Genomic DNA, 40,988 nt, shown 5'->3' with positions numbered 1-40,988 from the left:
AAAACCAGGGGCGATTCAGTTAAAGGTGCTGCTCGGTGGGTCAAAGTAAATGCTGGGATAGAAATTGCCTTTGCTGTAGGAGTGAATGCTGCTGATTACATCTTACGTGATGAGGCGACCTTAGCCGAGTTCGTTGGTAATAGTTCTGGTGACATCATCAAGGGGATGATGACGCTAGTAACCATGTCTCTAGTCGTTGCGACACTACCGGTATCAGGAATTTTGGTAACTGGCGCTCTCTTTGCATTTGGTTCTTTCTTTATGGGTCGTGAGCTAGACGCATTAGATGAGCGTTATGGATTCTCAGATGAGATTGGCAACTCGCTTAAAAGGTTGGCCGAATGATTCATATCATACGACTGATCATTGCCGCAGCTTTTATCTGGTTCGGATTTGAACAGGTATCAGATGATTTGTATGCCACTTTATCTAATGGATCTGCATCGTTTAGGGTTAGCGGCATTGCCAATATTTGGGCTTCTTACTGTGCTCCGCTAGTTGGCATTGTGTTGATTCCTCATGTGTTAATGTCAGTAGCAAAGATTGGAAATCCAGACAAACTTTTTCAACGGAGCGTGCTAATTGTCATTTTCGCCATAGCGCCTATCTTAACCTTTGCTACCAAGATTAAATTAAGTTTTAAGTCTGACAATTACGTGGAGTGTCAGGATCTAAGACGGGTCTCCCGTTGGAACTCTTATCAAGTTTATGCCGTATCAGTTAATGAGTGCCAATTACTAAAAGATAGAAAAAATTCAAAATAAAAAAAGCCAGCATTATGCTGGCTTTTTTTGAGCAACAACAGCTATCGTTGCCGCAGCACCGGTTTCTGGTGTGCTGGCCTTGCCTACGCAGCAACAACTGATACGTGCATGCAGTTAACTGCTTACAAGTAGTAGAACATAACTAATGCGAAGAAGGCCCCACACCGTGGGGCCTTCTTCTATCTGCCTGACGGCGCCTAAACATGGCCAGGGAATGGCGCCGCATGGAGAGGCAACCATCGGGCAGCGCTGCATCATACGTGAAGCCTCCACGCGCTCACAGCCCCCCAATACACCGTGGCGACGCACACCGCCGTGTCTGCGTCACGGAAACCGCGCTCTTCCGCTCCCGCCTGCGCGCCGCATCAATAAAATTTTTTGCAAAAGTGGATTACCGCAAAACCATAGGCCTAGGCCCCGCCAGATAAAGGATCTCGGGCGTGGTTAGGATCTGAAAAGAAGGATCCTTTTTGCGGTTTTTTACAGTTTGGAGGGGCTCTGGATTGCTGCACTGAAAACATAACTCATTGAATATGCAGGGAGAGTCGTACTTTCCGTGAGAATTTGAATGATCAGGAAGGATCTCATTTGCTGCGGGGGAATAACGTGAAGGCGTTTTGTTTCAACTGGTTAGGTGTGATGAGGGCTGATCTGATAACTGAAATTTTGAAAAAGCATGAGCTGTGATGGTTAACCGAGGTGGTCATAGCAAATGAGGTTCATCTTGGCGTTCTCCGCACTCAAAAGCAGAAGAGGCCCACACTATGGGGCCTCTTCTCGATCTATCGTCTCAGTCCACATTAGTGAGCAGCTAGCTCACTGTAGAGATCTGGCTTTTCTTGCATAAGCGTCAAGACCTTCGCTGCCAATCCAGTCGGGTTGCGGCGCCGGGTCTCCCAACTTTTGACCGTATCAACACTCGTCCCAAGAGCCTGGGCAAACTCTTGCTGAGAAACATTCAGTGCGAGGCGAATAGCCTTTACGTCCGCCACTTCATAGCGAGTCCGCGCGGCAGGCTCAAGAAGGCCCTGCTTAATTTCAACAGCCTCCTCAAGGGAAGCCTTCAATTCGTCAAACATGTTCATGTTAAACCTCGCCTTTTAGTAACGTGGTCAAGCGCTTTAACTCGGCCTTTTCTGCCGATGTCAGGCTTTCTTTCTCACTCTTGGCATAGGCAAGCACTAAGTAAATCATCTCAGCTGTCGCTAGAAAGTAGATAACTCTCGCGCTGCCACTCTTCCCCTGCTGGCCAGTTGCCATGCGAATTTTTCGCAGACCCCCCGTGCCCTGGATCAAATCACCCTTTTCCGGCTGGGCAATCAATTCTGTTTGTAGTGCTCTGAGCTCATCATCTGTTGCGAGCGCTTTTATCTGCTTGGTAAAGATCGATGTCTCAATAAACTCAATGGCGTTACTCACCCATCACTCACTCTAGCCAATCAATCTAATGGTGTACATAGTACACCTCAAGAAAAATAACGACAACCGCTGGCATTCTCTGTCGCCACTCTGTCGCCACTTGGCCAAAAACAAAAAGGCCACTATTGCTAGTGGCCTTCGTAAGTCTTTGATTTTAATGGTGCCCGAGGCCGGAATCGAACCGGCACGACGCGAACGTCGAGGGATTTTAAATCCCTTGTGTCTACCGATTTCACCACTCGGGCACCGCAATCGGTATCAAGTCCGCGTGGCGGGCTTGTCAATATGGAGGCACGTTCCGGAGTCGAACCGGACTAAACGGATTTGCAATCCGCTGCATAACCGCTTTGCTAACGCGCCATGCAAAAGAGAGTTGGCTCTCTATTGTCTGAATTTGGAGCGGGAAACGAGACTCGAACTCGCGACCCCGACCTTGGCAAGGTCGTGCTCTACCAACTGAGCTATTCCCGCATTGGTCTGGCTGACTGCCTGACTACGAGGACGCATTCTAGCGATGTTCCTCGCTCAGTCAACCAAAAATATTTAATACCCTGATCGTTCGGGTGTTTTTTACCCTTTTCCTGCACTTTTACCACTCATGAGCGTTTCCCTGCCCCAACGACAGGGAAACACCGTTTTCTGCCAGGACAGAAACTAGAAGCGGGAGTGGTAGGTCAGATCGCCCCAGGCCGCTTTCATGTACTGGAACATGGACCAGAAGGTGAGCACGGTCGCCACATACAGCAGCACGTAAGCGAGCCACACCATCCAGATGTCGTATTGCCAGATAAGGCCGGTGAGTGACACCATCTGGATCATGGTCTTCCATTTGCCAATCCAGCTGACTGCAACCGCGGAACGCTTGCCAAGTTCGGCCATCCATTCACGCAGGGCGGAGATGATGATCTCGCGGCCAATCATGGTCATGGCGGGGATGGTGACCCAAATGGTGTTGTAGTGTTCGACTATGACAACCAGGGCCGCGGCCACCATGATCTTGTCAGCGACCGGATCGAGGAAGGCACCGAAGGCGGTGGACTGATTCAGCTTGCGGGCGAGATAGCCATCAAACCAGTCGGTCGCGGCCGCCAGAGTGAAGACGACAGCCGCCGCCAGATAGGACCACTGGTAGGGAACATAAAACAGGATGACGAAGACGGGGATGAGCAAAATCCGAAAAAACGTCAGCAGGTTAGGAATATTTGTCATTATTTTCAGCCACTTCTTGTATGCCGCTACATGGTAGCCCCAAGCCGATCACGGATGCAACCGGACAGGCGCCCGCCTTGGTCTATTAATCCATCAATAACCTCAGGATGCGGGCCATTATGGCATTTTCAGCCCCCTTGCGTCACGGCTCTTGTGCATCAGGATCCGGGGTTGAGAGCTATGTTCAGAGCGAACGCAGTGCATCGTGGATCGACTGGGCCAGCTCCTGGCTGATACCCGGCACCTTGGCGAGATCGTCCACTCCTGCCTTTTTCACCTCCTGCAAGCCCCCCAGATACTTGAGCAGGGCTTGACGACGTTTAGGCCCAACCCCCGGAATGTCCTCCAGGGTACTGCTAGTACGGGCCTTGGCGCGCCGTGCTCTGTGGCCGGTAATGGCAAAACGGTGGGATTCATCGCGAATATGCTGGATCAGGTGCAAAGCGGGCATATCTGCCGGCAAGTGCAGCTCTTCGTGGCTCTCCCCCATGATCAGGGTCTCCAGCCCCGCCTTGCGGGTTACCCCCTTGGCAATGCCCACCAGCAGCGGGTATTTGCCACCGAGAAACTCCTGCTGACGCGCCAGGATCTCCTCGGCGCGGCGCAACTGACCCAGGCCGCCGTCGATAAAGAGCACATCCGGCACCTTGTCCGGCTCTTGCAGCTTGCCAAAGCGCCGCTCCAGCACCTGCTCCATGGCAGCGTAGTCATCACCCCCTGTGATGCCGTCGATGTTGAAACGACGATACTCGGAGCTGAGCGGCCCTTCGCGGTTGAACACTACGCAAGAGGCCACGGTGCGCTCCCCCATGGTGTGGGAGATGTCATAACACTCCATGCGGGCGATGGGGCGCTCCAGCTCCAGCAGCTCTTCCAGCTGGCTGAAGCGGGCCGTGGTGGTGCTCTTGTGGGCGAGGCGCGAGCGCAGCGCAGTCTCGGCATTGATGGAGGCGAGCTTGATGAAACGAGCCCGCTCGGCACGGGTACGGCTCACCACCCGTACCTTGTAGCCAGCAGTCTGGCTCAGGGTGTCGGCGATCAGGGTTTCATCCTCTAGGGCGACGTCCAGCAGTACCTCGCTCGGGATCTGCCGCCCCCCCTGCCCCGACAAATAGAACTGCAACAGGAAGGATTGCACCACCTCTTCGAGGGGCGTGTCACTCGGGACCTTGGGAAAGTAGCTGCGCGAGCCGAGTACCTTGCCCTGGCGGATAAAGAGCACATGGATACAGGCTGCGCCCTGCTCGAACGCGACACCGATGACGTCCAGGTCGTCCAGCACGTTGCCGCTCACCGATTGCTGCTCGGTCACCCGGCGCAGCGCCTGGATTTGATCCCGATAGCGGGCCGCTTCTTCGAAGCGCAGATCGCCGCTGGCGGACTCCATCTTGCCCACCAGCTCGCCTATTACCTGCTGGTTCTTGCCCGCCAGAAACAGCTTGGCCAGCCCCACCTGCTGGGCATACTCAGCCTCGCTCACCAGACCGGCGACACAAGGACCGGCGCAGCGTTTGAGTTGATAGAGCAGACAGGGACGGGTGCGGTTGGCATAGACTGCGTCTTCGCACTGGCGCACAGGAAAGATTTTCTGCATCAGATGCAGGCTCTCGCGCACGGCGCCGCCGGAAGGGTAAGGACCGAAGTACTCCCCTTTAATCTTGCGGGCACCGCGATGCACGCCGATGCGGGGGTGCTGGTGCGCCGTGATGATGATCCAGGGATAGGATTTGTCGTCCCGCAGCAACACGTTGTAACGCGGCTGGTACTGCTTGATGAGATTGTGCTCGAGGATCAGCGCCTCTGTCTCCGTATGGGTCACCATGACCTGAATATCGGCGATCTGGCGCACCAGGGTACGGGTCTTGATGCTGTCGACATTGGTACGAAAATAGGAGGCGAGCCGCTTTTTCAGATCCTTGGCCTTGCCCACATAGATGACGGTGCCGCCGCTGTCATACATGCGGTAAACGCCGCTCTGGTGGGTCACGGCACTCAGAAAAGCCTTGCTGTCAAAGAGAGGTTCAGAAGTCGTCATGATGGCTCCGGCAACAGGCGTCGATCTGGCGCGTCACGGCACTCAAAAAGGCTTTGCTGTCAAAAAGGGGCTCGGGAGAAAAGGTCATCAGGCTACTCGATTCAACACAAAGGGGCGAAAACGATAGAAGTCAGCATCAACGGAGAGAGCATACTGCGCCAGGCCAGCGAAATGCAAAAAGGCGGCCGGGCCGCCTTTGCTTGCCACACGACAGCCGGTTACAGGGTGTCGGCATCCAGCATGCCATAGCGAATGGCCAGATGGGTCAGCTCCACATCGCCATTGATGTCGAGCTTGCTGAACAGGCGGTAGCGGTAGCTGTTGACCGTCTTGGGGCTCAGGTTCAACTGTTCGGAGATGTCGGTCACCTTCTGTCCCTTGGTGATCATCATCATGATCTGCAGCTCGCGCTCGGAGAGGGACTTGAAGGGATTCTCGTCCGCCGAGGCAAACTGACTGAGGGCCATCTGCTGGGCGATCTCGGGGGAGATGTAACGCTGGCCTGAATGCACCAGGCGAATGGCGTGGATCATCTCATCCGGCGCGGCTCCCTTAGTCAGGTAACCGGCGGCGCCCGCCTGCATCACCTTGGTCGGGAACGGATTTTCTGAATGAATGGTCAGCACTATGATGCGCACATCGGGCCGGATCCGCAGTATCTTGCGGGTCGCCTCCAGGCCGCCGATGCCCGGCATGTTCATGTCCATCAGGATCACATCAGGATGGTGCTGACGGCAAAACGTGACGGCGGTTTCCCCGCTCTGTGCCTCACCCACTACCTTGATCCCGCGGACATCTTCCAAAATGCGTCTTATCCCTGTACGCACCAACTCATGATCATCGACCAGGAATACATTAATCACCCAAACACCCCGTTTTTTATCTCGTTATACGCCAGTTAGGGTTAACACGGCGTCTTGCATCATAACCAAACTCGTTCATTTGGCAAACCATGGGCGGGAAAAGTTTGAAAGTGCTCGTAAATGGTGTTTGTAATCAAATAATTATATAAAGATTCAACACAAAAAACGGTGCCTGCAGGCACCGTTCAGAGGATTACATTGATTGTGCTGGCATCAGTTCGCCAGCAGCGCGCGTACCTTGTCCAGATCTGCCTGGGTATCCACCCCGACCGGTGGCGCTTGCAGCGCCTGGGCCACGTGGATCTTCTCCCCGTACCAGAGCACCCGCAGTTGCTCCAGGGCTTCGACCTGTTCCAGCACGCTCGGCGCCCAGTCCACGTAACGCTGGATGAAACCGGCGCGATAGGCGTAGATGCCGATATGGCGCTGGTAGTGATCGCCAATCTGCTCGTGGCTCCCAGCAGCGCGATCACTGGCAGCAAAGCGATCCCTGTCCCAGGGAATGCAAGCACGACTGAAGTAGAGGGCGTAGCCCTCCTTGTCCGTCACGACCTTGACCGCATTGGGATTGAACGCCTCTTCAGCGTCCTGAATGGGTACGGACAGCGTCGCCATGGGCGCGCTCGCCGCAGCCAGGTTGTCGGCCACCTGACGAATGATGGCGGGGGGAATGAGCGGCTCATCTCCCTGCACGTTGACCACGATAGTGTCGGCAGAGAAGCCGTAGTGACGGCACACTTCCGCCAGTCGCTCGGTGCCGGACTGGTGATCCTGCGATGTCATGCACACCTCGACACCGGCTTGTTCGGCAAAAGACGCCAGGGCGCTGTGCACCCGCTCGTCATCGGTGGCGACGATCACCCGATCCGCGCCGGATTGCAGGGCTTTTTCCACCACGTGCTGCACCATGGGCTTGCCATGGATATCTGCCAGCGGCTTGCCCGGCAAACGGGTCGAGGCGTAGCGGGCAGGAATGACCACCACGAAACTCATGACGGCATCTCATCGCTATTGAGCTGGCGAGCACGGTTTTCCAGCAGCACAGGGATCCCCTCTTCCAGCGGATAGGCCAGCTTGTCGAAGCGGCAGACCAGCTCGTGCACGGCCTTGTTGTAATGCAGCTTCCCCTTGCAAACAGGGCAAGCAATGATGTCGAGCAATTTAATGTCCAATGCCAAAATAAACTCCTTCAACGATGTCGAGCGGGCAAGACAACCAGGCCCTTATGATGTCGAACTATTCAATATTCGATTCCGGGCCGAAATACCCCCCTTCAACCATGTCGAGCGGGTGATACAACCAGGCCCCTATGATGTCGCGTCACAATCCGGAGCCTGAACGCGGCACTGTCAGCGATGGCAGTTTTTGCAGCAAGGTATCGAGCAAGGAGGCCGGCAACTCGGCACTGACCGGCAGATACCACCAGCTATCCAGCGCAAACGTCCGGCACTTGACCGCGTCTTTTTCTGTCATCAGCAACGGACGCTGCCCGAAGCGGGCGACCAGCTCATCGCGGTCAAACGCATGATGATCCCCATAACCAACCTGCTGGTGCAACTCATACCCCAGCCCGGCCAAGGTAGCAAAAAAGCGGGGAGGATGACCTATGCCGGCCAGGGCATCCACCGCACGGGGCAAGGGCTCGGTGGCCTGGGCATCATCCCGCACCCGGCGCGGCACATCGGCCACCAGGCGCATGGCATACTCTCCTTTGGCAGGCTCACCGCCATTGCAGATGATGGCATCGACCCGCTTCAGCCGGGTTACCGGTTCGCGCAATGGCCCCATGGGCAGCAGGCAGGCATTGCCAAAGCGGCGTACCCCATCCACCACCACCAGCTCGATATCGCGGGCCAGCCCATAGTGCTGCAGGCCGTCGTCGGTGATGATGATATCCACCTCACCGCTTTGCTCCAGCAGCCGCACCGCATCGGCTCGCTTGGGGGCGACCACCACGGGGCAGCCACTGCGCCGGGCGATCAGCACTGGCTCATCCCCCGCCTGCGCGGTCGTGCTGGCGGCATCGAGCCGATAGGGGTAATGGGGCGCCTTGCCACCATAACCACGGCTCACCACTCCGGGCCTGAATCCGCGAGCTTGCAACTGCTCCACCAGCCAGATCACCACAGGGGTCTTGCCGTTGCCGCCCACCGAGATATTGCCCACCACCACCACAGGGACAGTGGCACGATAGGCTTTGCACCAACCACGCCGATAGGCGAAGCGGCGCGCGCCGCTAAGAATGGCAAACAACAGGGCAAAAGGGGCCAGCAACCAGCGCCAGCCGCTCTTGCCGTACCAGAGTTGCTGCAGCATTAGCCCTTGTTACCCACGGAAGTGTTACCGAACTGGATGGCGCGCAGCTGGGCATAGGTACCCTGGTTGGCCATCAGGGCCTCATGATTGCCGCGCTCGACGATATGACCCTCGTCGATCACCAGGATCTCGTCCGCCTTCTCTATGGTGGAGAGACGGTGGGCGATCACCAGGGAGGTGCGCGCCTTGCACAGCTCGTCGATGGCAGCCTGGATGTGACGCTCTGACTCGGTATCGAGTGCCGAGGTCGCCTCATCCAGCAGCAAGACGGGAGCATCGCGCAGCAGGGCGCGGGCGATGGCAATACGCTGACGCTGACCACCGGACAGCGAAGCCCCGTTCTCGCCGACCACGGTATCGTAACCCTGGGTCATCTTGCTGACGAACTCGTCAGCATGGGCGATGCGTGCCGCCTGCTGGATCTCTTCCCGGCTGTAACGCTCTTCCGCCGCATAGGCGATGTTGCTGGCGACAGTGTCGTTGAACAGGTGCACATGCTGGGAAACCAGGGCGTACTGCTTGCGCAGCTCGCTCAGGCGGTACTCGCGAATGTTGACGCCGTCCAGCAGGATCTCGCCCTGCTCCACGTCGTAAAAACGAGTCAGCAGGCTGGCGATGGTGCTCTTGCCGGAGCCGGAGCGTCCCACCAGGGCCACGGATTTACCCGCTTCCACCTTGAAGCTGACGTTGTGCAGCGCGGGGGTGTCCTTGGTCGGGTAGGTAAAGGTGACATTGCGAAACTCGATCTCGCCACGGGCACGATCCAGGGTACGGGTACCTGTATCCTCTTCAGGGGTGGAGTCGAGCAGACCAAACAGGCTCTGACAGGCGGTGATGCCGCGCTGGAACTGGTTGTTCACGTCGGTCAGGCTTTTGAGCGGCTTGAGCAGCATCATCATGGAGGTGACCATGACGGTGAAAGTACCGGCTGTCAGGGTCGCCTTGACGCTGTCGATGGTCGCCACGTAGAGGAAGACGGCCAGCGCAACGGAGGCCACCATCTGGACAATGGGGCTACCGATGGCATCGGCAGCCACCATCTTCATGGTCTGCTGACGCATGTGGTTGCTGACGCGGAAGAAACGTTTCTCTTCGACCTGCTGACCGCCAAACATCAGCACCTCTTTATGACCCTTGAGCATCTGCTCGGTCGAGGTGGTGATGTCACCCACCGCCTGCTGTATGTGGCAACTGATCTTGCGAAAACGTCGGCTGATGAGGCCAATGAGGATCCCGACGACCGGGCCTACCACCAGGAAGATCACCGACAACTGCCAGGAGTGCCAGAACATCAGACCGAGCAGACCAATCACGGTCGCCCCTTCCCGCACCAGCGAGACCAAGGTGGAGCTGGCAGCAGATGAGACCTGACCTGCGTCATAGGTCACCTTGGCCAGCAGGTTGCCGGTGTTCTGGCGGTCGAAGAAACTCATGGGCATGGCCATCAGATGACTGAACACCTGCTGTTGCAGCCGCATCACCACATGGTTGCCGACCCAGGCCATGCAATAGTTGGAGAGGAAAGTGGCACAGCCACGCAGGGCAACGATGCCAAGCACGAAGAAAGGCATCCACTTCAGCACACTGTTGTCATTGCCATTGAGGCCCTGATCGATCAGCGGCTTGATGGAGTAGACGAAGGTGGTATCCACGGCGGCATAGCCCAGCATCCCTATGATGCCGCCGACCAGACCCAACTTGCGATCCCGGACATAACCGAGCAGACGCTTGAAGACAGGCCAGCTGTCTTGTGAGGTTTCTTGTTGCATGAATAGCCGTTAATAAGGGAAATGACGGGGTATTCTAGCCAAAGCTTGGGCATCCACCAAGCGCCGCCATCTCGATACCCGCAACCCAAGGGGGAAATGACGAATTAATGCTCAAGCCAAAGCTTGGGCATCCACCAGGCGCCGCCATCTAGATACCCGCAACCCAAGGGGGAAATGACTGATTAATGCTCAAGCCAAAGCTTGGGCATCCACCAGGCGCCGCCATCTAGATACCTACACCCCAAGGGGGAAATGACGGATTAATGTCCAGGCCAAAGCTTGGGCATCCACCAGGCGCCGCCATCTAGATACCTACACCCCAAGGGGGAAATGACTGATTAATGCCCAAGCCAATGCTTGGGCATCCACCAGCTGCCACCTCGCCGATACCAGGGCCCCAAGTCGCGCTCGGCGCGGATATTGAGCCCGCCAGACGCGGGTTCAATCAGGATAGCGCCATCCTGTCCGGTCACCCATTGGCGAGCCTCTCCATACCTGGCAACCACTTCGGGGCGAGGAAAACCCCATTGATTGAGATACCCTGCGCTGTGTACCACATAGCCCGCCCCCACTGCCTCGATAAAGGGCACAGTGGATGAGGTGCGACTGCCGTGATGAGGACTCACCAGCAGGGTACTGGCCAGCCCTTCTCCCTCCAGCAACACCAGGCGCTGCTCTGCACGCTGCTCTATATCGCCACTGAGCAGCACGCTGTGTTGGCCATCGCTGATGCGCACCACGCAACTGTCGTTATTACGGCCATGCCCCGGACGTTCTGGCCACAGCACCGCAAACGTCAGCCCTTGCCAGCGCCACTGCTGGCCACGGTGACACAGCCCCGTCATCTCGCCAAAATCGAATGAAGAGAGTTCATGGCGCACCGGCCCAGCCTGCAAGATGGTGCGCCGGTTACCTGCATGGTCTCTGTCCTTGTGACTGATGATGAGGTGATCGAGCACCTGTACATCGAGCCGATTGAGCAAGGGCAAGATGACGGCATCTGCCATGTTGTAGCCACCGGGATAACGATCCCCCGTATCATAGAGAATGCCGCGATTCCCTTTGGTGATCAGCACCGACAACCCCTGTCCCACGTCCAGTACCCGCAATTGCCAGGCTGTCGCTGCGGGCCAGACGGCCAGCACAAGGGCGGCGACCACGGGCAACAACAGCGGGCGAGCACTTGGCAGGTGCCATGCGCACCAGAGCAGGATCAGCACGGCGCTGACCGGCATCGCCCAGCTCGGAACCGGCCACCAGAGTTGCAACTGACTCGACAACTGGATCAAGGCCCATAACACCCACTGTAAACCGGTATCCGCCAACCAGAACAAGCCGTGAGCAAGCCAGTGGGAGAGCGGCGCCAGCAAGACGCCGATCAGCGCAAGCGGTATGATCCCCACACAAAATAGCGGCAACGCCAGCAGGTTGATCAAGAGTGCCAAGGGTGCAATCCCCTCGAACAGCGCCAGTTGCAGCGGTAACAAGCCGAGCAGCAACAGGCCCTGCAGACGCACCAGGCTGGGCTTGCCCTCCAGATGACTCGCCACAAGCAGCAGAGCCACCGCCAAGAACGAAAGCCAGAAACCGGCCGAATACAGAGCAAAAGGATCCCACAGGCAAAGCACCACAAACGCCCACAGCCAGATGCGATAGCTGGGCCACTCCCGTTTGCACCAACGCAGCAGACTCCACACCAGCACCATGATGAGGGCCCGCTCTGTCGCCACTGCAAATCCGGCAAGCCAGCTGTAAATGGCGGCAAATAGCAGGGCGACCACAATCGCGGTCCTCAGCCCGAACAAGCGCCCCAGCCACCAGCCGATCACGGCAACCAATGCGATATGCTGGCCGGAGATGGCAATGATATGGGTGAGCCCACTGCCGCGAAACAACTCCCACTGCGCATCCGTGATGCCGCCCTGCTCACCAAAGGTGAGTGCTGATAGCAGGGGGGCCTGAACCAATCCCCGCCAACTGGCGGTGGCTTCTGCCAGCCAGCGATCACGCAAGCCCGGGGAAGCAACGTCTATCTCGATGACGCGGCGCAGGTTGCCGGTGGCGGTGATCCCCTTGCCGAGCAGCAGACGTCGCCCATCCATCCCCGCCTCGTTGGCAAGACCATGGGCCGGTTTCAACGATGTCACCAGGGTCACTGAGCTGCCCGCCGGCATGGCTGGCAGCTGTTGATAGGCGTTGACCCGGATCAGGGGCTCAGGCGTCACCCCTCGCTCATCGAGGGCGGTCACCCGCAGCAACAGCCGGACAAATTTATCACCCTGAGGCTCTGCACTTTGCAGCCGTGCGGTTATGATGTGGCTCCCCTGCGCTCCCAGTTGATCCAACCAAGCGAGTCGATATGACAGATTGGCCTGCATCCAGAGGATGCCAAGCAGGAGAAACAGCAGCCGCCAGGCACGATAATATGCAAGGGGAACCAGCAGGCAGAGCATGACGCCCCCCCATGCGATGGAAGGCAACCATGGCCAGAGTAACGAGGAGCTTGCCCCAAGGGCAAACGACAACAAGCGCAGATCCATGGTGCAAGTATTTAGCAAGGTTTCAATATGCCCAAACGAATCATCAAACGCTGGATGCCGGATCAGAAGACGCTCAAAGAAAACAAGCGCTTGCAGCTGTTTGGTAACCTGTTGCTCGACAACAACCTCTGGCACCTCAATCGCCGTTCTGCCGCAGGCGCCTTCGGGGTCGGCCTCTTTATGGCCTGGATCCCCGTGCCCTGCCAGATGTTGCTGGCAGCTGGCGGCGCCATCGCCTGCCGGGTCAATCTGCCGCTGGCCGTCGCCCTGGTCTGGCTGACCAATCCCATTACCATGCCCCCCCTGTTTTATGCCGCCTACCGGGTTGGCTGCCTGCTGCTCGGCCACCCCACCCAGCATGTCGACATCGAGTTTACCTGGCACTGGCTGAGCTCTGTGTTTGAAACCGTGGCACCGCCCCTGCTGCTGGGGTCACTGGCGCTGGCGATGCTGAGTTCTGTGTTCGGCTATGTCACGATCCGCCTGGTGTGGCGTTTGAGCATCATTCGTCAATGGCGCCGCCGCAAGGCCCGAGCATGAAGCTGCCCCGTCTCAAGCTGGACCCAGATACCCTGCGCCAGCAGAAGTGGTTTGCGCTGTTTGGCGATCGCCTGCTGGCACCAGCCTTGTGGCAAGGAGGCAGTCGCGCCCTGAGCGGCGCCGTGGCGGCCGGTATCTTCGCCTGCTGGATCCCGGTCCCCATGCATTCGCTGATCGCCGTCGCTCTGGCGCTGGCGTTCAGTCTGAATCTGCCACTCGCCCTGCTGGCGGTCTGGTTCAACAACCCGGTGACGCTCCCCTTCATGTATCTCTATGCCTACCGCACCGGTTGTCTGGTGTTGCACAAGACGCCGGAACCGTTCCATCTCACCTGGTCCCTGCACTGGCTTGAGCACGAAGCGGCAACTCTGGTGCCCCCTTTCCTGCTCGGCAGCCTCTTGCTGGCGGTACTGACGGCTATTCTGGGGGCTGTGCTGACGCTACTGTTGTTGCAACTGGGCAAGCTGATCCGTCCCCGCTGACCCGGCAACCCCTTGTCAAGACAGAGCTTGTCCTGACAAGGGGGCTATCCCCTTGCTTCCCCTTATCCCATGCCTGCCCCCGCTTGCCATCATTTGGCTCTGCCGCCACACTCCTTGTAGCTAGTCGCCGCACACCACCTGCCAGGACAAGGAGTCCACCATGGCCGCACCATTGACACTGGCCTATGCCAATGGCCAACCGCTCTCCCTGCTACCGGCCATGGCCAATCGCCATGGTCTCATCACAGGTGCCACCGGCACGGGTAAAACCGTCACCTTGCAGGTACTGGCGGAGGGATTCTCCCACCTGGGGGTGCCGGTCTTTCTGGCAGATGTGAAGGGGGATCTCAGCGGTCTGGGCGCCGCCGGTGCCAGGTCTAGCAAGCTGGATGCCCGACTTGCCCAGTTCGGCATCCCAGCCCCCGCCTTTGCCGCCAGCCCGACCCTCTTTTGGGATCTGTTCACCGAGCAGGGGCACCCGGTGCGCGCCACCGTCTCCGACATGGGTCCCTTGCTGCTGGCACGGTTGCTCGGCCTCAACGACACCCAGAGCGGGGTGCTGGAGCTGGTATTCAAGGTAGCGGACGACGAGGGTTTGCTGCTGCTCGATCTGAAAGACCTGCGCGCCATGGTGCAATTTGCCGGGGAGAACGCCAAATCCCTGACCACTCGCTACGGCAATGTGTCGACCGCCTCCATAGGCGCCATCTTGCGTAACCTGCTCACCCTGGAGAGCGCGGGGGGTGATCACTTCTTCGGCGAGCCCATGCTGGACATTCAGGACTTGCTGCAAACCGACGAGGTCGGCCACGGCCATATCAATGTGCTGGCGGCCAGCAAACTGACCCAGTCCAGCCGCCTCTATGCCTGCTTCCTGCTCTGGCTGCTGTCCGAGCTGTTCGAGCAATTGCCCGAAGTGGGCGATCCGGACAAACCCGTGCTGGTGTTCTTCTTCGACGAAGCCCATCTGCTGTTCAACGATGCCCCCAAGGCGCTGCTGGAAAAAATAGAACTGGTGGTGCGCCTTATCCGCTCGAAAGGAGTGGGCGTCTATTTCGTGACCCAGAGCCCGGCCGATATTCCCGACAGCGTGCTGGGGCAATTGGGTAATCGGGTGCAGCATGCCCTGCGCGCCTTTACTCCGAGTGACCAGAAAGCGGTGCGGATCGCCGCCAACACCTTGCGCGCCAATCCGGCCTTCGACGCAGCTGGCGCCATCACAGAACTGGGGGTGGGCGAAGCCCTGGTCTCCCTGCTTGATGAGAAGGGTCGTCCGAGCGTGGTGGAACGCGCCTTTATCGCCCCGCCAGCCAGCCGCATCGGGCCACTGAGCGAGGCAGAGCGACTTGCCCTGATCCGGGGATCCCTGCTCTATGGCAGATATGCCACTCGCGAGGATCGCGAGTCAGCCTTCGAGCGGCTCAATGACGGCAAGAGGGAAAATGCTGGCTCGCTGACTGACCCGACAGAGACGCCGCCAGCGGCGGGAGGTCTGCTCGATACCCTCAACGGCATTCTGTTTGGCCGCACAGGCCCGCGCGGAGGCCAGCATGACGGTGTGGTGCAGACCGCAGCCAGGAGCGTGGCCCGCACCATAGGCAACGAAGTGGGGCGCCAGCTGGTACGCGGGGTACTCGGCTCTCTGCTGGGGGGCAACAAGCGACGTCGCTGAGGTGCAAACAGCAGGAACGAAAAAGCCCGCCAGAGATCCTGGCGGGCTTTTTACTGAGCGAGTACATCACCGAACAACGAGGGCTCGCTTACAGCACCTTGGCGATGGCCTCGCACAGGGGATCTATGTTGGCACGGGTGATCCCGGCCACGCTGATCCGGCCTGAACCTACGATGTAGATGGCAAACTCGCTCTTGAGCTGTTCAACCTGATCTTTGGAGAGACTGGAGAAGGAGAACATGCCGTTCTGCTCGCGGATAAATCTGAAGTCCTGGCTCACGCCGAGGGCCGCCAACTTCTCTACCAGCAACTCACGCATCTCGCGAATGCGCAGCCGCATGGCCGCCACCTCTTCTACCCACTCGGCATAGAGTGCCGGATCGCTCACCACGGCAGTGACCACAGCGGCACCGTGTGACGGCGGGTTGGAGTAGTTGGCACGGATAACGGTCTTGACCTGGGTAAAGGCCACATCGGCAATCTCTTTGCTCGCGCTGACCAGAGTGAAGGCGCCGACCCGCTCATTGTAGAGGCCGAAGTTTTTGGAGAAAGAGCTCGCCACCAGCAACTCGTCATGGCATTCGGAAAAGATGCGCAGACCTTCGGCATCTTCTTCAATACCACGGGCAAAGCCCTGATAGGCGAAGTCAAACAGCGGCAACCAGCCGGCAGCAGCACTCTGCTTGGCCAGGGCGCGCCACTGATCGCTCGTGGGGTCGATACCGGTCGGGTTGTGGCAGCAGCCGTGCAGCAGCACCAGTTCACCTGGCTGAACCTCGGCCAGCGAGGCCTGCATGGCGGCAAAGTCGAGCCCCTTGGTGGCGGCGTCGTAGTACTTGTACCACTTGACGGTCAGGCCGGCGGCCTGGAACACGCTGACATGGTTGGCCCAGGTAGGATCGGAGATCCAGATGGTCTTGGCCAGACCGTTGCGCACCACGAACTCGGCGGCGATGCGCAGGGCACCAGTACCGCCCGGCGCCTGGGCTGTCTTGGCGCGACCGCTGGCGACCAATGCGGAACTCTGCCCGAACAGCAGTTGCTGCACTATGCGGCCATATTCGATATTGCCTTCAATACCGAGGTAATTCTTGGTCTTCTCGTCGGTAAGCAGCTTCTGTTCTGCTTTCTTGACACAGTGAAGGATTGGGGTAGCTCCGGTCTCATCCTTGTAGATCCCGACCCCCAGATTGATCTTGTGGCTGCGAGAGTCAGCGCGGAAGGCTTCGGTCAGGCCCAGGATCGGATCCGCTGGGGCGGCAACAACCTTTTCAAACATGGTATTCCCTGTATTCCGCTGAGTTCGTTGGTGGCAAAGCGTGTTGGCAAACCGTCTGTCGCACGCAAAAACGTGGCAGACAAAAGCGCCCGTTTGACGAGCGCTTCGTCAACTCTTTATATCACTGCGCTCAATGGGGGAAAACCGCTTTCTCAACGGCATCTGCGGCAATATCAACCGATGGCATGCCATGCTGGCGCCAAGGCGCACACCTCGGCAGACAAGCCACCATTGGACTCAACCAAACCGCTACAAACTGCTAACAAAGGCTTGGGGATACGGCTCGGTTCCCAGGGGCGGGAATCGGTCAGCGGCTGGGCATAGGCTGCCATGATGGGGGGCAAGCCGGTTGGCAACCACCAGCTGGCAGGACGACCGAGCCGCTGGGCCAGTGCCAATACCCGATCCATTCCGGCAGGATCGAGGGAGGTGAGGTGGCTCCACTGTACCTTGGGCGGCAACGCCGCCACCATCTGCTGCAAGGCGAGCTGGGCAGTGGCGGGCGCCCAAACCAACAGGGTTCCTGCACAAAGGCTTAGCTCAGCAAAGGCACCGACACTGTCGGTGGTGATCACCCGCTCAATCTCCCCCTCCCCCCACAGTATCTTGCCAAGGCCAGCCAGTGTGCGCTCCGGCACAGCCACTTCCCCCAGCGCCTGCAACCAGGGCGCTGCGTCGAGCAGGGTGCCGCCGCTGAAAAACAGGCTGAAAGGCACAGGCGCCCGCAGCCGCAACAGCTGATCGGCACAGAGCCGAATTCCCTTGTCCTCGAAATCGATCTGCTCGACCGGACTGAAGGTAGCCTCAGGTTTACGATAGAGTGCTGCCAGTACCCGATCGTTGACCCGCTCCCCCAGTTGCCAGCCATGGGCCTGCAGCCACTCTTCAGGTTCAGGGGGCGCGGTGGCAATCTCGGCCAGCATCAGCTCGCGAGTCAGGTAACGCCGTCCGGCCGGGGTCAGCTCATAACTGTGATTGCCAAGGGCAAGCAGCAACTGGTTGTCCTTGAGCAAGCCCACCAACGGCAGGTACTGACGAGCCCGGACCACCACAGGAGAGTGGTCCAGTAACTGGCGAGCCAGTTGCCGCCATTGCGGGTGACTGAAGTCAATCAAGCGTTGCCCTTCCCTGTCTGTCGAGCATCCTTCAACGAGTGGAATAATCTAGCGATTCAGTGGCAGAGAGCCAAGAGCAAAAAAGAGACAACGTGAACTGGCGCAGGCGGAAAGGGGAAAAGGGGGAAGAATAAACGAAGTAGGCAGAAAACAAGTCAGGATCAGATAAAGCAAAACGGCCAAGCAAGCTTGGCCGTTTATCAACTCAATCTACGCCAAGGCTAGATTAGAAGTTGTATTGCATGGCGACAGTCCAGTCGTCATCCTTGCCGCTAACACCGTTAATTTTGTATTCGGTGTAGGCTTTCAGCTTGGAGGTGAAGGAGTATTGCACGCCCAGCAAAGTGGCATCCATCAGGTCTTCGTAGGAAGAACCGCTCAGGTTGGAGTTCTCTTTGCCTTCTTTGAAGTTGTAGCCAGCCAGGAAGGTCCATGCATCAACGTTATAGGTAGCGGCCAGTTCATAACCACGCCCCTTGTCTTTGCGACCAGAGGTATCATTCTTCACATCAGCTTGGGTGTAAACACCAGCGAAGTTGAAGCCGTTGATAGCATAGTGTGCGCCCAGTGCCCACTCGGATTTCTCACCGGTAGCGTCTGTGCTCTTGGCTTCCAGATCAGAGTAAGCATAACCGGCATTGAAGCCCAGACCGAAGTCAAAGTCATAACCAGCAGCGGCAGCGTAACCATACTTACGCTTCACGTCCGGGAAAACGGTAGTCTTGATGCCACCGGCCACGTCAGTGATTTTCTCAACGGTGTCATCATTGGTTTGATAGGAAACTTTGCCCTTGAAACCACCGACTGCGTTGGAGTAGATTACTTGCCCTTCTTGACGACTGTCGTAGAAGTTACCTTCACTTCCCCACTCGTTGAAGATATCGGTCGGTTCCAGCACGTCGTAGAGGGCAGTATCGGTTTGACCAAAGATGATCTTGCCGTACTGAGAGCCGTCAAAGCCTGCATAGATGTGACGAGCTTGGAATTTATTGCTGTCAGAGTTTTCGGCAGCGACTTGCCACTCGGTCCTGGCGATACCGGACCAAGTGTTGTTCAGTGCAACCTTGCCGGACCAACCCAGACGGCTCTGCCCTTTCAGCTCACCATCAACATCTTTGTAACCAGAAGCAGCTGTAGAGTCAGCTTCGTTGGTGTCACCGTAGTAGTTAGCCTGAACGCGGCCGTATACGTCAAAGGTGGTACCGTCTTTGTCATAGATCACTGCGGCGTTAGCGGCGGATGCAAACAGAGCCGGGATAGCAATAGCCAGAATTGTCTTTTTCATAGTTTCCAATGCCTACTGTAATTAAACACTAAGTTGTTGTTATTCCCTGTGTTAGCGATGTTCTTTGCATCACTATGCAGCCGAGACTAGCACCGGATTTTTTGAACCGCAATGAAAAAACTTGGAACTTTTTACCAAACTCATAGTCTTAGCGAAAAAAGTGTGATCTGAATCTCATATTATTTGCATGCCAAGGGAAAACGTTTACAGCGATAATCGCTGGCTTTATCAGGCCACTTTGGTGATTTATCGCACAATAGCGACGGCACGCCTTATAAATAGAAGAAGAGGTCAAATTTGTGCGCTGAGCCATGCCTCGACCCGGGTTGGCAGTTACAGGTATCCTGTCTCCCTTCACTCCCCGAAACGGTCTTTTCTTTCATGCTCTCTACCCGCCTCAAAGCCGCCATTCGCAATACCTACCGTCAAATTGCCGATGGTTTACCCGGTTTTGTACCGCGCAAGGAGCAGAATTTTCTGGTTGCGGAGATCGCCAAGACCCTGACCGGGGAATATGACAAGCAGCGCCGTATTCTGGTGGCCGAAGCGGGCACTGGTATCGGTAAATCCCTCTCCTATGCACAGGGCGCCATTCCGGTGGCACGGCTGACCCAGAAGAAGCTGGTGATCTCCACCGCCACTGTCGCCCTGCAAGAGCAGTTGATCCACAAGGACCTGCCCTTTTACCACCGCCACAGCGAACTGCCATTTCGCTTTATGCTGGTCAAGGGCCGTCAGCGTTACTGCTGCGAGCATCTGCTGGAGCAAGCTGCCAGCGGCACCGAAATTGCCAACTTCGAATTCAACTTCGACACACTCAGCAAACACAAGCCATCCGACTCTGACAAGGAGCGCTATCAGGCGCTGTGGCAAGCCTATACAGACGGAAAATGGGACGGCGATCGGGACAACTGGCCAACGACCATTCCCGATCTCTGCTGGAATCGCGTCGCTGCCGACCGGCATACCTGCAACAAGGCGCTGAGCCATCATCAGCACTGCCCCTTCCATCGCGCCCGCAACGACATGGATGCCGCCGATGTGCTGGTGGTGAACCATGCCCTGCTGCTCTCGGATCTCACCATGGGTGGCGGCATCATTTTGCCGCCACCCGATGAGTGCCTCTATGTACTGGATGAAGCCCACCACCTGCCCACCATAGCCCGGGATCACGGCGCCGCCTCGGCGAGCGTCAAGGGTTCCCGCCGCTGGCTGGAAAAGTTGACGCAAAGCGCAGGCAAACTGGCCAGAACGCTGAACAAGGACAGCCTGCTCGATCCCCAGTTGAAGCTGCAGGATGCACTGGCCTCACTGCAACCGGATCTCAAGGCACTGGATCAGTGGCTGGGTGCCAACGACAAGCTGTTCAATGGCGAGGCACATTATCGATTCGCCGAAGGCGTATTGCCCGATCCCCTGCCCATGTTGGCGGAAAATCTGAAAGAGGCGAGCAAGAAGGCGCTGCGGGCACTGGACAGGATGCAGGGTGCCATTGGCGAAGCCTTGAAGGATGGCGAGATCCGGCGCAAGGAGGCAGAGCCCCTGCTGGCGGAGAGCGGCTTCTACCTGCAACGGCTGGAGAGTTTCTGCGCCCTGTGGGAGATGCTGGGGCGCCATGTGCCTGAGGGCAAGACACCCCTCGCTCGCTGGATGGCCAAGAGCGATGATGGCGACATCTGGTTGCACGCCTCCCCCATAGAGGTGGGTTATCTGCTGGAGGAGTGGCTCTGGTCCAAGTGCCTCGGTGCCGTGCTGGTGTCAGCCACCCTCACAGCCCTCTCCTCTTTCAGCTATTTTCGCCAGCAGGTGGGACTGAAAGAGCATGACGGCACCCGTTATCTGCGCCTGCGCTCCCCGTTTGACTACCAAAAAGCCGAGCTCTATCTGCCCAGGATGGAACATGAGCCCAGCTCCCCCGCCTTTACCGAGGAGCTCATCAGCGTGCTGCCCCGCATACTGGCAGGCAAGGAGGCAAGCCTGGTGCTCTTTTCCTCCTATCGGCAGATGAACGAAGTAGTGGCAGGGCTGAGGGCCAAGGGACTCTCCTTGCTGGTACAGGGTGAGGCATCCCGCAATGCCCTGCTCACCCTGCACAAACAAAAATGCGATGGCGGTCAGCCCAGCATTCTATTTGGCACCGGCAGCTTCTCGGAAGGGCTGGACTTGCCCGGCCACTACCTCACCAACCTGGTGATCACCAAACTGCCGTTTGCGGTGCCCAACTCGCCAGTGGAAGAGGCCACCGCCGAGTGGGTAGAGAAACGGGGTGGCAACCCCTTCCTGCAACTGACGGTGCCGGAAGCCTCTCGCAAGCTGATCCAGGCCTGCGGCCGCCTCATTCGCAAAGAGGCGGATCGGGGCCGGGTCACCATCCTCGACCGCCGTCTACTGACCAAGCGCTATGGCAAGGGACTGCTCGATGCATTGCCCCCCTTCACTCGCCGGATTGAATAGGGCCAGCTCTGAACTGGCCAGCATGGCCCACTGGCATGACCACTGTTTCATAGCAAAGTGAGCAGCCAGGTAAATATGTGGCACCATAAACGCCTATTGCCGCCCTTGGGCAAACCTGTAAAAATGAGCCCCTGTTTTTCAGTGGGCAATCGCCTGACTGTTCAAGGAGATGAAATGAAACTGACTGTTCTGGTGCCGGCTCTGGCTGGTCTTTTGTGGGCAGGTAGTGCCCTGGCCGATGCCCAATTGGAAGTCACCAATCCTTATGTTGCCCAGTTGATCGATGGCCAACCCATCAATCCCAAGCTGCTCGACAAGAGCAACACCTACCCCATCAAGGCGGGTGATCATCAACTGGTCGTCGCCTTCGAAGGCAACTACTCCAGCCGTAGCGACATCAAACTGGTGACCACCGAGCCGCTGGTGATCAATTTCACCGCAGCCGACAACCAGAAACTGGTACTGGACTTCAAGAAGCCGCGCAACGAAAGTGAAGCCAAGCAGTTTGTGAAGGATCAAAAAGTCGTTCTGAAAGACAAGAACAGCGGCCAAATCGTTGCCAGCGAGCAGTTCGTGATGCCAAAGGTCGAAGGCTTCCAGCTGACCCGTGACTATCAGCAAGAGCTGCTGGGCATGGGCAAGGCCTTCAACCAGCCGACCACAGTCGCCGTCTCCACCGCCGCCGTCATGGCCGCCGCCAGCGCGCCGGTACAACTTGCCCCGAGCAAGGCTCAGAGCAATCCGGAAGCCCTGACCCAGCTGCAGAGCTGGTACAACAAGGCCGACGCAGAAACCCGCAAAGCCTTCCAGATCTGGGTTATCCAGCAGCAGTAATGCCGTATCGTGCAAAAAGGGGAGCCTGGCTCCCCTTTTTCATACCCTATCCGGTCTGACACCCATGTCACTGTGCATCTTCCATCACCCTTATTACTCCTCTCTGGCGCTGCCCGAACGCCATCGCTTTCCCCTGGCAAAATACCAGGCCCTGTTTCAGACGCTCAGCACCCGGGGCTATCCGCTCCAGGAGACACAAGCCGCAACCCGAGCGCAGATCGACCGGGTTCACGACAGTGACTATGTGAGTGCCGCACTTGCAGGCCAGCTTGACGATAACGCCATCCGCCAGCTCGGTTTTCCCTGGTCGCCACGGCTCATCGAGCGCACCCTGCTCTCGGTCGGGGCTACCCTGGCCGCCAGCCGCCACGCTCTCGAACAGGGCTGCGGACTGCAGATATCCGGCGGCTATCACCACGCCCACCGGGCTCACGGCAGCGGTTTTTGTCTGTTCAACGATCTGGTGATTGCTGCGCAAACCTGCCTGGACGAGGGGCGCTGCGATCAGGTGCTGATCGTGGACCTCGATGTCCATCAGGGGGATGGCAGCGCCGCCCTTTGTGCCGGGCGGCGTTACATCATCACGCTGTCGCTGCACGGGGAGCACAACTTTCCCCGCCACAAGCCGGCCTCCCATCTGGACTTTGCCCTGCCAAGCGGCATGCAGGACGATGCCTATCTCGACACCCTGGCGCAGGCACTCACTCTGGCGCTGCGCCTGTACAATCCCGACCTCGTTCTCTATCAGGCCGGGGTCGATGTGCACCATGCCGACGAGCTCGGCTATCTGGCCTTGAGTGATGAAGGCATTCGCCAGCGCGATGCCATGGTATTTGACTGTGCAATCAAGCATGGGCTGCCTGTCGCCGCTGTACCCGGTGGTGGTTACCGTCGGGAATGGCAACAGCTGATCCCGCTGCACATGACGCTGTTTGAGGAGGCGCGCAAGCGCTTTGGCCAAACCAGCATGCCTGCCCTGTACCAGGATTCATAAAAAGAAGAGGCGACCCCTTGGGTCGCCTCTTCTTTATTATCTTGTCTCTTTACCTCGACCACACAGGCGTCAAACAGTCCGCTCATGCTTCGCGAACCTGCCTTGGCGGGATAACGTTGAACCTACTTTTGACGCTTCCTGGCGTACTTGCGACGGGCGCGCGCCTGACGCTCATCTTCCCGCTCGGCCTTCTCTTTGGCTTTTTGCTCGGCTTCATCTGCGGCTTCGACAATCTCGACGCTCACCATCTCCGGCGTCTCCAGCGAGATGCGGCCCAGCAGGCCTGAGCGGAACTCGTTAATCAGGATCTCGGACGCCTTGTGCAGATCGGCCAGACCCCCTTTGCGCACGAAGGCGCGCTGGCGGGCGATCATCTCCAGCAGCTCGATCTCGGTCTCGGGCAGTTCAGCTATCTGGTAACGTGCCTTGATCCGCTCCGGATAGGCCTTGATAAAGTAGTCAGCGGCGAACATGGCGATATCGGCATAGTCGAACACCGTATCCTTGATGGCCGCGGTGATGGCCAAACGATAACCGCAGGAGGGCGGGTTGAGCTTGGGCCAGAGGAAACCGGGGGTATCTGTCAGGACGACGTTGTTGTCGAGCTTGATCCGCTGCTGGGACTTGGTCACCCCTGCCTCGTTGCCCGTCCGGGCTATGATGCGACCCGCCAGGGTATTGATCAGGGTGGATTTGCCCACGTTGGGGATCCCCATGATCATGGCCCGCACGCCGCGCAACTCCAGGTTGCGCTCCGGCAGCATCTCGTGGCACAGGGTCAGCAGCTGCTTGATCTTCTCGGGCTCCTGCTGGGTCAGCGGCAGGGCCTTTATCCCTTTCTCCTTTTCCATGTGGGCCACCCACAGCGCCGTGATCTCGGGGTCGGCGAGATCCGCCTTGTTCAGCACCTTGATAACAGGGGTATCGCCACGCAACTCGGGCACCAGCGGGTTTTCGCTGGAGAAGGGGATGCGGGCATCGAGCATCTCTATGATGACATCGACCTGTGGCATGACCTCGGCAATCTCTTTGCGGGCCTTGTGCATGTGGCCGGGGAACCAGTTGATGGACATATCCGTTACTCTCTAAATAGGGGCTGCGGGCGCTGGCTTGCTATGGAACGAGCGGCGGGCGATGGCAGACGTCAGGCGTCGCAAGGGGGCGCATTTTACCTGCTGGCGCCCCGATTTGACAGGTCATTCTAGCCATAGGCCATAAAACTACCAAGCCGCCCTGAAGGGAGAAGGATGGCGGCCCGACACCAATCCTCCTCAGCAATTGACACATAACACACTGATATAATGTAACATTTATTTCATCTTTTCATACAACCGTCACCGATAATCAGTAAAAGTGTCATCTCCTGCCTCTAGGCTGCGCTCAGGTTTTACAAGGAGCGAACCCCAATGAGAAAAATGGCAGGACTTGCATTGATGATCGGCGCCGCCCTGGCTGCCGGCTGCAACTCCAACAACGACAGCACCACACCCGACCCCAGCGCCAGGAACGTCATCTTCTTTCTCGGTGACGGCATGGGCCTCAATACCCTGACGGCTGCCCGCATCTACGGTGTCGGCGAAGAGGGCAGTCTCACCATCGATACCCTGCCAGAGACGGCCTTTATCAAGACCTTCTCCCACGATGCCCAGGTCACAGATTCCGCTCCTTCCATGGCGGCCTACATGACAGGGGTCAAGAGCAACAACGGCGTCATCAGCATGGACGGCGATGCCACCTATGAAAACGACTGCAGCAAGAGTGCAGGCAAGCCGGTCACCACACTGCTGGAGCTGGCCAAGGCCGACGGCCGGGGTACCGGTGTCGTCACCAGCACCCGGGTCACTCACGCCACACCGGCTGCCACCTATGCCCATATCTGCAACCGGGATCTGGAAAATGACATCGCCGTCCAGCTGGTACCGGGCGGCGCCGGTTACAACGGCGCCCTGAAAGAGGGGCTGGATGTGGTGCTCGGCGGTGGCAGCGGCTTCTTCCTGCCAAAAGCCGACAAGGGCAAGCGGGAGGATGGCCGCAATCTCATCAGCGAGATGCAGGCCAAGGGCTACCAGTTTGCCAGCAACCTGAGCGAGCTGAACAAGGCCGAGGCTGGCAAGCCGCTGCTGGGACTGTTCGGTTCGAGCCACATGAAATATGAACTGGACCGCCCGGCCGATGAGCCTTCACTGGCCCAGATGACGCTGGCCGCCATCAAGCAGCTCAAGGACAAGGAGAAGGGTTACTTCCTGATGGTGGAAGGGGGCCGCATCGATCACGCCCTGCACGACACCAACGCCAAGCGTGCCTTGCAAGATACCCTCGCCTTCGACAACGCCATCAAGGCCGCCATCGATGAGGTGAAAAAAACCGACCCCGAGCTGAAGAACACCCTGATAGTGGTCACCGCCGACCATGACCATACGCTCGTGCTCAACGGCTATGCCAAGCGCACCGGCAAGACCACCACAGGCAACCCGGGTGTGCTCGGGCTGGTGAAGAACTACCAAACCGGTGAACCAAGCAAGGATGCCGATGGCATGCCTTACACCATCATCGGCTTTGGCAACGGCTACAACCGGGTGGATGGCCCGCGCAGCAGCGTGGCACCGCTGGACGATGCCACCGTCTCCGCCAACGACTATCACCAGGAGGTCGTGGTCAAGGTCGGCGACATTGGCAACGAAACCCACGGCGGTACCGACGTCTTCCTCGGCGCCATCGGCCAGGGAGCGGACAGCTTCCACGGCTCTCTCGATAACACAGCCGTTTTTGGCAAGGTCAAGGCTGCAGCCAAGCTGTAAGGAGCACTTTCATGAGCAAACAGATGAATACATCCATCAAGCACACGCTGGTCTGCGCGGCCCTGTTCAGTGCGCTGGGCGCAACCACCCAGGCCCAGGCCGGTGACGCCAAAAACGTCATTCTCTTTATCGGTGATGGCATGGGCCCCACTGTGCTCACCGCCACTCGTCTGTTCAAGGTGGGCGAAGAGGGCAACCTGGAGATGATGAAGCTGCCACGCAGCGCCCGCATCAAGACCTTCTCCAACGATGCCCAGACCACGGATTCGGCCCCCTCCATGGCGGCCTATACCACGGGCGTCAAGATGAACAACGAGGTGATCGCCATGAGCAGCGACACCCAGGCCGTGGCGCCCGGCAAGGATGCCAACGGCAACAAGGGCATCAACAACTGCACCGCCGACAACGGCAAGCCGGCGCCCACCATACTGGAGCTGGCAAAGGCGGCCGGCAAGTCGGTTGGCGCCGTCACCACCACCGAGCTGACCCATGCCACCCCGGCGGCCACCTATTCCCACATCTGCCACAGAGATGCGGCCTATGCCATCGCCGAACAGGCGGTGCCGGGCGGAGCCGGTTTCAACACCGCCCTCGGGGATGGGGTCGATGTGCTGATGGGGGGCGGTGCCAATCACTGGACCCCTTACAGCGCCAGCAATAAAGGTGGCCGCGCCGATGGTCGGGATCTCACCGCCGAGCTGACCGCTCAGGGATACAACTATGTCACCACCCAAAGCGAGCTGGCCAAGGTCAGCAGCGGCAAGGTGCTGGGTCTGTTCAGCACCAAATCCCACCTCGACTACGAGCTGGACCGCGTCGCCAAGGGGGATGCCAATACCCAGCCGTCCCTGGCCGAAATGACCGCCAAGGCGATCGATCTCTTGAGCCAGAACAGTCAGGGTTACTTCCTGATGGTAGAAGGGGGCCGTATCGATCACGCCCTGCATGGCACCAACGCCAAGCGTGCCCTCACCGATGCGGTGGCACTGGATGAAGCGCTCAAGATGGCGCTGGGCAAGGTGGATCTGAAAGATACGCTGGTCGTAGTGACTGCCGACCATGATCACACCATGACCATCAACGGCTACTCCGCCAAGGGCAACCCTGTGCTGGATCTGGTCAAGAACGGTGATGGCTCGACCCAGAACGACGTGGATGGCAAACCCTTCACGACCCTGGTGTTTGGCAACGGCCCCAACCGCCCCGATGTGCGCCCGACCCTCACCAGCGACGAGGTGATGGATAACGACTACCTGCAGGAGACAGGCGTCAAGCTGGGCTCCGAGACCCACGGTGGCGGTGACGTCATGCTGTTCGCCGATGGTGCCGGCAGCAATCGCTTCAAGGGCACCCTGGACAATACCAAGGTGTTCGGCAAACTGCGGGAGGCGCTCGGCCTGTAAGCAGCGGGGGCCCAGGTTCACCCTGAGCCCGGGCCCCGGCTCTTTCGAGCGACAGATGATGATGCGATGCTTGCTTCCTTTATTGCTGCTCGGCAGCACCTTCTCTTTTCATGTCCATGCCGATGACACGCCCCCGGATCTCGCCGCCCGGATCAGCTATCAGGACAGGGTCACCAGCAGCGATGGCATAGCCCGGGAGAACCATTGGCAGGAAAAATGGATACGGGTCGACAACCAGGTGTGGAGCCAGCGATTGATCCCCCTGCCCCTGGCCCGTGCCTATCACGCCACCCACGATGCTACCCCTGGCCACAAACACTTCACCCACCAGATGGCGGCCCGCTGGGTAACCCGCGACACGCGCGGTGAGCTGCAGCTGCGCTACGCCGACGCCTGGCACAACCAGTTGGTGGAGGTGCCGGTGGAAGAGTATGGTCAGGTGGCCTTCAAACCGGATTGGGCGCGGATCCGCTACCTCATCAACCCGGCCCTGTTGCAAGAGATGACCCCGCTCGATGAGGCGGCTCCCGAGCAGGCACGCTGGTATGAAAAACGCGAGGGTAAACAGCGCACCCGCATCCTCTGGTCTAGCCGATGGCAGATACCCCTGGTGGTGGAATCCGCCAGCCTGGACGGTTATCGCAACTACCGGATGGAGGTCACCCTCAAATCCTTGCCAAAGCAGTTGCCCTGGCTGCAACTGGACGGTTATCAGACACTGGATCTGCGGGACTTCTTCGACTGATCCTGTCCCCTGAATGGGGTGAGCTGACTTGCGGTAACGGGATGTTACACTCTGTGTACTCATCCCGGATCCGGCCTCTTATGCGCATTCCCGTTTTGCTCCTGCTGCTCTGCACCGCCCTCTTCGCTGGCGCTCAGGCCCACGCCGTCGTAGTCCTTGCAGCCGAGATCCCCCCTTATGTCATTCGCTCCAACCAGGGAGCCCCGAGCGGCATGGCCATAGAGGTACTGGAAGAAGCAGCCCGCCGCCTCAAGGAACCCTTGACCGTAGAGCTGATGCCGCTGGCCCGCGCCCTGAGTCAGACCCGCCATCGCCAGGATGTGTTGCTGCTGCCACCGGCCAGAACCCCCCAGCGTGAACCCCTGTTTCTCTGGATTGCCCCCCTGCTGGACGAAGCCTTCGTACTGGTGGGCCATCGTCAATTCCACCCGGCGCCACTCACTGTCAAGACATTGCCCGGCCTGACCATAGGGGTGATGCGTGGCTCACACGGTCAGAACCTGCTCCAGCCGCTTGGTCGGGTGAAGCAGGCCCCGGTCACCGACGAGGTCAGCAATGCCAACAAGCTGGCCCGAAACCGCATTCAGGGCTGGGCCGTTGCCTGGAATACGGCCCGTTACAACCAGCAGCAGGCGGGCTTGCCACTGACGGATCTGGTGCGTGGCGATACCCTGCAAGAGAGCACCCTCTATCTTGCCGCCAGCCCCCGTTTCCCCCCTGCCGACGCGCTGCGTTGGCGCACAACCATTCTGGCCATGCACGACGATGGCAGCCTGGCCCGCATCCTCAAGCAGTACGATTATCAGGCCCCCTGACAACCCTATCAGGATAATTGCCAAAGCAGTCCAGAATGGTTATGGTATCCCCATGAAAGCGTTCAAGATTTTTCCAAGCCAGCTCACACCCCGTTGAGCCCCCGCCCTCGCCCCTGACAGCGAGTCGTTCGGGGGCATCGCCTTCCCGATCTGTTTTTTCGTATCCAATACTCTTTTTGCGACCAGCTTGCCTGCCATCCTGGTCATATAACCCATTGATAAGGAATATCTTATGCAAAAACCTAATCTTGTGATTTCCAGCCTGGACCTGGATCGTATCGAACAGTTGCTCGGCAACCACCCCCAACACCTGGCACTGCAAGAGGAGCTGGATCGCGCCGAGATGCGCGAACCGGCCGACATGCCGCCGGACGTGGTCACCATGAACAGCACTGTGCGCTTCAAGATGCAAAACAGCGAAAACGAATTTTGCCTGACCCTGGTCTATCCAAAGGATGTACAGGGGGATGAGTCCAGGATCTCCGTGCTGGCACCGGTCGGCAGCGCCCTGCTGGGGCTGAAGGTGGGCGACAGCATCGCCTGGCCGGGCCCCGCCGGTCGCACCATCCAGGTCGAGATCCTGGAAGTTGTCTATCAGCCGGAACGGGCGGGCGAGCTGCACCGCTAGCCGCCACGGGCAGGCGCCGACCCGACCGCCTTCGGCGGCGCTTGCTCTTGTCTGCTCCCGGTCACCCCTTGACTCTGAGCTATCCCCTCCCCTGATCCCGATCAAGCTTTAGGGCGGGATCCGCCCCTATCTTGACCACAATTTGTGCTTCCCCTTGAGCCCGGGCAAAGCGGCAGGTATCTTGTTGGCCGCGCCAGCACCCTGGCCGCAGATTTCAGGCTGACATCATGATAAAGATTGCCCTCATCGACGATCACCAGATCGTCCGCTCCGGCTTTGCCCAACTGCTCAATCTCGAGCCAGACCTCAAGGTTGTGGCCGAATTCGGCTGCGCCGCCGACGCCCTGGCCGGTTTGCCGGGCAGCGGCGTGCAGCTGTGCGTGTGCGACATCTCAATGCCGGATCAATCCGGACTGGACCTGCTCAAGCTACTGCCTTCCGGCCTTGCCGTGGTGATGTTGTCGGTGCACGACAGCCCGGCGCTGATCGAGCAGGCGTTGCAGGCTGGCGCCAAGGGCTTTCTCTCCAAGCGTTGCAGCCCGGACGAGCTGATCGCCGCTGTGCGCACCGCCGCCCACGGTGGCTGCTACCTGACCCCGGACATAGCCCACAAGCTGGCCTGCAACAGTCAGGATCCCCTCACCAACCGGGAGCGGGAAGTGGCGCAGCTGCTGGCGCGGGGGCTGGAAGTGAAGGCCATCGCCGAGCAGTTGGGACTCTCCCCCAAGACGGTCCACGTGCACCGCGCCAACCTGATGGACAAACTGAAAGTCAGCAACAACGTGGAGCTGGCCCACCGCATGCTGGACAGCTGGTGATCTCCCGGTTTGCCAGCTATGTCGCCATCTCGCTGGCGGCCTGCTTCATCTTTGCCGCGGGCTGGTTTTGCCTGTGGAGCATCAGCCTGCATCTGGCGGGTTCCCCCATACTGGCTGTACTGCTGTTCCCGTTTGGTCTGCGCCTGGGCCTCTTGCTGCAAAGCCCGATCGCCTACTGGCCGCCGCTGCTGCTCAGTGAATCCCTGCTGCTCTACTGGCTCGACAGCGAAGTCGGCCTGCCATCCTGGCCACTTGTTCAGGCAGGCAGCCTGCTCACCCTGCTGCCACTGCTCATCGCCCGCCGCCAGCAGGTGCGCAATGACTGGCAACAACTGCTGGTATTACTCGCCACCGTGACGGTGGCGGCGCTGCTGCAATCCCTGCTCTGGCATCTGGCCGGGGAAGATGGCCTCACCGCCCTGCTGCTCACCCTGACCGGCGGTCTAACCCTCACCTCCACCTGCATGCTGATCTGGCACTACCTTACCCGCGCTACCTGGGTGCCGCTGGGACCCACTCTGGTGGATCAACCGGTGGACTGGCGTTTTCGCCATCTGGTCTGGTATCTGCTGCTGTTTGTATTGAGCCTCTGGTTGCAGCTCGGCCTGCCGGACTCGCTGGTGCGCTTCACCCCCTTCTGCCTCGCAATTCCCATTATGGCCATGGCCTGGCGCTACGGCTGGCAGGGGGCCCTGCTCGCCACCCTGATGAACACGGTCGCCCTGATGGCAGGGCAGGCCTGGCACGAACACCCGCTGGATCTGCTGCTCTCCTTGCTGGCCCAGAGCCTGACTGGCCTGCTGCTGGGGGCGGGCATTCAGCGCCAGCGTGAGCTCAATCAGGCACTGACCCGCCAGCTCGCCCATAACCGTCAACTCACAGAGCGGTTGCTGGAAACCGAGGAGAGCATCCGCAAGGAAGTGGCCCGCGAGCTGCACGATGACATAGGCCAGACCATCACCGCCATTCGCACCCAGGCCGGCATAGTACGGCGTCTCGCACCGGACAATGCCGGGGTCGGCCAGAGCAGCGCCCTCATAGAGACGCTCTCCCTGGGTATTTATGATGCGGTGCGCGGCCTGCTGAGAGAACTGGAGCTGGAACGCCACGGCATCGTCACCCGGCTCGAGTGGCAGCTGACGGACGAGGGGCTCTCCGACGCCCAGCGGGTCACCCTGTTCCGGGTCTGTCAGGAGGGGCTCAACAACGTAGTGAAGCATGCCAACGCCAGCTCGGTCACCATCCGCGCCCATCGCCAGGCCGAGCGTTTGCTGCTGTTGCTGGAAGACGACGGCTGCGGCTTGCCGGAGCACAGATCTCCCCAGGGTTATGGCCTGCTCGGTATTCGCGAGCGGGTACAGGCACTGGGTGGCAGCCTGCAGCTCTCCTGCATCCACGGCACCCAGCTGACCGTACACCTGCCCAATCGCAAACGGGAAGATCCCCGTGACTGACGCGCCATCTAGGGAGAAGACCGTCTTATGTTGAGCTTTATGAGGAGCGCACCGCCACTGCCGCTCATCCGTGATCAGGCCGAGATCGATGCCAGCTACCGTCACTGGCGATTGCATATTCTGCTGACCATGTACCTGGGCTACGCTGTCTTCTATTTCACCCGCAAGAGCTTCAACTTCGCCATGCCGGACATGCTGGCGGACGGCATGCTGGACAAGTCCGACATCGGCATGCTGTGGACCTTGTTCTACATCACCTACGGCTGCTCCAAGTTCTTCTCCGGCATCATCAGCGACCGGGCCAACCCCCGCTACTTCATGGGGCTGGGGCTGATGGCCACCGGTGTCATCAATATACTGTTCGGCCTGTCATCATCCCTCTGGCTGTTCGCGACGCTCTGGGTTGCCAACGCCTTCTTTCAGGGTTGGGGCTGGCCCCCCTGCTCCAAGCTGCTCACCAGCTGGTATTCCCGCAGCGAGCGGGGCGTCTGGTGGTCGGCCTGGAACACGGCCCACAACGTGGGCGGGGCGCTCATTCCCCTCATCGTCAGCACCATAGCTCTGCAGCACGGCTGGCGCTACGGCATGATAGTGCCCGGCGTCATCGCCATTCTGGCCGGGCTGTTCTTGTGCTGGCGACTGCGAGATACCCCGAGCGCCATGGGGCTGCCAACGGTCGGGGAGTGGCGCCAGGATGCCATGGAGCTGGCCCAGCAGACTCAGGATGCCGGCCTCTCCCATCGCCAGATCTTGCGCAAATACGTGCTTGGCAATCCCTACATCTGGCTGCTTGCCTGCTGCTACGTGCTGGTCTATGTGGTGCGCACCGCCATCAATGACTGGGGCAATCTCTACATGACGGAGCAACGCGGCTTCAATCTGATGAGCGCCAACTCGGCTATCTCGATGTTCGAGGTGGGGGGCTTTATCGGTGCCCTGGTGGCGGGCTGGGAATCGGACAAGCTGTTCAACGGCAATCGCGGGCCGATGAACCTCATCTTCGCGGTGGGGATACTGCTGGCGGTGGGGTCGCTGTGGCTGATGCCCTTCTTCAGCTATGTGATGCAGGCAGCCTGTTTCTTCACCATAGGTTTCTTCGTGTTCGGCCCCCAGATGCTGATCGGCATGGCGGCAGCCGAGTGCTCCCATAAAAACTCGGCGGGGGCCGCCACCGGCTTCGTCGGCCTGTTTGCCTACATGGGGGCGGCGCTGTCGGGTTATCCGCTGGCCAAGGTGATGGAGATCTGGCACTGGAACGGCTTCTTCGTGGTGATCTCGGTCGCGGCAGGGGTCTCGGCCCTGTTGCTGCTCCCCTTCCTCAAGGCCCAGGCACCACGCCCTCTCGCCGCAGAAGCAGTATGAGCCAGCCCCTTCAGGCCAGTCGGCAGATGCGGTTCTTGCCCTCTCGCTTGGCCTGATAAAGGGCGCCATCGGCCTGGCTGAACAGGGTATCGAAATGCCAGTCGTGCTGGCAGCGCGCCAGCCCCATGCTGACCGTGATGTGGATCCCGCTCAGATCCAGCGCCGCCAGATCCTGCAATATCCGTTCGCAGCGTGCCTGCTGGGCTTGTTCATCCTCTCTGGGTAGCAGCAAGACAAACTCTTCCCCGCCAAAACGGCTGGCCACCAGCTCAGGCTGAGCGCCGAGATAGGCGCCTACCGCCTCCAGCACCCTGTCCCCTATCTCGTGGCCATGGCGATCATTGACCTGCTTGAAGTCATCCAGATCCAGTACGGCCAGCGCGCCGAACTCGCCAATCCGCCGATCTCCCATCTGCTCCATGAAACCGCGCCGGTTCAACAGACCTGTCAGGGAGTCATGGCTGGCCTGCTGACGCAGGGCCAGGGCCCGGTACTGGGTGCAGACCAGCAGCACCCCGAAGGTGGAGAGGTAACTGCCCATCAACATGGAGAGAAAGGGCAGCACGTTGACCCCGCTCTGATCCATCAGCACCCTGGCATCCCCTTCCAGCAGGAAGCCCATCCGCATCAGGTTGAAGCCATAAAGCAGGATATTGACCACGGTGAACACCAGCACAGCCGGCAGGTAGGCGGGATAGCCGTGTCGCCAGATGAGAAAGACGATCACGGCCCCCAAAACCATGTAGCTCAGACAGGCCAGCAATACCCGGGGCGCCATATGGTCGTTGAACAAGATGCTCCAGCTCAGGATCAGCACATAGACCAGCATGAACAGCGCGCTTGCCCCCCAGCTGAGAGGCTTGCCGAAGAAGCGTTGCAGTGCCAGCGGCATCAGGGCGATACAGACGGTGATCAGCAGATTGGCCAGCCAGATCCCCGCCAGATTGGGCATGAAGGCCTGCAGGGAGAAGAGACTCTGGGCCGCCAGGGCGCACAGGCTCGACCACCACCAGAATCCGAGTCCGGGGATCTCCCTGTGGGTCAACCATATGATGGAAAGGGTGATAAAACCGAGGCTGTAGCCACCCAGGGCCATGACCATGAGGGTGAATACATCCAGCTTGAGCAGTATTGAGGCGTCCATACCCGTGCCACTAAACGAAGGTAACTGAGTATATTTGAAGCGCAAAACAAGACCCAGTGGTGTCTGACTAAATCCTCAATAAAAGTTCACGTATTGCATAAAAATCCGCTAAATATGCTCCATTAGAATCCCAACCGTGTCGCAGTTGAGAAAGTGAGTAACGTTTGGCACTGCCGATGACGAGGCCGGATGTAACAAAGTGTCCCGCTGGCATTTTGGACTTGAACCCGCTCCATTAGATAGATATGTTGTTTTCGTGTGATTTTATGAGTGCAGTCACGGGGGAAAAGCGTCACTAACCTGTTGAGTCATCTGGCACAATCGGAATTTGGTACATTTTTCACTCAGCACACAGAAAATGGAATCTCATATGGGGCTTTTGCCTCAACCAAGACAATAATCCTGTCTTGCCTGTTGCCGGATGCAGCAGTCTCTTGTGCCACGGAGTCGCACGGGATCAGGTTCAAGGCCGAACACACCACCGACAGAGACGTCACTTATGATCAAAAAACTCATTCTCTCTACCTTGCTGCTGTGCGGGCTCGCCAACGCCGCCGCCCCTGCCTCCACCCTGGATGCCGTGCTCGATCGCGGCGTGCTGAGAGTCGGTTTCGACGCCGGCTATCAACCCTTTGAAATGACCAACAAGCAGGGCCAGTACATCGGCTTTGACGTGGATCTCGCCAAGATGGTCGCCAAGGAGATGGGCGTCAAGGTGGAGTTCGTCAACACCGCCTGGGATGGCATCATACCTGCGCTGCTGACCGACAAGTTCGACGTCATCATGGGCGGCATGACAGTCACCCCCCAGCGCAACCTGAGGGTCAACTTTGCCGATCCCTACATAGTCGTGGGCCAGACCATAGTGCTGCGCAAGGACAAGGCCGGCGAGATCAAATCCTTCAGCGATTTGAACGATCCCAAGTACAAAATCGCGGTCAAGCTCGGCACCACAGGCGAGCAGGCGGTCAAACGTCTGATCCCCAAAGCGACCCTGCTGCAGTTTGAAACCCAGGATGACGCCAAGCTGGAAGTGATCAACGGCAAGGTCGATGCCTTCGTCTATGACCTGCCCTACAACGCCATCTTCGCTTCCCAGAATACCGGTGCCGTTGTGCACCTGGACAAGCCGTTCACCTTCGAACCCCTGGCCTGGGCCATCCGCAAGGGCGATCAGGACACCCTCAACTGGTTCAACAATTACCTGCGCCAGATCAAGGGCGATGGCAGCTACGACCGCCTCTACAAGAAGTGGTTCGAATCCAACGCCTGGCTGAATTAGCTCAAGTAACCTCGCAAGGGGCGGCCTGCCGCCCCTTCACGCAGATCCCCACACAATAACTACAAAGAGGTTGCGACAGTGCACAACCCAACAAGACAGATGGAAAAACAACCCAACCAGTTGCTCTGGCACGGAGTCTTCCTGCTGATGCTGCTGGCTGCCGTATTCGGCATCTATAAAGCGGTTCAGTCCGTGGATTACACCTGGCGCTGGGAGCGAATTCCCCAATACATCGCCTACCAGGCGGAGCAGAACAACCTGGCCGAATTTGACGGCACAGTGATCGCCGGCACCACCAGCGCCGAGCAGGGCAAACTGTTCCTGCAAAATGATCTCGACCCCAATCAGCGACAGGCCATTGCCAGCACAGGGGTGAAGGTCACCGAAGGGGACACCATTTTCCGGGGCGATACCCTGGATACCGAACTCACCTGGACCGCGGGCCCCATCGCCTGGGGTGTCTGGGTCACTGTCAAGCTCTCCCTGGTGGCAGGGGTGTTTGCCATCCTGCTCGGCACCCTGGCAGGGCTGGCCCGCCTATCACCCAACCCGGCCCTGCGCAATCTGGCGGTCACCTATGTGGAGCTCATTCGCGGCACGCCACTGCTGGTGCAGATCTTCATCGTCTATTTCTTTATCGGCACTGTGCTGAACCTGGACCGTTTCACCGCCGGGGTGGCGGCACTGGCCGTCTTTACCGGCGCCTATGTGGCCGAAATCGTGCGCGCCGGCATCAGCTCCATTCACAAGGGGCAGATGGAGGCCGGTCGCAGCCTGGGGCTCACCTCGGCCCAGACCATGCGCTACGTCATTCTGCCGCAAGCCTTCAAGCGGGTGCTGCCACCGCTGGCAGGCCAGTTCATCAACCTCATCAAGGACTCCTCCCTGGTGTCTGTCATCTCCATCACGGATCTCACCAAGGCGGGGCGTGAGGTGGTCAGCTCCACCTTCAGCCCGTTCGAGGTGTGGTTCACCGTGGCCCTGCTCTATCTGGTCTTGACCGGCACCCTCTCTTTTCTGGTGCGTCGTCTGGAGGTGAAATATGCACGCAGCAACTAAGCCTGATCCCATCATAAAAGCCAGCGGAGTGGAGAAGATCTACGCCGGGGGTGTGCACGCCCTGAAGAACGTCAGCACGGAAGTCGCCGAAGGAGAAGTGGTGGTGATCGTCGGGCCGAGCGGCTCGGGGAAATCCACGTTTCTGAGAACCCTCAACCAGCTGGAAACCATCAACGACGGCAACATAGTGGTCGATGGCATCTGCCTGACCGAGCCCGGTGACGTCAACAAGCTGCGGGAAGAGGTGGGCATGGTGTTCCAGTCCTTCAACCTCTTCCCCCACCTGAACGTACTGGACAATATCTGCCTGGCGCCACAGAAGGTGCGCGGGTTGTCGCGCAATGACGCGCGGGACAGGGCCAAGGCCCTGCTGCTGAAAGTGGGATTGTCGAACAAGGCCGAGAGCTATCCGTCCCAGCTATCCGGCGGCCAGCAACAGCGGGTAGCCATCGCCCGGGCGCTTGCCATGCAGCCGCGCATCATGCTGTTTGACGAGCCCACCAGCGCCTTGGACCCCGAGATGGTGGGCGAGGTACTGGACGTCATGAAGGGGCTGGCTCGCGAGGGCATGACAATGGTGGTGGTGACCCACGAGATGGGCTTCGCCCGCGAGGTGGCGGACAGGGTACTGTTTATGGAAAACGGCGAGCTGCTGGTGGATGAAAAGCCCACCGACTTCTTTGACAATCCCCCCTCCCCGCGCCTGCGCCAGTTCCTGAGTCAGGTGCTCTGACGCTGACAGCCGTAGAAAGTAGAAGAGGGAGCCCATGGCTCCCTCTGTTTTTCCAGCACGGACTTGGCCTGCCATCTTAATAGGGCTGGATCCTGCAGCAACACAGGGCCAGGTACTTCGTCCCTGCCAAATCTCGTAGCCATCTTATTTGTCACATGAAAACAAATGCTTACCCTAATGCTTTCCATAAGTCCGTCACCAGATGGCGGTGCAATATGTTAATGAAATTTTAAATCCATTCGGTATGCTGGAACACAACTGGTCAAACCGGACGCTCGACATGGATGTGCAACTGCTGCTGCTTTATCTCTCCCCCGTCTTTTTGGCATTTGTCGGCTGGGAGATGCTTTACCTGCGCAAGCACGGGGCGGCCTTTCCCACCGCCACCTACCAGTGGAAGGATCTCTTCGCCAACGCCACCCTGGCCCTGATGCATCAGGGGGGTGACGCACTGACGGCCATCGCCATCGCTTACCTGTATGACGCCCTGTGGGGCTGGCGGCTGTTCGACATAGAACTCAATCTCTGGAGCATCTTGCTGCTGTTCCTGCTGCAAGATTGCTGTTACTGGCTGTTCCACTTTGCCAGCCACCATGTGCGCTGGCTGTGGGCCTCCCAAGTGGTGCATCACAGCTCGGAGCGGCTCAACCTCTCCACCGCCTTTCGTCAGAGCCTGATGTACCCCGTCTCGGGCATGTGGCTGTTCTGGGTCCCCATGATCCTCATCGGCTTCCCGCCCCAGGCCGTGGTGGCGACCGTGCTGCTCAGCCTGGGTTTTCAGTTCTTCGTTCACACCCAGGTGGTGGGCAAGCTCGGCTGGCTTGAGTGGATCTTCAATACCCCCTCCCACCACAGGGTGCACCACGCCAGCAACGCCAAATACATAGACCGCAACTTCGCCGGCGTGCTCATCATCTGGGATCGGCTGTTTGGCACCTTTGTGGAAGAGGATCCCGCCGAGCCATGCCGCTTTGGCATCACCAAACCGGTTCGCAGCTTCAATCCGCTCACCCTCACCTTCCACGAGTGGCGCGACATGCTGCGCGAGGCCCGTGGCCTGCCATGGTCAGAGAAGCTCAAGGTGCTGTTTGGCAAACCGGCCGGCCCCGGCAGCGCCTGAGCCCGGGAACAAAGCAAAAAAGAGAGCGCCATCAGGGCGCTTTATCATTTTACAAGGATCACTTATCCCCTTCATGGAGAGGCAAATGACCAGAGTGCGGGAATGAGGCTCACCAGAGTTATCCCGGCCAGCAGCCGCTCGCGACCACTGAGCCGCTGATGGTCACCAAGCTGTCGGCGACTGTAGAGAAACAGCAGCAGGCCCGGCCCGTAGAGCAGCAAGGAGAGCAGCAGGTATTCCACACCGGCGGCATAGAGCAGCCAGAGGCCGTAACCGCTCGACACCAGCGCCACAGTCCGCATCAGGCCATTGCCCTCACCACTCAAAGAAAGCTTGAGCAAGAAGAGGCCGATCAGCAGATAGGGCACCAGTATCATGGAGGTGGAGATGAGCAGCAGGTTGGTATACCCCTTACCGAGCAGCCACACCAGCAGCAGGCAGCCCTGCACCGTCAGGCTGGTGAGCCACAGCGACGCTATGGGGGTGCCGTTGCGATTCTGGCGCCGGAAGATGGCCGGGAAGGCGCCGTGGCGGGCAGCGCTGAAGGGCACCTCGGCCGAGAACAGGGTCCAGCTCACGTAAGAAGCGAGCACAGAGACGATGAGGCCGACACTGATCAGCACCTTGCCCCAGGAGCCTGTCATCTGGGCCATCAGCCCCGCCATGGAGGGATTGGGCAGGGCCGCGAGCTCGGGGCGACTCAATATCCCCAGCACCAGCACAGAGATGAGCACATAGAGCAGCAGCGCCAGCACCACGCCGAGCACTGTGGCCGTGCCCACGTCCCGCTTGTTCCTGGCGCGGGCCGACAAGACGGCGGCCCCTTCGATGCCGGTAAAGACCCAGAGGGTGATCAACATGGTGTTGCGCACCTGCTCGGAGACCGGCACAGCAAGCGTGCTGCCCCCCTGATCCGCCCCGAAGGTCACAGGGTCGAACCAGTAGCAGGCGAACAGGATGAACAACAGCAGCGGCAGGCTCTTGGCCAGGGTCGCCACCAGATTGAACAGGGCCGCCTGCTGCACGCCACGGGCCACCAGCAGATGCACTGCCCAGAGGATGCAGGACTCGCCGATAAAGGCCGCCAGGGTATTGCCATCGCCAAACCAGATGTGTTCAGGGGTATCGACGAAGCTGCCAAGGGCGGCGAACGCGATCACCAGGTAACCCACCACACCTATGGTGGCGCACAGCCAGTAGCCCCAGGCGGAGAAGAAACCCACCAGATCGCCAAAGCCTGCGCGGGCATAGCTGTAGATGCCGCCATCGAGATCCGGTCTTAGCCGCGACAGGTAGAGAAAACTCGCGGCGAGTGCCAGTATGCCCACCCCGGTCACACCCCAGCCGATCAGCACGGCGCGGGCACCGGCCACCTCGGCCATGTTCTGGGGCAGGCTGAAGATGCCCGCCCCCACCATGGAGCTGAACACCAGCGCAGTGAGGGACCAGAGGCCTATTTTGCTCTCTTTCATATGATCTCCTTAGCGCAGCCTGCTGGCCAGTGCCTGAATATGCTCGGGGCCTATGCCGCAGCAACCGCCGATGAGAGAGGCCCCCACGGCACGCCAGCGCTCGGCCCAGCCGAGGTAATCCAGAGGCCCAAGATCGGCGCGGATCTCGTCCAGCCCGTCGTTGGCGGTCGCCTCTTTTGGCTGGGGCGGAAAGGCATTAGCGTAGGCGCCGAGGCGAATATCCCCTCGACCCAGCGCCTGCAAGCTGTCACCGGCCACCGTCAGCGCGGCCTCGATCACCTCGGGCTGACAGCAGTTGAACAGGATGGCGTCCACCCCGGCCGATGCCAGTGCAGTGACGGCATCCGCCACCCGCTCACCGGAACGAAGCGCAGGCTCGCTGCCTGGCGCTTCATCTTCCAGGGTGAAGGAGACCCAGAACGGCTTGCCATCCTGTGGCAACAGCGCCTTGAGGGCCAGCGGCTCGGCAATCAGGCTCATGGTTTCGGCCAGCCAGATATCCACATGGGGCGTCAGCGCCCGAATGAGCGGTGTGGCCAGCTCGCCCACTCTGTCCGCCTCGAACAGGTCGGCGCGGTAGGAGCC

Annotated in this window: 37 protein-coding genes and 3 tRNA genes (1 of these 40 only partly in view); 20 read left to right on the top strand and 20 right to left on the bottom strand. The window is 59.1% G+C overall.

What is annotated here, in order from left to right:
- Positions 1-345 (top strand): hypothetical protein (locus AXW79_RS23195; RefSeq protein WP_211271111.1); only part of this gene is annotated, 345 nt, incomplete at its 5' end.
- A complete protein-coding gene (locus AXW79_RS22210) occupies positions 342-764 on the top strand; it encodes a DUF1420 family protein (protein ID WP_005320065.1) in 423 nt (140 codons plus the stop codon). The genes AXW79_RS23195 and AXW79_RS22210, both read left to right, overlap by 4 nt.
- An 800-nt stretch (positions 765-1,564) precedes the next feature.
- On the opposite strand, the gene nadS is transcribed toward AXW79_RS22210, so the two are convergent.
- The 13 genes from nadS to AXW79_RS09695 form a co-directional block, all read right to left on the bottom strand.
- Positions 1,565-1,849, bottom strand: a complete 285-nt coding sequence (gene nadS / locus AXW79_RS09755) for a NadS family protein (RefSeq protein ID WP_005320069.1) — start codon at positions 1,847-1,849, stop codon at positions 1,565-1,567.
- 1 nt (position 1,850) lies between these two features.
- Entirely contained in the window at positions 1,851-2,183 is a 333-nt protein-coding gene (locus tag AXW79_RS09750; RefSeq protein WP_005320072.1) for a type II toxin-antitoxin system RelE/ParE family toxin, read from the bottom strand.
- A 158-nt stretch (positions 2,184-2,341) separates the two neighbouring features.
- Positions 2,342-2,428: transfer RNA gene (locus tag AXW79_RS09745), tRNA-Leu, on the bottom strand.
- A gap of 41 nt (positions 2,429-2,469) precedes the next feature.
- Positions 2,470-2,543: transfer RNA gene (locus AXW79_RS09740), tRNA-Cys, on the bottom strand.
- Positions 2,544-2,578: 35 nt separating this feature from the next.
- Positions 2,579-2,654, bottom strand: a tRNA-Gly gene (locus tag AXW79_RS09735).
- Between the two features lie 183 nt (positions 2,655-2,837).
- On the bottom strand, positions 2,838-3,392 hold the full coding sequence (gene pgsA / locus AXW79_RS09730) for a CDP-diacylglycerol--glycerol-3-phosphate 3-phosphatidyltransferase (RefSeq protein ID WP_005320074.1): 555 nt from the start codon (positions 3,390-3,392) through the stop codon (positions 2,838-2,840).
- 184 nt (positions 3,393-3,576) lie between these two features.
- Positions 3,577-5,427, bottom strand: coding sequence for an excinuclease ABC subunit UvrC (gene uvrC / locus AXW79_RS09725; protein WP_011898565.1), 1,851 nt, complete (start codon positions 5,425-5,427; stop codon positions 3,577-3,579).
- Positions 5,428-5,645: 218 nt separating this feature from the next.
- The gene (uvrY, locus tag AXW79_RS09720) at positions 5,646-6,290 is read right to left on the bottom strand and encodes a UvrY/SirA/GacA family response regulator transcription factor (RefSeq protein ID WP_005320080.1); all 645 of its coding nucleotides are present in this window, start codon (positions 6,288-6,290) and stop codon (positions 5,646-5,648) included.
- A 213-nt stretch (positions 6,291-6,503) separates the two neighbouring features.
- The gene (gene kdsB, locus AXW79_RS09715; RefSeq protein ID WP_005320083.1) at positions 6,504-7,283 is read right to left on the bottom strand and encodes a 3-deoxy-manno-octulosonate cytidylyltransferase; all 780 of its coding nucleotides are present in this window, start codon (positions 7,281-7,283) and stop codon (positions 6,504-6,506) included.
- A complete protein-coding gene (locus AXW79_RS09710; RefSeq protein ID WP_005320086.1) occupies positions 7,280-7,468 on the bottom strand; it encodes a Trm112 family protein in 189 nt (62 codons plus the stop codon). Before AXW79_RS09710 ends, kdsB begins: the two co-directional genes overlap by 4 nt.
- A 142-nt stretch (positions 7,469-7,610) precedes the next feature.
- Positions 7,611-8,606 (bottom strand): tetraacyldisaccharide 4'-kinase, encoded by a 996-nt coding sequence (gene lpxK / locus AXW79_RS09705; RefSeq protein WP_005320089.1) that lies wholly within the window; start codon positions 8,604-8,606, stop codon positions 7,611-7,613.
- On the bottom strand, positions 8,606-10,375 hold the full coding sequence (gene msbA / locus AXW79_RS09700) for a lipid A ABC transporter ATP-binding protein/permease MsbA (RefSeq protein ID WP_005320091.1): 1,770 nt from the start codon (positions 10,373-10,375) through the stop codon (positions 8,606-8,608). The genes lpxK and msbA overlap by 1 nt, the downstream gene beginning before the upstream one ends.
- A 338-nt stretch (positions 10,376-10,713) precedes the next feature.
- Entirely contained in the window at positions 10,714-12,915 is a 2,202-nt protein-coding gene (locus AXW79_RS09695; RefSeq protein ID WP_034282793.1) for a DNA internalization-related competence protein ComEC/Rec2, read from the bottom strand.
- Positions 12,916-12,942: 27 nt separating this feature from the next.
- Here AXW79_RS09695 and AXW79_RS09690 point away from each other — a divergent pair, with 27 nt between their 5' ends.
- The 3 genes from AXW79_RS09690 (at position 12,943) to AXW79_RS09680 (ending at position 15,609) form a co-directional block, all read left to right on the top strand.
- Positions 12,943-13,455: a DUF2062 domain-containing protein gene (locus AXW79_RS09690; protein ID WP_005320098.1), complete on the top strand. Its 513-nt coding sequence runs from the start codon at positions 12,943-12,945 to the stop codon at positions 13,453-13,455.
- Positions 13,452-13,937, top strand: a complete 486-nt coding sequence (locus AXW79_RS09685; RefSeq protein ID WP_011898563.1) for a DUF2062 domain-containing protein — start codon at positions 13,452-13,454, stop codon at positions 13,935-13,937. The genes AXW79_RS09690 and AXW79_RS09685 overlap by 4 nt, the downstream gene beginning before the upstream one ends.
- 160 nt (positions 13,938-14,097) lie before the next feature.
- The gene (locus tag AXW79_RS09680; RefSeq protein WP_005320105.1) at positions 14,098-15,609 is read left to right on the top strand and encodes a helicase HerA-like domain-containing protein; all 1,512 of its coding nucleotides are present in this window, start codon (positions 14,098-14,100) and stop codon (positions 15,607-15,609) included.
- 88 nt (positions 15,610-15,697) lie between these two features.
- On the opposite strand, the gene AXW79_RS09675 is transcribed toward AXW79_RS09680, so the two are convergent.
- From AXW79_RS09675 to AXW79_RS09665, 3 genes are all read right to left on the bottom strand, one after another.
- Positions 15,698-16,888: an amino acid aminotransferase gene (locus tag AXW79_RS09675; RefSeq protein ID WP_005320107.1), complete on the bottom strand. Its 1,191-nt coding sequence runs from the start codon at positions 16,886-16,888 to the stop codon at positions 15,698-15,700.
- A 173-nt stretch (positions 16,889-17,061) separates the two neighbouring features.
- Positions 17,062-18,003, bottom strand: a complete 942-nt coding sequence (locus AXW79_RS09670; protein WP_005320109.1) for a hypothetical protein — start codon at positions 18,001-18,003, stop codon at positions 17,062-17,064.
- Between the two features lie 226 nt (positions 18,004-18,229).
- Positions 18,230-19,288 carry a porin gene (locus AXW79_RS09665; protein ID WP_005320112.1) on the bottom strand — a complete coding sequence of 353 codons (1,059 nt, stop codon included), beginning with the start codon at positions 19,286-19,288 and terminating at the stop codon, positions 18,230-18,232.
- A 381-nt stretch (positions 19,289-19,669) separates the two neighbouring features.
- Between AXW79_RS09665 and dinG the strand changes: the two genes are divergently transcribed.
- From dinG to AXW79_RS09650, 3 genes are all read left to right on the top strand, one after another.
- Positions 19,670-21,742 (top strand): ATP-dependent DNA helicase DinG, encoded by a 2,073-nt coding sequence (gene dinG, locus AXW79_RS09660; protein WP_005320114.1) that lies wholly within the window; start codon positions 19,670-19,672, stop codon positions 21,740-21,742.
- A 174-nt stretch (positions 21,743-21,916) separates the two neighbouring features.
- Positions 21,917-22,576 carry a YccT family protein gene (locus AXW79_RS09655; RefSeq protein WP_005320116.1) on the top strand — a complete coding sequence of 220 codons (660 nt, stop codon included), beginning with the start codon at positions 21,917-21,919 and terminating at the stop codon, positions 22,574-22,576.
- 64 nt (positions 22,577-22,640) lie between these two features.
- Positions 22,641-23,570, top strand: coding sequence for a histone deacetylase family protein (locus tag AXW79_RS09650; protein ID WP_005320118.1), 930 nt, complete (start codon positions 22,641-22,643; stop codon positions 23,568-23,570).
- 122 nt (positions 23,571-23,692) lie between these two features.
- Here AXW79_RS09650 and ylqF read toward each other — a convergent pair whose 3' ends face one another.
- Complete coding sequence (ylqF, locus tag AXW79_RS09645; protein WP_005320120.1) at positions 23,693-24,643, bottom strand: ribosome biogenesis GTPase YlqF; 951 nt, start codon at positions 24,641-24,643, stop codon at positions 23,693-23,695.
- 333 nt (positions 24,644-24,976) lie between these two features.
- On the opposite strand from ylqF, the gene AXW79_RS09640 reads away from it, so the two are divergent.
- The 8 genes from AXW79_RS09640 (at position 24,977) to uhpC (ending at position 33,593) form a co-directional block, all read left to right on the top strand.
- Positions 24,977-26,368, top strand: coding sequence for an alkaline phosphatase (locus tag AXW79_RS09640; RefSeq protein WP_011898561.1), 1,392 nt, complete (start codon positions 24,977-24,979; stop codon positions 26,366-26,368).
- An 11-nt stretch (positions 26,369-26,379) separates the two neighbouring features.
- A complete protein-coding gene (locus tag AXW79_RS09635) occupies positions 26,380-27,771 on the top strand; it encodes an alkaline phosphatase (protein WP_005320124.1) in 1,392 nt (463 codons plus the stop codon).
- Positions 27,772-27,829: 58 nt separating this feature from the next.
- On the top strand, positions 27,830-28,516 hold the full coding sequence (locus tag AXW79_RS09630; protein WP_034282822.1) for a hypothetical protein: 687 nt from the start codon (positions 27,830-27,832) through the stop codon (positions 28,514-28,516).
- Between the two features lie 80 nt (positions 28,517-28,596).
- Positions 28,597-29,331 (top strand): substrate-binding periplasmic protein, encoded by a 735-nt coding sequence (locus AXW79_RS09625; RefSeq protein WP_005320127.1) that lies wholly within the window; start codon positions 28,597-28,599, stop codon positions 29,329-29,331.
- A 232-nt stretch (positions 29,332-29,563) separates the two neighbouring features.
- A complete protein-coding gene (gene rnk, locus AXW79_RS09620; protein ID WP_005320129.1) occupies positions 29,564-29,959 on the top strand; it encodes a nucleoside diphosphate kinase regulator in 396 nt (131 codons plus the stop codon).
- A 227-nt stretch (positions 29,960-30,186) separates the two neighbouring features.
- Entirely contained in the window at positions 30,187-30,777 is a 591-nt protein-coding gene (gene uhpA, locus AXW79_RS09615; protein WP_005320130.1) for a transcriptional regulator UhpA, read from the top strand.
- Positions 30,774-32,231, top strand: a complete 1,458-nt coding sequence (gene uhpB / locus AXW79_RS09610) for a signal transduction histidine-protein kinase/phosphatase UhpB (RefSeq protein ID WP_005320131.1) — start codon at positions 30,774-30,776, stop codon at positions 32,229-32,231. Before uhpA ends, uhpB begins: the two co-directional genes overlap by 4 nt.
- A gap of 27 nt (positions 32,232-32,258) precedes the next feature.
- On the top strand, positions 32,259-33,593 hold the full coding sequence (uhpC, locus tag AXW79_RS09605) for an MFS transporter (RefSeq protein WP_005320132.1): 1,335 nt from the start codon (positions 32,259-32,261) through the stop codon (positions 33,591-33,593).
- 10 nt (positions 33,594-33,603) lie between these two features.
- Here the strand turns inward: uhpC and AXW79_RS09600 are convergent, their stop codons facing one another.
- Positions 33,604-34,737, bottom strand: a complete 1,134-nt coding sequence (locus AXW79_RS09600; protein ID WP_005320133.1) for a GGDEF domain-containing protein — start codon at positions 34,735-34,737, stop codon at positions 33,604-33,606.
- Between the two features lie 499 nt (positions 34,738-35,236).
- Here AXW79_RS09600 and AXW79_RS09595 point away from each other — a divergent pair, with 499 nt between their 5' ends.
- From AXW79_RS09595 to AXW79_RS09580, 4 genes are all read left to right on the top strand, one after another.
- Positions 35,237-36,019 carry a transporter substrate-binding domain-containing protein gene (locus tag AXW79_RS09595; protein WP_005320134.1) on the top strand — a complete coding sequence of 261 codons (783 nt, stop codon included), beginning with the start codon at positions 35,237-35,239 and terminating at the stop codon, positions 36,017-36,019.
- Positions 36,020-36,118: 99 nt separating this feature from the next.
- Positions 36,119-37,078: an amino acid ABC transporter permease gene (locus tag AXW79_RS09590; protein ID WP_005320135.1), complete on the top strand. Its 960-nt coding sequence runs from the start codon at positions 36,119-36,121 to the stop codon at positions 37,076-37,078.
- Positions 37,062-37,811, top strand: a complete 750-nt coding sequence (locus AXW79_RS09585; protein WP_005320136.1) for an amino acid ABC transporter ATP-binding protein — start codon at positions 37,062-37,064, stop codon at positions 37,809-37,811. Before AXW79_RS09590 ends, AXW79_RS09585 begins: the two co-directional genes overlap by 17 nt.
- A 280-nt stretch (positions 37,812-38,091) precedes the next feature.
- Positions 38,092-38,931: a sterol desaturase family protein gene (locus tag AXW79_RS09580; protein WP_011898557.1), complete on the top strand. Its 840-nt coding sequence runs from the start codon at positions 38,092-38,094 to the stop codon at positions 38,929-38,931.
- A 71-nt stretch (positions 38,932-39,002) separates the two neighbouring features.
- Here AXW79_RS09580 and AXW79_RS09575 read toward each other — a convergent pair whose 3' ends face one another.
- Together AXW79_RS09575 and AXW79_RS09570 are read right to left on the bottom strand one after the other, a co-directional pair.
- Positions 39,003-40,403, bottom strand: a complete 1,401-nt coding sequence (locus tag AXW79_RS09575; protein ID WP_011898556.1) for a basic amino acid/polyamine antiporter — start codon at positions 40,401-40,403, stop codon at positions 39,003-39,005.
- A 9-nt stretch (positions 40,404-40,412) separates the two neighbouring features.
- Positions 40,413-40,988, bottom strand: the 3' portion of a protein-coding gene (locus tag AXW79_RS09570) for a homocysteine S-methyltransferase family protein (RefSeq protein WP_005320139.1). It continues 327 nt past the right edge of the window; the window shows 576 of its 903 coding nt (coding positions 328-903); its start codon lies off the right edge, out of view; its stop codon occupies positions 40,413-40,415.

It is taken from the genome of Aeromonas salmonicida subsp. salmonicida (assembly GCF_001643305.1).
Lineage (GTDB): Bacteria > Pseudomonadota > Gammaproteobacteria > Enterobacterales > Aeromonadaceae > Aeromonas > Aeromonas salmonicida.
Note: the sequence above shows the minus strand (reverse complement) of the source record. Positions and strands in the feature narration are given on the sequence as shown.

Excerpts from the sequence above, each read along its gene's own strand:
- AXW79_RS22210 (WP_005320065.1), top strand. The coding sequence starts at position 342 with ATGATTCATATCATACGACTGATCATTGCCGCAGCTTTTATCTGGTTC.
- nadS (WP_005320069.1), bottom strand. The coding sequence starts at position 1,849 with ATGAACATGTTTGACGAATTGAAGGCTTCCCTTGAGGAGGCTGTTGAA.
- pgsA (WP_005320074.1), bottom strand. The coding sequence starts at position 3,392 with ATGACAAATATTCCTAACCTGCTGACGTTTTTTCGGATTTTGCTCATC.
- uvrC (WP_011898565.1), bottom strand. The coding sequence starts at position 5,427 with ATGACGACTTCTGAACCTCTCTTTGACAGCAAGGCTTTTCTGAGTGCC.
- kdsB (WP_005320083.1), bottom strand. The coding sequence starts at position 7,283 with ATGAGTTTCGTGGTGGTCATTCCTGCCCGCTACGCCTCGACCCGTTTG.
- lpxK (WP_005320089.1), bottom strand. The coding sequence starts at position 8,606 with ATGCTGCAGCAACTCTGGTACGGCAAGAGCGGCTGGCGCTGGTTGCTG.
- msbA (WP_005320091.1), bottom strand. The coding sequence starts at position 10,375 with ATGCAACAAGAAACCTCACAAGACAGCTGGCCTGTCTTCAAGCGTCTG.
- AXW79_RS09695 (WP_034282793.1), bottom strand. The coding sequence starts at position 12,915 with ATGGATCTGCGCTTGTTGTCGTTTGCCCTTGGGGCAAGCTCCTCGTTA.
- AXW79_RS09690 (WP_005320098.1), top strand. The coding sequence starts at position 12,943 with ATGCCCAAACGAATCATCAAACGCTGGATGCCGGATCAGAAGACGCTC.
- AXW79_RS09685 (WP_011898563.1), top strand. The coding sequence starts at position 13,452 with ATGAAGCTGCCCCGTCTCAAGCTGGACCCAGATACCCTGCGCCAGCAG.
- AXW79_RS09680 (WP_005320105.1), top strand. The coding sequence starts at position 14,098 with ATGGCCGCACCATTGACACTGGCCTATGCCAATGGCCAACCGCTCTCC.
- AXW79_RS09675 (WP_005320107.1), bottom strand. The coding sequence starts at position 16,888 with ATGTTTGAAAAGGTTGTTGCCGCCCCAGCGGATCCGATCCTGGGCCTG.
- AXW79_RS09665 (WP_005320112.1), bottom strand. The coding sequence starts at position 19,288 with ATGAAAAAGACAATTCTGGCTATTGCTATCCCGGCTCTGTTTGCATCC.
- dinG (WP_005320114.1), top strand. The coding sequence starts at position 19,670 with ATGCTCTCTACCCGCCTCAAAGCCGCCATTCGCAATACCTACCGTCAA.
- AXW79_RS09655 (WP_005320116.1), top strand. The coding sequence starts at position 21,917 with ATGAAACTGACTGTTCTGGTGCCGGCTCTGGCTGGTCTTTTGTGGGCA.
- AXW79_RS09650 (WP_005320118.1), top strand. The coding sequence starts at position 22,641 with ATGTCACTGTGCATCTTCCATCACCCTTATTACTCCTCTCTGGCGCTG.
- ylqF (WP_005320120.1), bottom strand. The coding sequence starts at position 24,643 with ATGTCCATCAACTGGTTCCCCGGCCACATGCACAAGGCCCGCAAAGAG.
- AXW79_RS09640 (WP_011898561.1), top strand. The coding sequence starts at position 24,977 with ATGAGAAAAATGGCAGGACTTGCATTGATGATCGGCGCCGCCCTGGCT.
- AXW79_RS09635 (WP_005320124.1), top strand. The coding sequence starts at position 26,380 with ATGAGCAAACAGATGAATACATCCATCAAGCACACGCTGGTCTGCGCG.
- AXW79_RS09630 (WP_034282822.1), top strand. The coding sequence starts at position 27,830 with ATGATGCGATGCTTGCTTCCTTTATTGCTGCTCGGCAGCACCTTCTCT.
- AXW79_RS09625 (WP_005320127.1), top strand. The coding sequence starts at position 28,597 with ATGCGCATTCCCGTTTTGCTCCTGCTGCTCTGCACCGCCCTCTTCGCT.
- rnk (WP_005320129.1), top strand. The coding sequence starts at position 29,564 with ATGCAAAAACCTAATCTTGTGATTTCCAGCCTGGACCTGGATCGTATC.
- uhpA (WP_005320130.1), top strand. The coding sequence starts at position 30,187 with ATGATAAAGATTGCCCTCATCGACGATCACCAGATCGTCCGCTCCGGC.
- uhpC (WP_005320132.1), top strand. The coding sequence starts at position 32,259 with ATGTTGAGCTTTATGAGGAGCGCACCGCCACTGCCGCTCATCCGTGAT.
- AXW79_RS09600 (WP_005320133.1), bottom strand. The coding sequence starts at position 34,737 with ATGGACGCCTCAATACTGCTCAAGCTGGATGTATTCACCCTCATGGTC.
- AXW79_RS09595 (WP_005320134.1), top strand. The coding sequence starts at position 35,237 with ATGATCAAAAAACTCATTCTCTCTACCTTGCTGCTGTGCGGGCTCGCC.
- AXW79_RS09590 (WP_005320135.1), top strand. The coding sequence starts at position 36,119 with ATGGAAAAACAACCCAACCAGTTGCTCTGGCACGGAGTCTTCCTGCTG.
- AXW79_RS09585 (WP_005320136.1), top strand. The coding sequence starts at position 37,062 with ATGCACGCAGCAACTAAGCCTGATCCCATCATAAAAGCCAGCGGAGTG.
- AXW79_RS09580 (WP_011898557.1), top strand. The coding sequence starts at position 38,092 with ATGGATGTGCAACTGCTGCTGCTTTATCTCTCCCCCGTCTTTTTGGCA.
- AXW79_RS09575 (WP_011898556.1), bottom strand. The coding sequence starts at position 40,403 with ATGAAAGAGAGCAAAATAGGCCTCTGGTCCCTCACTGCGCTGGTGTTC.